The organism is uncultured Microbulbifer sp. (assembly GCF_913055755.1).
GTDB lineage: Bacteria > Pseudomonadota > Gammaproteobacteria > Pseudomonadales > Cellvibrionaceae > Microbulbifer.
The window spans coordinates 1-49,181 of record NZ_CAJXKH010000014.1 but is presented as its reverse complement, the minus strand read 5'-3'; the positions used below and the strand labels follow the sequence as shown (position 1 = coordinate 49,181).

The 49,181-nt window shown below is 59.5% G+C and carries 37 protein-coding genes and 2 pseudogenes; 15 read left to right on the top strand and 24 right to left on the bottom strand.

Features of this window, described 5'->3' with window-relative positions; translation table 11 throughout:
• Nucleotides 1-509: 509 nt before the first annotated feature.
• Nucleotides 510-1,559 carry a phospholipase A gene (locus QZ511_RS04600; protein WP_295799632.1) on the top strand — a complete coding sequence of 350 codons (1,050 nt, stop codon included), beginning with the start codon at nucleotides 510-512 and terminating at the stop codon, nucleotides 1,557-1,559.
• A 59-nt stretch (nucleotides 1,560-1,618) separates the two neighbouring features.
• On the opposite strand, the gene tdh is transcribed toward QZ511_RS04600, so the two are convergent.
• The 5 genes from tdh to QZ511_RS04575 form a co-directional block, all read right to left on the bottom strand.
• Nucleotides 1,619-2,644, bottom strand: a complete 1,026-nt coding sequence (gene tdh / locus QZ511_RS04595; protein WP_295799630.1) for an L-threonine 3-dehydrogenase — start codon at nucleotides 2,642-2,644, stop codon at nucleotides 1,619-1,621.
• Nucleotides 2,645-2,652: 8 nt separating this feature from the next.
• Nucleotides 2,653-3,852, bottom strand: coding sequence for a glycine C-acetyltransferase (locus QZ511_RS04590; RefSeq protein ID WP_295799627.1), 1,200 nt, complete (start codon nucleotides 3,850-3,852; stop codon nucleotides 2,653-2,655).
• Between the two features lie 283 nt (nucleotides 3,853-4,135).
• Nucleotides 4,136-4,351, bottom strand: coding sequence for a hypothetical protein (locus QZ511_RS04585; RefSeq protein WP_295799624.1), 216 nt, complete (start codon nucleotides 4,349-4,351; stop codon nucleotides 4,136-4,138).
• Between the two features lie 278 nt (nucleotides 4,352-4,629).
• Nucleotides 4,630-6,063, bottom strand: coding sequence for an aldehyde dehydrogenase family protein (locus QZ511_RS04580; protein WP_295799622.1), 1,434 nt, complete (start codon nucleotides 6,061-6,063; stop codon nucleotides 4,630-4,632).
• Nucleotides 6,064-6,109: 46 nt separating this feature from the next.
• Nucleotides 6,110-7,729 (bottom strand): 5-guanidino-2-oxopentanoate decarboxylase, encoded by a 1,620-nt coding sequence (locus tag QZ511_RS04575; RefSeq protein WP_295799620.1) that lies wholly within the window; start codon nucleotides 7,727-7,729, stop codon nucleotides 6,110-6,112.
• A gap of 235 nt (nucleotides 7,730-7,964) precedes the next feature.
• Between QZ511_RS04575 and pdxH the strand changes: the two genes are divergently transcribed.
• The 3 genes from pdxH to QZ511_RS04560 all read left to right on the top strand — a co-directional run bounded on the left by pdxH (nucleotide 7,965) and on the right by QZ511_RS04560 (nucleotide 12,445).
• Entirely contained in the window at nucleotides 7,965-8,603 is a 639-nt protein-coding gene (gene pdxH / locus QZ511_RS04570) for a pyridoxamine 5'-phosphate oxidase (protein WP_295799618.1), read from the top strand.
• 409 nt (nucleotides 8,604-9,012) lie between these two features.
• On the top strand, nucleotides 9,013-11,325 hold the full coding sequence (locus QZ511_RS04565) for a TonB-dependent receptor (protein WP_295799615.1): 2,313 nt from the start codon (nucleotides 9,013-9,015) through the stop codon (nucleotides 11,323-11,325).
• Nucleotides 11,326-11,467: 142 nt separating this feature from the next.
• Nucleotides 11,468-12,445, top strand: coding sequence for an NAD(P)H-quinone oxidoreductase (locus QZ511_RS04560; RefSeq protein WP_295799613.1), 978 nt, complete (start codon nucleotides 11,468-11,470; stop codon nucleotides 12,443-12,445).
• A gap of 235 nt (nucleotides 12,446-12,680) precedes the next feature.
• On the opposite strand, the pseudogene QZ511_RS04555 reads toward QZ511_RS04560, so the two are convergent.
• From QZ511_RS04555 to xseA, 3 genes and pseudogenes are all read right to left on the bottom strand, one after another.
• Nucleotides 12,681-14,351 (bottom strand): annotated as a pseudogene (locus QZ511_RS04555) (transporter substrate-binding domain-containing protein); the annotation flags it as partial.
• 458 nt (nucleotides 14,352-14,809) lie between these two features.
• Nucleotides 14,810-17,119 (bottom strand): transporter substrate-binding domain-containing protein, encoded by a 2,310-nt coding sequence (locus QZ511_RS04550; protein ID WP_295799610.1) that lies wholly within the window; start codon nucleotides 17,117-17,119, stop codon nucleotides 14,810-14,812.
• Nucleotides 17,120-17,455: 336 nt separating this feature from the next.
• Nucleotides 17,456-18,799, bottom strand: coding sequence for an exodeoxyribonuclease VII large subunit (gene xseA, locus QZ511_RS04545; RefSeq protein ID WP_295799607.1), 1,344 nt, complete (start codon nucleotides 18,797-18,799; stop codon nucleotides 17,456-17,458).
• A gap of 160 nt (nucleotides 18,800-18,959) precedes the next feature.
• Here xseA and guaB point away from each other — a divergent pair, with 160 nt between their 5' ends.
• Nucleotides 18,960-20,444 carry an IMP dehydrogenase gene (gene guaB, locus QZ511_RS04540; protein ID WP_295799603.1) on the top strand — a complete coding sequence of 495 codons (1,485 nt, stop codon included), beginning with the start codon at nucleotides 18,960-18,962 and terminating at the stop codon, nucleotides 20,442-20,444.
• A gap of 126 nt (nucleotides 20,445-20,570) precedes the next feature.
• Nucleotides 20,571-22,148: a glutamine-hydrolyzing GMP synthase gene (gene guaA, locus QZ511_RS04535; protein WP_295799601.1), complete on the top strand. Its 1,578-nt coding sequence runs from the start codon at nucleotides 20,571-20,573 to the stop codon at nucleotides 22,146-22,148.
• Between the two features lie 65 nt (nucleotides 22,149-22,213).
• On the opposite strand, the gene QZ511_RS04530 is transcribed toward guaA, so the two are convergent.
• On the bottom strand, nucleotides 22,214-23,983 hold the full coding sequence (locus QZ511_RS04530; protein WP_295799597.1) for a FimV/HubP family polar landmark protein: 1,770 nt from the start codon (nucleotides 23,981-23,983) through the stop codon (nucleotides 22,214-22,216).
• A 404-nt stretch (nucleotides 23,984-24,387) separates the two neighbouring features.
• Between QZ511_RS04530 and QZ511_RS04525 the strand changes: the two genes are divergently transcribed.
• Nucleotides 24,388-26,094 (top strand): hypothetical protein, encoded by a 1,707-nt coding sequence (locus tag QZ511_RS04525; protein ID WP_295799594.1) that lies wholly within the window; start codon nucleotides 24,388-24,390, stop codon nucleotides 26,092-26,094.
• Nucleotides 26,095-26,104: 10 nt separating this feature from the next.
• Here the strand turns inward: QZ511_RS04525 and QZ511_RS04520 are convergent, their stop codons facing one another.
• From QZ511_RS04520 to QZ511_RS04475, 10 genes are all read right to left on the bottom strand, one after another.
• The gene (locus QZ511_RS04520) at nucleotides 26,105-27,196 is read right to left on the bottom strand and encodes a tetratricopeptide repeat protein (protein WP_295799590.1); all 1,092 of its coding nucleotides are present in this window, start codon (nucleotides 27,194-27,196) and stop codon (nucleotides 26,105-26,107) included.
• Nucleotides 27,189-28,598 (bottom strand): adenylate/guanylate cyclase domain-containing protein, encoded by a 1,410-nt coding sequence (locus tag QZ511_RS04515; RefSeq protein WP_295799587.1) that lies wholly within the window; start codon nucleotides 28,596-28,598, stop codon nucleotides 27,189-27,191. The genes QZ511_RS04520 and QZ511_RS04515 overlap by 8 nt, the downstream gene beginning before the upstream one ends.
• A gap of 692 nt (nucleotides 28,599-29,290) precedes the next feature.
• Nucleotides 29,291-30,391, bottom strand: coding sequence for an OmpA family protein (locus tag QZ511_RS04510; protein WP_295799584.1), 1,101 nt, complete (start codon nucleotides 30,389-30,391; stop codon nucleotides 29,291-29,293).
• 268 nt (nucleotides 30,392-30,659) lie between these two features.
• Complete coding sequence (locus tag QZ511_RS04505; RefSeq protein WP_295799582.1) at nucleotides 30,660-31,439, bottom strand: RNA methyltransferase; 780 nt, start codon at nucleotides 31,437-31,439, stop codon at nucleotides 30,660-30,662.
• Complete coding sequence (locus tag QZ511_RS04500; protein WP_295799579.1) at nucleotides 31,436-32,314, bottom strand: Rossmann-like and DUF2520 domain-containing protein; 879 nt, start codon at nucleotides 32,312-32,314, stop codon at nucleotides 31,436-31,438. The genes QZ511_RS04505 and QZ511_RS04500 overlap by 4 nt, the downstream gene beginning before the upstream one ends.
• Nucleotides 32,315-33,070 (bottom strand): pyridoxine 5'-phosphate synthase, encoded by a 756-nt coding sequence (locus QZ511_RS04495; RefSeq protein WP_295799576.1) that lies wholly within the window; start codon nucleotides 33,068-33,070, stop codon nucleotides 32,315-32,317. It abuts the gene before it with no gap.
• On the bottom strand, nucleotides 33,067-33,735 hold the full coding sequence (locus tag QZ511_RS04490) for a peptidylprolyl isomerase (protein WP_295799573.1): 669 nt from the start codon (nucleotides 33,733-33,735) through the stop codon (nucleotides 33,067-33,069). The genes QZ511_RS04495 and QZ511_RS04490 overlap by 4 nt, the downstream gene beginning before the upstream one ends.
• 136 nt (nucleotides 33,736-33,871) lie before the next feature.
• Entirely contained in the window at nucleotides 33,872-34,555 is a 684-nt protein-coding gene (locus QZ511_RS04485) for a TIGR04211 family SH3 domain-containing protein (RefSeq protein WP_295799571.1), read from the bottom strand.
• A gap of 53 nt (nucleotides 34,556-34,608) precedes the next feature.
• Nucleotides 34,609-34,908: a YciI family protein gene (locus QZ511_RS04480; RefSeq protein ID WP_295799568.1), complete on the bottom strand. Its 300-nt coding sequence runs from the start codon at nucleotides 34,906-34,908 to the stop codon at nucleotides 34,609-34,611.
• 48 nt (nucleotides 34,909-34,956) lie between these two features.
• On the bottom strand, nucleotides 34,957-35,712 hold the full coding sequence (locus QZ511_RS04475; protein ID WP_295799564.1) for a VC0807 family protein: 756 nt from the start codon (nucleotides 35,710-35,712) through the stop codon (nucleotides 34,957-34,959).
• 266 nt (nucleotides 35,713-35,978) lie between these two features.
• Between QZ511_RS04475 and QZ511_RS04470 the strand changes: the two genes are divergently transcribed.
• The 5 genes and pseudogenes from QZ511_RS04470 to rluB all read left to right on the top strand — a co-directional run bounded on the left by QZ511_RS04470 (nucleotide 35,979) and on the right by rluB (nucleotide 40,630).
• A complete protein-coding gene (locus tag QZ511_RS04470; protein WP_295799562.1) occupies nucleotides 35,979-36,911 on the top strand; it encodes a PHP domain-containing protein in 933 nt (310 codons plus the stop codon).
• 3 nt (nucleotides 36,912-36,914) lie between these two features.
• Nucleotides 36,915-37,538, top strand: coding sequence for an L-threonylcarbamoyladenylate synthase (locus tag QZ511_RS04465; RefSeq protein WP_295799559.1), 624 nt, complete (start codon nucleotides 36,915-36,917; stop codon nucleotides 37,536-37,538).
• Nucleotides 37,539-37,583: 45 nt separating this feature from the next.
• Nucleotides 37,584-38,567 (top strand): annotated as a pseudogene (locus QZ511_RS04460) (ScpA family protein); the annotation flags it as partial.
• A 339-nt stretch (nucleotides 38,568-38,906) separates the two neighbouring features.
• On the top strand, nucleotides 38,907-39,761 hold the full coding sequence (gene scpB / locus QZ511_RS04455; protein WP_295799556.1) for an SMC-Scp complex subunit ScpB: 855 nt from the start codon (nucleotides 38,907-38,909) through the stop codon (nucleotides 39,759-39,761).
• Nucleotides 39,758-40,630 carry a 23S rRNA pseudouridine(2605) synthase RluB gene (gene rluB, locus QZ511_RS04450; RefSeq protein WP_295799553.1) on the top strand — a complete coding sequence of 291 codons (873 nt, stop codon included), beginning with the start codon at nucleotides 39,758-39,760 and terminating at the stop codon, nucleotides 40,628-40,630. Before scpB ends, rluB begins: the two co-directional genes overlap by 4 nt.
• Nucleotides 40,631-40,710: 80 nt before the next feature.
• Here the strand turns inward: rluB and QZ511_RS04445 are convergent, their stop codons facing one another.
• From QZ511_RS04445 to QZ511_RS04435, 3 genes are all read right to left on the bottom strand, one after another.
• A complete protein-coding gene (locus QZ511_RS04445) occupies nucleotides 40,711-41,451 on the bottom strand; it encodes an SRPBCC family protein (RefSeq protein WP_295799550.1) in 741 nt (246 codons plus the stop codon).
• Between the two features lie 220 nt (nucleotides 41,452-41,671).
• On the bottom strand, nucleotides 41,672-43,045 hold the full coding sequence (locus tag QZ511_RS04440; RefSeq protein WP_295799547.1) for an ATP-binding protein: 1,374 nt from the start codon (nucleotides 43,043-43,045) through the stop codon (nucleotides 41,672-41,674).
• Nucleotides 43,046-43,048: 3 nt separating this feature from the next.
• Entirely contained in the window at nucleotides 43,049-43,753 is a 705-nt protein-coding gene (locus QZ511_RS04435; protein ID WP_295799545.1) for a response regulator transcription factor, read from the bottom strand.
• 227 nt (nucleotides 43,754-43,980) lie between these two features.
• Here QZ511_RS04435 and QZ511_RS04430 point away from each other — a divergent pair, with 227 nt between their 5' ends.
• The 3 genes from QZ511_RS04430 (at nucleotide 43,981) to QZ511_RS04420 (ending at nucleotide 45,693) form a co-directional block, all read left to right on the top strand.
• The gene (locus QZ511_RS04430; protein ID WP_295799541.1) at nucleotides 43,981-44,451 is read left to right on the top strand and encodes a Spy/CpxP family protein refolding chaperone; all 471 of its coding nucleotides are present in this window, start codon (nucleotides 43,981-43,983) and stop codon (nucleotides 44,449-44,451) included.
• A 311-nt stretch (nucleotides 44,452-44,762) separates the two neighbouring features.
• Complete coding sequence (locus QZ511_RS04425; protein WP_295799538.1) at nucleotides 44,763-45,314, top strand: flavodoxin; 552 nt, start codon at nucleotides 44,763-44,765, stop codon at nucleotides 45,312-45,314.
• Nucleotides 45,315-45,321: 7 nt separating this feature from the next.
• On the top strand, nucleotides 45,322-45,693 hold the full coding sequence (locus tag QZ511_RS04420; protein ID WP_295799536.1) for a hypothetical protein: 372 nt from the start codon (nucleotides 45,322-45,324) through the stop codon (nucleotides 45,691-45,693).
• Between the two features lie 79 nt (nucleotides 45,694-45,772).
• Here QZ511_RS04420 and QZ511_RS04415 read toward each other — a convergent pair whose 3' ends face one another.
• Together QZ511_RS04415 and dapE are read right to left on the bottom strand one after the other, a co-directional pair.
• Complete coding sequence (locus QZ511_RS04415) at nucleotides 45,773-47,734, bottom strand: prolyl oligopeptidase family serine peptidase (RefSeq protein ID WP_295799533.1); 1,962 nt, start codon at nucleotides 47,732-47,734, stop codon at nucleotides 45,773-45,775.
• Between the two features lie 105 nt (nucleotides 47,735-47,839).
• On the bottom strand, nucleotides 47,840-48,970 hold the full coding sequence (gene dapE / locus QZ511_RS04410) for a succinyl-diaminopimelate desuccinylase (RefSeq protein ID WP_295799530.1): 1,131 nt from the start codon (nucleotides 48,968-48,970) through the stop codon (nucleotides 47,840-47,842).
• Nucleotides 48,971-49,181: the final 211 nt, after the last annotated feature.

The window sequence follows — 49,181 nt, the reverse complement described above, 5'->3', positions numbered from 1 at the left end:
GTTCCATTCCTTGAGACCCAGGTAGGTAATACCGCCTGTTGTAGCGGCAATTTCATACTTCGCGTCAATCAGTGATTTTTTGGCGTCTGGCCAGTTGATGGTATCAGCGCAGATTGGGGGAGAGATGAGAAACAATAATATCCACACGTGCCGGGGCACGGATACAAGAAAGCGCATGCACTTATTTCCTTATATGCAGTTGTCAGTTCCGTTGACGTGCAGAGATCGTGCGCCGCGGTACGAAGGCTGAATTCCAGGAGCCTGCTTGACGGGTGCTTGGCGTATATGTCCCTGCTGTTTGGAAAGTAACCGATCCAAAAATGAAGTGCAAACAGATGAATCTTGTGAGTGAGTGGCGGGTCGTGTTCTAAAAAAATAAAGGCAGAGGATTTGTACGCAGGATTTATTCCACCAAATAAATTTCGTTTCGCCTCAATGATCAAAGCGCGGGCAGGCATGCCCTCTCCAGACTAAGCTGATTCTGCGAATTTTGTCATGGAGTGAAGGATATGACCTTTGGTTGGCGAAAATTTGCAGCAGCAGTTTTACTGCAGATTTTTTCGGCCACTGCCCTGGGAGAAGAGGTAGTGTCGCAGTCAGTGGTGGCTGGAAATGTGGGCGAAGGATTTGACGCCGGTAGTGCGGAATCCGGTGCTTTATCGCAGATGTCGCCTCCATTTGCCAGTGGGAAACCGGATGACGCGCAGCAGATCGTGCAGGTTTCTATTGGAAAGAAAAACAGCAAAGCAGAATGGAATTCTTCTGCAAAGCCTTTCGTCAGTGATCGCATCCAGGCCGTCCGCGACGCCGTCGACAACCCTTTCTCCCTGGCTTCACACCGGGAAAACTATCTGTTACCGGTAGCTTTTCGAAATTTGAGCGAAGAAAGTCTGGTGACAGAAGAGCGGTATGGGATGGAAGAGGTTGAGCCCGCCGAAATACAGTTTCAGTTGTCGCTGCAGGTGCCGATCTGGAGCGGTATTTTGGGTGAGGATTCGTTTCTCAGTTTCGCCTATACCAACCGTAGTTTCTGGCAGGCCTATGCCGAATCTGGACCATTCCGGGAAACCAATCACGAAGTGGAGTTACTGGCGACCTGGGCGAGTGACTGGCAAATATTTGGTTTTCAGAATGTCGTTTCACAGGCCGGTGTCAGCCATCAGTCGAATGGTCGCGGCGCGCCCTATTCCAGGGGCTGGAATCGAGTCTTTGTCGATTTCACCCTGGAGCGGGGAGGCTATTTTATCGGGCTGAAGCCCTGGTATCGCCTGTCCACTGACTCCAGTGCCGGCAGGGGACCGGACCTCGATACGCACTTTGGTAACTTTGAGTTGAGCGGAGGCTATCGCTCCGGCAGGTACACGTCATCCTTCAAGCTGCGCAACAACCTGAGTTCCGAGAACCTTGGCGCGGTGGAGTTGAGCTGGAAATTCCCTATCACCACGCGTGTGCGAGGGTTCGTAAAATATTTTGATGGCTATGGCGAAAGTCTGATCGACTATTCGGTACGTGTGCGTACGTTCGGGGTGGGGTTTGAGCTGGCGCCGGGAATTTTCTAACGGATAAACGGGCCGTGAAGCTACCGGGAGCGCATGACGCGCCGCCCGGTATTCGCAGATTACTGCCAGTTCAGAATGACCTTGCCGGACTCACCGGAGCCCATGGTGTCAAAGCCGGTCTGGAAGTCGTCAATGGAAAACTGATGGGTGATGATCGGAGATAGATCCAGTCCGGACTGGATCAGGCTCGCCATCTTGTACCAGGTTTCGAACATTTCCCGCCCGTAAATGCCCTTCAGAATCAGGCCCTTGAAAATGACCTGACTCCAGTCGATGGCCATCTCGCCGGGGGGAATGCCGAGCATGGCGATCTTGCCACCGTGGTTCATGGCAGACAACATATCCCGGAAGGCGACCGCAACACCGGACATTTCCAGCCCTACGTCGAAGCCTTCGGTCATACCGATATCTTTCATCACGTCAGAGAGTTTCTCTTTCGCGACATTGACGGTGCGCGTTGCCCCCATCTTTTTCGCCAGTTCAAGGCGGTATTCGTTGATGTCGGTGATCACCACATGGCGGGCACCGACGTGGCGGGCTACCGCGGCGGCCATAATGCCGATGGGACCGGCGCCGGTAATCAATACATCTTCGCCCACCAGGTCAAATGACAGTGCCGTGTGCACGGCGTTGCCAAACGGGTCAAAGATTGATGCCAGCTCGTCGGAAATGTTGTCCGGAATCTTGAACGCATTGAGTGCAGGAATAACCAGGTACTCGGCAAATGCGCCCTGGCGGTCCACGCCGACACCGTAGGTGTTGCGGCACAGGTGGCGACGACCGGCGCGGCAGTTGCGGCAGTGGCCGCAGGTGATGTGGCCTTCGCCGGAGACGCGGTCGCCCACCTTGAAGCCGGCCACTTCCTGGCCCATGCCGACCACTTCGCCCACGTATTCGTGGCCGACCACCATGGGTACCGGGATGGTTTTCTGGGACCACTCATCCCAGTTATAGATGTGCATGTCGGTGCCGCAGATGGCGGTCTTGCGGATCTTGATCAGCAGATCGTTGTGACCCGGTTCCGGCACCTCGACATCGGTCATCCAGATGCCGGGTTCGGATTTGAGTTTAGATAATGCTTTCATAAAACTTCTTAAATAATCTCGAGTTCTTTGCCGACTTCAATAAACGCGTCGATGCAGCGGTCGAGCTGTTCGCGGGTGTGTGCGGCAGACATCTGTGTGCGGATGCGGGCCTGGCCCTTGGGCACTACCGGGTAGAAGAAGCCGACCACGTAAATACCTTTTTCCAGCATCTTGTCCGCCATTTTCTGGGCCAGTGCGGCATCGCCGATCATTACCGGGATAATCGCGTGGTCGGCGCCGGCGAGGGTGAAGCCGGCGTCGCCCATGCGCTTGCGGAAGTACTGGGAGTTTTCCTGCAGCTGTTCGCGCAGCTCGCCGCCTTCCACCAGCATGTCGAGTACTTTCAGGGAGGCGGTGACGATGGCCGGGGCCACGGAGTTGGAGAACAGGTAGGGGCGCGAGCGCTGGCGCAGCAGGTCGATGATTTCCCTGCGGCCGGAGGTGAAGCCGCCGGAGGCACCGCCGAGGGCCTTGCCCAGGGTGCCGGTAATGATGTCGACGCGATCGATGACGTCGCAGTACTCGTGGGTGCCGCGGCCGTGCTCACCGAGGAAGCCGACGGCGTGGGAGTCGTCCACCATGACCAGTGCGTTGTATTTGTCCGCCAGGTCGCAGATGCCTTTCAGGTTGGCGATGACGCCGTCCATGGAGAAGACGCCGTCGGTGGCGATGAGTTTGGTTTTGGCGCCGGCGGCGTCGGCGGCTTTCAGTTGTTGTTCCAGGTCGGCCAGGTCGTTGTTGGCGTAGCGGAAGCGTTTGGCTTTACACAGGCGCACGCCGTCGATGATGGAGGCGTGGTTGAGGGCGTCGGAGATGATGGCATCGTCCGGGCCCAGCAGGGTTTCGAACAGGCCGCCGTTGGCGTCGAAACAGGAGGTGTAAAGGATGGTGTCTTCGGTCCGCAGGAATTCCGACAGTTGGAATTCCAGTGCCTTGTGGATGTCCTGGGTGCCGCAGATAAAGCGCACGGAGGCCATGCCGAAGCCGTATTGATCGAGCCCTTCTTTGGCGGCCTGGATCAGGTCGGGGTGGTTGGCCAGCCCGAGGTAGTTGTTGGCGCAGAAGTTGAGCACCTGGGTGTCGTTGTTGACCTGGATCTCTGCGCTCTGTTGCGAGGTGATGATGCGCTCGCGCTTGTAGAGACCGTCGGCCTCGATCTGTTTCAGTTCGTCGCGCAGGTGCTGGAAAAATTGCTCGGGCTTGGACATGGTTTTGTTATTGGCTCCTGTAGTGCTTTTGGCGTAGGGCGATTTTCCTGACCACTGGTGGCGGTGTCGCTACCGGGTGCAGCCTTGTGAGACACGCCGTAAACCCATCCATGGGGGCTCTACACCGCCATCCATGGCGGTGAAGGTCTCACAAGGCTGCACCCGCTATCGGCACCTGCGCGGAAAGCCCTGCAATATTGGGCCTTGCGATGCTAAACCAGCGGTTAGTTTAGGGTAGACCGTGTTGTATAACGATCCGCCCATTTTATTCGGTCAAACCTGTTTATCCGGCCAGTTCACAGGCCTTGTGGGCCGTGACTGGTACGTCGCTGGCGCGGCAATGGGTAGCGAAGGCCAGCGCATCTTCCGTCGAGTCGAACAGCAACTGCCACAGCAGTTGGCGATCACAGCGTTTGACTGCTCTCACGGCCGTGCGACTGCGTTGAGGAGCAATCTGGATTTCGATAACGTCGGTGCTGGATAGCTGAAAGTCGGACATGTTCCCTCCAAAAATTCTGGAGGGCTGACGGCGGAAGAAGCGATTCGTCAGTTAAAAATCGCGTCCCGGTAGGATTGCAACGCTGTAACCAATGTGGTCCAGCGAGAGCCCCATCCTCAACACAGGTGGTACAGGACCAGTCTGTGATGAGAAACCACCTTGCCCCGGTTAGGCAGGTTGGCGTTGGCGTCAGCCACTCTCTTGATGTCGGGAGCAAAGATAGCGGGGAGGGAATGGGCAGTCAACAGCGCCGCCGCGTGGGGCGACGCTGCAGGATTTTATGCGGGAAGCTGTACGGATTTCAGTTCAATAAACTCGTCCAGTCCGGCCTCGCCAAATTCGCGGCCGTTGCCGGAGCGCTTGTAGCCGCCGAAGGGGGCGTCGTAGTTGAACTCACCGCCGTTAACGAAGCACAGTCCGGCTTCAATGCGCCGCACGACGGGCATGGCGGACTCGGCGTCCCTGGCCCAGACGCCGCTGGACAGGCCGTATTCGGTGTCGTTGGCGATGGCGATGGCTTCGTCCATGTTGCGGTAGGGGATCAGGCAGGTGACGGGGCCGAAGATCTCTTCCCGGGCGATGGTCATGTTGTTGCTGACGTCGGCAAATACTGTGGGTTTGACGTAGAAGCCCTTGGGGAAGTCCGCGGGGGCGTCGCTGCCGCCGGTGACCAGGCGGGCGCCTTCGGCGACGCCCTTGTCGATGTAGCCGCGCACGATGTCGCGCTGGCGGGCGGAGGACAGCGGGCCCATAAAGGCCTCTTTGTCGGTGCCCATGGCGACATCTTCCGCTACCTGCTTGGCGATGGCGACGGCTTCGTCGTAGCGCTCTGCAGGCACCAGCATGCGAGTGAGTGCGGTGCAGGTCTGGCCGCTGTTGATGAATACATCTTCACAGCCCCAGCGCACCGCCTCTTCCAGGTTGGCGTCGGGGGTGATGATCAGCGGGGACTTGCCGCCCAGTTCCTGGGTGACGCGCTTGACCGTGGGCGCGGCGGCTTTGGCGACCTCGATACCGGCGCGGGTGGAGCCGGTGAAGGAGACCATATCGATGTCTTCGTGGGCGGAGAGGGCGGCACCGACCACCGGACCGGGGCCGGGCACCAGGTTGAATACCCCGGCGGGCAGGCCGGCGGCGTCGATGATATCGGCCATCACGTAGTCCTGCAGTGGGGTGATTTCCGAGGGCTTCTGGATCATGGTGCAACCGGCGGCCAGTGCCGGTGCCACCTTGCCCACAAACTGGTGCAGGGGGTAGTTCCAGGGGGTGATAAACCCGCACACGCCGACAGGTTCACGGAGCACCACGGAGTGGCCGGCTTTTTCGGTTTTTTCCATTTCCGCGGCGCGGTCGGCGTAGTAGCGCATGGCGTAAATCGGGCCGTCCACGTGCAGCCATTCGGTTATGTGTGCGGGGCAACCGAGGGCTGCGGAGATGGCGGCAATCAGGTCTTGCTTGCGCGCTTCCATGCCGTCGGCGATGGCGTGCATCAGTGCCTGGCGTTTGGCCGCGCGGCTGTGTCGCCAGTCCTTGAAGGCGCGGCGGGCAGCGGCCACCGCAAGGTCCACGTCTTCCGCGGTGCCCTGAATCACGTCGCAAATTTTTTCTTCGCTGGCGGGGTTGATCACCGCGTGCAATTCACCGGCCGCGGAGTTCACCCAGTTGCCGTCGATATACAGTTTGTCGGTCGGCAGTTTTTTCAGGTCCGTCATTGTCTAGCTCCAATAAAATTCACTGTACAGGGCGCATTAATTGCGCTCAGGGCGCGGTAATTTCAATCAGGGTCGGGCCCTTGCGGGCGAAGGCTTCCGCCACTGCGGGTGCCAATTGTTGCGGCAGGTCAATACGGCAGCCCGCGGCTCCGAAAGACTTTGCCAGCGCAACGAAGTCCGGGGTGGTGAGGTTGACCCCCTCCTGGGGTACTTCGGCCTCGTCCATAAAATCGCGAATCTCGCCGTAGCCGCTGTTGTTCCACACCAGGACGGGCAGCGACAGTTGCTGCTCCACAGCTGCCGCCAGTTCACCGAGAGTGAACATGATGCCGCCATCGCCGATCAGGGCAATCACCGGGCGCGAGCCGGACAGTGCGGCACCAATGGCTGCGGGCAGGGCAAAGCCGAGGGTGCCGTAACCGGTGGTGCAGGTAAGATGGCTGCGGGCCTGATACAGCGGCAGCGCGTGGTTGGTGTTGTAGGCCAGCTGGGTGGAGTCGGTCACCAGTACCCCGTTTTCCGGCAGCGCTGCACGCAGTGCCTCAACCCAGGGAAAACGGCCTTCCGAGCCGGGCCACCACTCGCGACGACAGCTGCTGATCAGTGCGGAAATTTCCATCGCTACCGCCTGCTGCCGCTGTGCCTCGCCCGCGGGTAGTGCGGCCGCCAGTTGCGCCAGGCTGGCGCTGGCGTCGGCACAGATGGCGAGATCCGGCGTTGCATTACACACCAGTTGCGCCGGGTCGATATCCACGCGAATCAGCTTGCCGCGGAAGTGGTAATCATCCCGTACCAGGTTGCGATCGGTTTCCGCCAGTTCGCTGGCTACCGCCAGTACCACGTCTGCATTTTCCACGCGCTCGCGCACGGCGGCAAAACTCAGGTTGGCGCCGCCGCAGAGGGGGTGGCGCTCGTCGACCACTCCTTTGGCGGCGAGGGACAGGAATACCGGTGCCGCCAGTTTTTCCGCCAGCTCGGTAGCGGCCTGTCCCGCAGACTGGGCGCCGCCGCCCAGTAGAATTACCGGATTTTTGGCATGCCGCAGCCATTCTGCGGCGGTGGCAATAGCGCTGCCGTTCGCTGCGGGCAGGGCGGGGGCGGGCGCTGCGCGGTAATCATCCAGTGCGCCGGGCATGGGCGCGGGAAACAGGTCGATGGGAATCTCGATATGCACGGGGCCGGGACGGCTTGACTGCATCAGCTGGAAGGCACGGGCGAGTACGTCTGGCAGCTGGCCGGCGCTGGTCAGTGCATGCTGCCAGATACAGAAGCCGCGGCTCACGTCCTGCTGTCGCGGCAGTTCGTGCAGGCGGCCGCTACCGAGGCCGAGATCTTCGCGGCGATTGACCGCACTGATCACCAGCATGGGAACGGAATCCGAATAGGCCTGGGCCATTGCGGTGGCGGCGTTGGTGACACCGGGCCCGGTAATCAGGAAGCAGACCCCGGGTTTGCCACTGGCACGGGCATAGCCATCGGCCATAAACCCGGCGCCCTGTTCGTGACGCGGCGTGATATGGGTCAAGCCGCTGCCCGGCAGGCCGCGATAGAGTTCGATGGTATGGACGCCGGGAATGCCGAACACGGTATCCACGCCGTACTGTTGCAGCAGGTGCATCAGCACCTGCGCGCAACTGGGGCTGTGAGGCAGCGGTTGTGGGTGCATGAGTCAAATACCCGGATTTCATTATTGCATTGGCGCTGGAGCCTAGCCGGCGCAAGATTACTGCGCAAGCGTCCGCAGAGTCTGCGTCCTGACGGTGAAATACACTGGAAAATTGAGTGTAGTCCGGCCCGGAAATGCGGAAAATTGCGTGAATTGGGAATTGGCATACAACTGCGTAAACTTGTGCGCAGTGCTTGTATCTTTTTGAAAGTCAGCAGTAAAGGAAGTGACAGCGATGGAAATTGATCAGTGGCGCCGTGAATACCTGCAGGGTGGCCTGCAGCGCAGCGACCTGGCGGCGGATCCGGTAACCCAGTTCAGACACTGGCTGGATGAGGCGGTGAAGGGCGACATCACCGATCCCAGTGCGTTTGTGCTGGGCACCGCGGATGCCAGCGGGCAGCCGGCCCAGCGCATCGTGCTATTGAAGGGGCTGGATGAGCGGGGCTTTGTGTTTTACACCAACCTGAAGAGTCACAAGGCGTGGGATATTGCCGCCAATCCGAAGGCTTCCATGCTGTTTCCCTGGCACCGGCTCGAGCGACAGGTCAGTGTAAGAGGCGCGGTTGAGGAGGTCTCCGAAGAGGAGGCGGACAAGTACTTCAGTTCGCGCCCTCGCGACAGCCAGATCGCGGCCTGGGCCTCCCACCAGAGCGATGCCATCCTGGATCGCGCGCACCTGGAGGAGGCTTTTGACAAATACAAACAGCGTTTTGACGGCCAGGATGTGCCGCGTCCGGAGTTCTGGGGCGGCTATCGGGTGGTGCCGCGGGTGGTCGAGTTCTGGCAGGGGCGGGCGTCGCGGTTGCACGACCGTTTCGTGTACCGCGCCATGGATGAAGGCAGGTGGCAGATAGAGCGGCTGTCGCCCTGAACGACTGCTTTGTTACCGATAAAACATGCGCGGAAGGAGCAAAACTTTACCGGAGAGGTTATGGCCTGAAGCGGAATACTGGGGAATGATTCCCCTGTGCCGAAATATCGGCCGTTAGCGGGCCCAAAATTCATTTGGTGAATCAGTCGCGCATCCAGATTCAGATGCTGATTGAGGGGCCGCTAACAACGCCCGTGGGTGGGCGCAAAAGATAAAAATATTTTACTTTGGCGACGGAAAAAGCTGAGGTATCTTCAAACAACCGACCGCTGGCGATGACGGTCGGAAATTATAAACACAGCGACAGTTCGGTGCCCGATTACTACCTGTGGGCATGCAGTACCGATCGCAGTGAGTCTGTTGCTGAAAAAGATCCAATAACAATAACCAAGTGCAATGGAGAGAAAACATGGGACGTCCATCGAATAGCCGCACTCTGTCCGGTACCATCATTCACAGTAAAACCCTGCTGACTTCCGCCTGTTCGCTGGCGGCGCTTTCGCTCGCCTGCGGTGTGGGTACTGTGCACGCAGCCGCTGCTGCAGAAGGGTCGGTTAAAACCATTCTTGAAGAGGTTGAGGTCACTGCGCGCAAGCGTGCCGAAGCCGAGCGCCTGCAAGATGTGCCGGTAGCGGCGACTGCCTACTCCGGTGACCAGCTCGAAGCGCTGCAGACCCGGGACCTGGAAAGCCTCGCATTCAAGATGCCCAACGTGCAAATGGACGATGTGGGCACCATCAAGTCTACCGCCAACTTCACCGTGCGCGGCCTCGGTGTCAACAGTTCCATCCCCTCCATCGATCCGACGGTAGGGGTGTTTGTCGACGGCATGTACCTCGGCATCAACGCCGGTGTAATCCTGGATCTGTTTGACCTGGAGGGTATCGAGGTTCTGCGAGGTCCCCAGGGTCTGCTGTTCGGGCGCAATGTAACCGGTGGTGCCGTACAGGTGCGCACCGCGCGCCCCACCGAGGAGTTCACCAGCAAGTTCCAGATCTCAACCACGGACAGCCAGGAAACCAAGGTGGCCGGGGTGGTATCCGGACAGCTGACAGAAAATATCAACGGCCGCCTGACCGCCTATTACAACGACGATCAGGGCTGGTTTGAAAACAAGTACACCGGCAACGATCAGTTCGGTGCCTCCACTACCTGGTTTGTGCGCCCCAGTTTCAGTGTTGAACTGAGCGACAGCGCCGAGCTGCTGGTGCGCATGGAATCCGGCCGCGTGGACAGTGACGGTGTGCCCGGCCAGAACCGCGGCGATTACTCCCAAGCCATTGCCGCCTCTGTTGGCGTCACCGACTGGGACAACAGCGAAGACTCGTTTGAAATTGCCATCGACGAGGAGGGCTGGGCCGAGACCGAATGGAACCAGGTCATCGCCGAATACAATCAGGATGTTGCCTTCGGTAACGGTACCATCACCAATATCCTGGCCTGGCGCGAATACGAGATGATCGGCGAGTCAGATATCGATTCCCTGCCACTGCCGCTGTTCCACTCCGGCAGTGCCATCGACCAGAGCCAGGTGTCCAACGAGTTGCGCTACGCCGGCCGCTTCGGCAATACCTCGATCACTTCCGGGGTTTACTGGTTCAGTCAGGATCTCGAATACCTGGAGCAGCGCAAGATCCTCGGGGTGCTCGCAGCACTCGGTGCGCCATACGATCAGCTGTTCCCGATGATTCAATCCGGCGGTGGCTTCCAGGAGCACCAGGCACTGGGCGTATTCACCCAGGCGGATATCGACCTGAATGAATCCTGGGTGCTGACCCTGGGGGGGCGCTATTCCAAAGAGGATAAAGACGCCGATATCGCGTCCATTGTTGTGGGCAACGGTTGCACCCTGGAAGGCTGTGATGCCTATGACTTCAGCGACAGCGAGAGCTGGAGCGCCTTTACTCCGAAAGTTGGCCTGCAGTGGAACCTGAGCGATAACGCCCAGACCTATGCGGTGTGGACCAAGGGTTTCCGCAGCGGTGGCTACAACATGCGTAACACCGTACCGGGCGAGTCGCCGGGGCCGACGGACCAGGAAGAGCAGAACAGCTTCGAGATCGGCGCCAAGGCCCAGTGGCTGGGTGGCCGCGTGCGCACTAACATGGCGCTGTTCCACAACACCATTGACGATATGCAGCGGGAAGTGAACCTGCCCAGCGAATCTGCCGGTGTGGCGCAGCTGATCCGCAATACCGCCAATGCCACCATTCAGGGCGCCGAATTTGAAATGATGGCGGGTCTCAGCGACAGCCTGCTGATGACCATGAGCCTGGGTTATGTGGATGGCCAGTACGACGATATCTGGCTCGATATCAGCGGTGATGAAGTCGTGGACGGTGCCGATTACGCGCTGGATATTCCGCGTCTGGCGCCCTGGACCTACGGTGTTGGGCTGGTGCACGACCTGGATCTTGGCAACTTCGGCACCCTGTCTTCCCGCATCAACTACAACCACCGCGACGCATCCGCCTACACCGACAACAACCGGGGCATGCTGAGCGAAGTGGAAATGGTGGATTTCAGCATCGGCTACGAGCCGCTGGAAGGCAGTTACCGCCTGGCGCTGTTCGGCAAGAACATGCTGGACGAAGTCAGCGAGGGCAACGATACCCAGCTACCTGAGTCCTTGGGTGGCGCATTTACCCTGGGGCCCAATTCGACCTTTACCCCTCTCAACCGCGGTCGCATTGTCGGACTGGAGTTTAATTACGACATCTGATCGGCGTATCTTCATTCCGCCCCTGGCCCGGCACTGCCGGGCTTTTTTGTGCGTGCCAACTAATCGCCGCAGGTAGTCGCATTTTCGCAATACAGGTTCTAGGATGTTGCGCAATTTCTAAGGATATCTGGAAGAGGGAAGTATGCGATTTATCGATCTGCCGGAGCACGGTGGCCCTGAAGTGATGCAGGTTGCGCAAGGTGAGAAACCCGAGCCGGCTGCAGGTGAAGTGTTGATCCGGGTGCAGGCGGCGGGGGTCAACCGCCCAGATGTGATACAGCGGCAGGGTTTCTATCCGCCGCCTCCGGGGGCGTCACCGGTTCTCGGCCTGGAAGTGGCGGGTGAGGTCAGTGCCGTGGGCGCGGATGTCACCCGCTGGAAGGTGGGCGACCGGGTGTGCGCACTGACCAATGGCGGCGGCTACGCGGAATACGCGGTGGCGCCGGCGGAGCAGTGTCTGCCGATCCCCGAGGGGCTGACAGCGGTGGAAGCGGCAGCACTGCCGGAAACTTTCTTTACCGTATGGAGCAACCTGGTCCACCGTGCGCATTTAAATGCGGGCGAGGTACTGTTGGTACACGGTGGTTCGTCGGGCATCGGCACCGCGGCAATCCAGATTGGCCGCGCGCTCGGCGCAAGGGTATTTGTCACCGCGGGTTCGGAGGATAAGTGCCGGGCCTGCGAGCAGCTGGGTGCAGAGCGCGCGATCAATTACCGCAGCGAGGATTTTGTGGCGGTGGTAAACGAGGCCACCGATGGCCACGGCGCCGACGTCGTTCTGGATATGGTGGGCGGCGCCTATGTCGATCGCAATATCCAGCTCGCCGCCCGCGACGGTCGTATCGTCAATATCGCATTTCTCGCGGGGGCCCAGGTAGAGGTCAATATGCTACCGGTAATGCTGAAGCGCCTGGTGTTGACGGGCTCCACCCTGAGGCCCCAGCCGCCGGCAACAAAGGCTGCCATAGCCAGTGACCTGACAAAGGTGGTTTGGCCGTTGCTGAATCAGGGCAAAATCCGGCCTGTGATTGCAGCGACATTTGTGCTTGAAGACGTGGCGGACGCGCATCGCTTGATGGAATCGAGTAGCCATATTGGCAAAATCGTATTGACGTTGTGAGATTTGCCAGCTGGCCGGGAATACTGCGGGTTTTGCCCCTGGCGATATCTCCGGTAGCGACGCTGATATAGGCTTGATACAGATTGTTGATCTTGCGTACGTAGGCTACAGGTTCTGAACCTCGAACGTAGCCATAGCGCGCTTTTTGGAAATAGCGCGGCTCGGATAGCTTGAGCATGGCCACCTCGACATGGGAGAACCATCTGTTAGGGTCCAGCCCCAGCTGTTTTGCCAGCCGTTGGGCATCCAGCAGGTGGCCGAGTCCCGCGTTATAGGATGCGAGCGTGAACCAAAGTTGTTCATCGGCAGGGAGCGGATCCTTGAAGCGGTTGCGGACCCACTCAAGGTACTTAACCCCTGCCTTGAGGTTTTTTTCCGGATCGAACAGCGGCGGGGGGTAGCCCATGTCCTCACCGGTACGCGGCATGACTTGCAACAGCCCCTGTGCACCGACCGGGGATACCGCTTTGGGGTTGAAATTGCTCTCCTGCCACATCTGGGCCACGATCAGGCGCCAGTCGAAATCGTGTTTGAGCGCGGATTTCTGTACCAGCTTGTCATAGGGGGACAGTGGCTTCCCGCGCACTACCCGCGCATTGATTTTTTGCACCAGGTGTTTGTCCGGCGTAAAGTACGCCTTGAGCAAATTGTCGAATTCCTTGCTGCCACTGAACTTTTTCAGGAACCGGTCAATCTGCCGCAACAGGTCTTTGTTGCCCTGTTTGACCATCCATCCCTGTGGTCGGCCATCGCTGACTTTGACACCAATCACCAGCTCGGGGCGCAATGCCGCCTGAATATCGGCAATATAGCCATCTTCGATGGTCGCCTCGAATTCACCCTCGGCGACCTTGTTCAATACCTCTTCAAAGGACATTTCCGGGGGCGCGACCTGAATGTCGAGGTTGATACCGTGTCTGCGCAATGTGCGAGCGGTCTCGATAAACGAAGAATAGGCACGCAGGGTAATGGTTCTGCCGTCAAGATCTTCGAGGGATTCGATTTTCGGTAGATTACGATTGCTGATGATCTTTTCTGGAGTTTCGATAAACGGCCGGCTAAATGCCGCTCCGTGATCAATGCGTTCCTGGGTTATGGTGGAAGAGGCCCCGGCGATATCCGCGCGACCGTCTACGACCCAGTCCACCAGGTCTTCTTCGTTAGGCACTACGACCACTTGTAGCTGTAATTTGTGTTTGTCCGCAAAAGCCTTTGCCATTTCGTAATCAAAGCCACGCAAGACGCCCTTCCACAGGTAGTAACTGGTGGGGCCGTTATAGGTGGCGAAACGCAAGATGCCGGATTTTTTGATCGCGTACCAGTGGGAGGTTCGCTTGGGCTCTGCCGTTACCAGGGTGCTGGTCAGGAAGGTGTTAACCCGGTTTTTCAACCGTGTCGCATCCTTGCGGATTGCCCAGGCGATATTGTCGGGCTTGCCGACGGTCGCGCCCAGCTTTAAATCGTCGCGGTAACTCAGCGTTTGCTCCGCCAGGTTGCGGTGCATGATGGTAACCGCGTTGTCGACCTTGGACACCATATCGAACAGCGTGTCTCGCTCAGAGGTAAGGTAGACTTCCCGCACCGAAAGGTTGGCGTCGGGGTGCGCTGCAACGATTTCATGGGCGCTCTCCGCATAAGTGCTGCCAGCCAGGACAATGAACTCCGTACCGCGGAGATCTTCGAGGCTATCGATATCCGGGCCATTTTTGCCCGATATCAACACGTCGGAGGTCTGCATGATGGGGATGCTGAAATCGATGGTTTCCCGGCGTTCCGGGGTAATGCTGATATTTTCCGCGACGATGTCTGCTTCACCGTCTCGTACCATTCTCAGCGCTTCTTCCGGAGTTTGCGCAATAAACCAGCGCGCGGACAGTCCTATGCGCTTGGCAAAAGCTTCCGCCATCTGTACATGGGTTTGGTTGACAATGATTTCTCGGGGCAGCATCGGCTGATTGTCCCCGGTCATACTGACGAACCGGATTACCCCGTGTTTTTTGATGGCCTGGAGGTCGCCCTGTTCAATATAGGGCGGAATCTCCGTGTCGTCACTTGAGTCTGCTGCTTGGTCTGAAGCCGAAGGTTGACGGGCGCTGCCGGGTTCCTCGGTGCTATCTCCTTTTCCCCCTTTTTGCTCCTCGGGAATTTGTCGCTCGGTATTTTGCACTTCTGAGGCAGCGCTTTCCTGAGTCTCCGGGGAAGGAGTGTCCGGGGCATTCGAGGCGGGCGTACGGCTATCGCATGCCGTGATAAAAAGGGCTAGCAAAAGCGTCAAAAGTAGAATCATTTGGCGCTGTAGTGCGATTTGAGATGCTGCGATGCCTTTTATCATAGCCATCTCCGAACTTCTACGAGACCTCTATATTAAGGTCGTGCCGGGTGTGCCCGGTAATCAGTGCAGTTTGTAATATCGCTCGCTTGCACAAAAGGACCGAGTGGACTGAGCGGGCCGAGTAGGTGTGCGGCGACCTCACCGCTGGTGAGACCGGTATAGGCCCGGTAGAGATTGCTGATATTCTTCACATACTGCACGGGCTCGGAGCCCCGCGCGTAACCGTAGCGGACTTTCTCGAAATAGCGGGGCTCCGAGAGTTTGAGCATCGCGACTTCAACATTGCCGAACCACTTGTTGGGATCCAGGCCCAGTTTTTTCGCAAGTGCCCTGGCGTCACGCAAGTGGCCGATACCCGCATTGTAGGCCGCGAGGGCAAACCACAACCTTTCGTCAGCCGGAAGTTCGTCTTCAAAGCGGTCCCTAACCCAGCTCAGATATTTGGTTCCTGCATGTACCGAGTCATCGGGATCGAACATATGGCCGTGGAACCCCATCTCCTGAGCGGTCCGCGGCATTACCTGCAGTAATCCCTGGGCGCCCACCTGAGATTCCGCCTTCGGGTTGAAATTACTTTCCTGCCACATCTGCGCAACCACCAGGCGCCAGTCAAAGTCGTGCTTCAGTGCATATTTCTTCGCCAGCTTGTCATAGGGCGACAAGTCGTCTCCCGGCTTGATCCGGGCCTCGGCCTTCGCGAGTAGCTGCTTGCTCGGCTCGAAGTAATTGTCGACCATTGCCCGGTTTTTTTCGTTAGCCAGAAACTTCTCAAGAAATTGATTGGCTTTCTCCAGCAGGCTGTGATTTCCCTGTGCAACCATCCATCCCTGGCGTTGTGGTTCACTGACGACAGTGCCGGCTACCAGTTGCGGGTAAAGAGCGGTCTGGATACCGGTGAGATTGGTATCCTCGATAGTTGCGTCATAATTACCGTTGGCGACGCCTAATATGATGTCGCCATACGAGAGGTCCTCGGGGGCAATTTCGATTTTTACGTCGATGCCTTTGTTGCGCAGCCTCTGCGCCGTTTCAATAAATGCGGAACCTGCACGCAATGTCAGGGTGCGGCCATTGAGATCACGCGGGGTCTTGATTGGCGGTGACTTCCTGTTGCTGAGGACGGTCTGGCTAGTCTCGAGGATGGGCGTGGTGAACTCTGCGCCCTGCTGGCGGCGGCTTTCTGTAATCGTGGTTGAGGCACCGGCAATGTCGACCTCTCCGGACTTCAGCAGTTCCACAAGGTCTATGTTATCCGGCACCGCGATGATCTTAAGTTCGAGATCGTATTTTTCGGCGAATTTTCTGGCGAGATCATAATCGAGGCCGGTGAGAATACCCTTCCAGATCAGGTAACCGGGTCCGTTGTAGGTCGCGAACCGTAACACTCCCGATTCCCTGATCGACTTCCAGTCGGAGTCATGTTCACCCGGAGACCTCACCAGGGTCTTGGTCAGGAAGTTGTTGATACGGGTCCGCAGTACGTTGGCATCCTTGCGCACCGCCCACACGATTGCCAGTTTGCCACCGATCGTATCGCCAATTTTCATGTCACCCCGAAAGTGGGCCATGTTTTCGGCGGTGTTTTTTGCAATGACGGTGACGATGGGGTCGTTTCCGTCGATTGAATCGAGAAAATCCCGAAACAGCTCTGACGCGGGGACTTCGCGCACGCGGATGTTGGCCGCGGAATTTTTTTCAGCAAGCCGATGCGCCGCCTCGGCCAGCAAACTGCCAGCGAGCACCGTGAGCTCGAGGTTTTCCAGCTTTTTGGCGTTACTGATATCCGGGCCTTTCTTTCCGGTGACCAGCACCCGCTGTGTCTGTGTCAGCGGTTCTGTGAGGCCGAGGATTTCCCCGCGTTCCTTGTTTGCTTCCATATTGTCCGCTATCACGTCGGCCTCGCCGTTGACGATCATGTCGATGGCTTGCTGTGGTGTTGCTGCGACCAGAAAATGCGGGGTCAGGTCCAGCTTTTCGGCCAGTTCCTCGGCAAGCTGAATATTGCTCTGGCTGACGATCGACCTTCTGGGCAGGCCGGCTTCCGGGTCTTCGTGCAGATGCACAAAGCGAATGACCCCCCGCTTCTTGATATCCGCCAAATCACCGGTTTCCCGGTAATTATCGAATTTGTTGCTGGTCGCCTGGGGGGCTGTACTTGTCTCGTCTTCGACGGGCGGTTGGCGCTGCTCCGTTGCCTGATGTCCATCGACCTTCTGCTTCCCCGTAGCCTCCCTGTGCTCCTGCCTGTCGCAGCCCGCGGACACAAGCATCAGTACTGACAGGACGCAGCGGAGCAGACAGGGAAGGTGGCAGAGTGGATCTTTGCGGCGGCTGATGCCCATGGCGATCTCCCGATTACCCAGCGACGGAACCCGCAGTGCTGGCGCTTACGCGCTATACGGAGCACGGTTGTTCGTCACGCCTGCGCGCATGCGGACACAGTATGGAAAACTTGTGCCGGTGAGCGTTGCTTCATGTCCCGGCCGGGTGCAGGGCCTTCAGGAGTGGCTCGGCGCCCAGCTTGGGGCCAGCTATAGGGAAGGCATGGTAGTGTCGAGCCGCGCTTGTCGCTAAGGACAAGCTCGTTCGGAATGCGGATGTGATTGGTCTATCTTGTCCGAGACTGGCTAGTCCGAGACTGGCCCGGGCGCCACCTTGCGCCGGGCCTTCGCCGGTAACTACTCCACGATCGCGCTGATATCGCCCTCGGCCAGTCGCGCGTTTATCCGCTGGCCGCTGTGTGTGTCCTGTGCGCGGCGAATCACGCGTTTTTCTTCGTCGCGTACGATGGCGTAGCCGCGCTCCAGTACTCCCAGGGGGCTGACGCTGTGAAGCAGCTGTGCACTGTGCGCCGCCTGTTCGCGCTTGTGCTGCAGTTGCCGGTGGACGCCCCTGTTGAGGCGATCTATTGCCTGCGCCAGGGCTTTGCTTCCCTGTGCCAGTTGCTGGGCGGGGTGTACCTGGGAAAAAGCGCGCTCACTCTGTTGAAGACGCTGGCGGCGATGGGCGAGCTGCCGCTGGATTGCCGAGCGCAATTGGATTTCCAGGTGGTCCAGGCGCTGGGCGCGGTTCTGTAACTGTTCCCGCGGGTGGCGGATACGGTTGCCCACCAGCTGGACCTGTTGCTGCAGGTGGCGCAGTTGTAGTTGCATAGCTCTCCGCAGGCGCAGGTCGGCAGTGTGAAATTCTTCCGCCAGCTCGGCGGCGTTGGCACTGGCAATTTCCGCCGCGGCCGAGGGGGTGGGGGCGCGCACGTCGGCTGCCAGGTCCGCAAGGGTGGTGTCGGTTTCGTGTCCCACCGCGGAAATCGTGGGAATGGGGCAGGCGGCGAGGGCGCGGACAACCACTTCCTCGTTGAACGCCCACAGGTCTTCCAGCGAGCCGCCGCCGCGGCCCACGATCAGCAGGTCGTGTCGCTGCAGCTTGCCCGCAAGCTGGATGGCGCGGGCGATCTGCTGTGCTGCGCCCTGGCCCTGCACCGCCACCGGGATCAGCTCGATCTGTGCCGCCGGATAGCGGCGCCCCAGCACGTGGATCATGTCGCGCACCGCGGCGCCGGTGGGAGAGGTGATGATGCCAATGGTTGCCGGCAGGTAGGGCAGGGGCTTTTTGCGCGCCAGTTCGAACATGCCCTCCGCCTGCAGTCTGGCCTTGAGCGCTTCCAGCTGCCGCATCAGGGCGCCAAATCCGGCCTCTTCCAGGTGTTCGATGATGAGCTGGAACTCGCCGCGGCCCTCGTACAGGCTGACCCGGGCGCGGGCGATCACCTCGCGGCCGTTGCCGGGCTGGAAGCGCACGCTGCGGTTGCGCCCGCGGAACATGGCGCAGCGCACCTGGGCGCGGGCATCCTTCAGGGTGAAGTACCAGTGGCCGGAGCTGGGCGCGGCAAAATTGGAGATCTCCCCACCGACCCACAGCAGGGGCACACTGCTCTCCAGCAGGTGCTTGACCTCGCGGTTCAGGTCGCTGACCGAAAGGACGCTGCGGTTGCGATCGGCGCCGGAAGGGGGAGTATTTAGCATTTTTGACTCGCGCTACTCGAATTGGGCGGCCAATATTGCAAGTATCCGTCACAACGTAAAGAGATTTGCCATTAAGTCCGAATAGGGCTTTTGTTTCCCGGAGGGTTGCGGCTATAATCGCGCCGATACCCATTCCCGCTCTCTTGAGGTTTGAGTGTCCATGTCTGAATCTCTGCGTATCGCACGCGAAGCCCTCACTTTCGACGACGTCCTCCTTGTGCCCGGCTATTCCGAGGTTACAGCCAAGGATGTTTCCCTGAAGACCAAGCTGTCTCGCAATATCACCCTGAATATCCCCATTGTGTCCGCCGCCATGGACACGGTGACCGAGTCGCGCCTGGCCATTGCCCTGGCCCAGGAAGGCGGTATCGGTATCATCCACAAGAGCATGTCCATTGAGGATCAGGCTCTGGCGGTGCGCGCGGTGAAGAAATTCGAGGCCGGCGTGGTCAAGGATCCGATCACCATCGAGTCCGACGCCACTGTGCGCGAACTGATTGCCCTGACAACCCACCACAACATCTCCGGTGTACCGGTGATGGAGAAAGGCAACCTGGTGGGCATCGTCACCAGTCGCGACGTGCGTTTCCAGACCGATCTCGATGCCACTGTTGCCAGTATCATGACGCCCGGTGAGCGCCTGGTAACCGCGCCCGAGGGTGCGGCCCCGGAACAGGTACAGGAACTGCTGCACAAGCACCGCATCGAGAAAGTGCTTGTAGTCAACAATGACTTCCAGCTGCGCGGCCTGATTACCGTCAAGGATTTTAACAAGGCCGAGCAGTACCCCAATTCCTGCAAGGACGGCGATGGCCGTCTGCGTGTGGGCGCTTCCGTAGGCACCAGCCCTGACACCGACGACCGCGTAGCGGCGCTGGTCGAGGCGGGCGTCGACGTGCTGGTGGTGGACACCGCCCACGGCCACAGCAAAAACGTGATCGATCGCGTGCGCCGCATCAAGGATATGTACCCGCAGGTCGATGTCATTGGCGGCAACATCGCCACCGGTGAAGCGGCCAAGGCCCTGGTTGAGGCCGGTGCCGATGCGGTCAAGGTAGGTATCGGGCCCGGCTCGATCTGCACTACGCGCATCGTGTCCGGTGTCGGCGTGCCGCAGATCACCGCCATTGCCGAAGTCGCCAAGGCGCTGGAAGGTACCGGGGTACCGCTGATTGCCGATGGCGGCATCCGTTTCTCCGGTGACATCGCCAAGGCCCTGGTAGCCGGCGCGCACGCGCTGATGATGGGCTCCATGTTTGCCGGCACCGAGGAGGCGCCGGGTGAGGTGGAGCTGTACCAGGGGCGGACTTACAAGTCCTACCGTGGCATGGGCTCTCTGGGGGCCATGTCCCGTACCCAGGGTTCCTCCGACCGCTACTTCCAGGACGCCAGCAAGGGCGCCGAGAAGCTGGTACCGGAAGGTATCGAAGGGCGCGTTCCCTACAAGGGGCCGCTGTCGGTGATCGTGCACCAGATGATGGGTGGCCTGCGCTCTGCCATGGGTTATACCGGTTGTGTCGATATGGAGACCATGCGCACCCGTCCACAATTTGTACGGGTGACGGCCGCGGGCATGGGGGAATCCCACGTGCATGATGTGCAGATCACCAAGGAAGCACCGAACTACCCCGTAGGCGGCCGTTAATTTTCCGAAAGCCCGCCGGTGAATAATCGCACCGGTGCAATAGAGAACGAGAAGTGCACTTTAAGTGAACCGCAAACGGACCTTCTGGGTCCGTTTGCCGTTTATAAAACTGTAACCGAGAAAAGCATGAGCCAAGATATCCATTCCAGCCGAATTCTGATCCTCGACTTCGGTTCCCAATACACCCAGCTGATTGCCCGCCGTGTGCGTGAACTGGGTGTGTTTTCCGAGATCCGCGCATTTGATATGAGCGATGAGGAAATCCGCGAGTACAACCCGCAGGGCATTATTCTCGCCGGTGGCCCGGAGTCGGTGCCGGAAGCGGGGTCTCCCCGCGCACCCCAGGCGGTGTTTGATCTGGGGGTGCCGGTGCTGGGTATCTGCTACGGCATGCAGACCATGGCACACCAGCTGGGTGGCGCGGTACAGGGCAGCGACGTGCGCGAGTTCGGCTACGCCCAGGTGAAAGTGGAAGGGCAGTCTGCACTGCTGCACGATATCAGGGACCACCTGGACGAAAGCGGCAGCCCGCTGCTGGATGTGTGGATGAGCCACGGCGACAAGGTGGTGGAAATGCCGAAAGGCTTCGCACTGATGGCTTCCACGCCGTCGTGCCCGATTGCCGGTATGTACCACGCGGAAAAGAATTTCTTCGGTGTGCAATTCCATCCGGAGGTGACCCATACCCTGCAGGGCATGCGGATTTATGAGCACTTCGTCATCGAGCTGTGCGGCTGTGAAAAGCTGTGGACTCCGGAAAATATCATTGAAGACTCCATCGCCAAGGTGCGCGAACAGGTGGGCGACTCCAAGGTGCTGTTGGGTCTGTCAGGCGGCGTCGACAGCTCGGTGGTGGCGGCACTGCTGCACAAGGCGATCGGCGACCAGCTGACCTGTGTATTCGTCGATAACGGCCTGTTGCGCAAGAACGAAGGCGACCAGGTGATGCAGATGTTCGCCGACAACATGGGCGTCAAGGTGATTCGCTCCGATGCGGAAGACGAGTTCCTGTCGCGCCTTGCCGGGGTCGAGGATCCCGAAGCCAAGCGCAAGGTCATTGGCAATACCTTTATCGAGATTTTCGACAAGGAAGCGTCCGAACTACAGGATGTGAAATTCCTCGCCCAGGGCACCATCTATCCGGACGTGATCGAGTCCGCAGCCGCCAAGACCGGCAAGGCGCACGTGATCAAGTCCCACCACAATGTCGGTGGCCTCCCGGAAGACATGGCGTTCGAGCTGGTAGAACCGCTGCGCGAGCTGTTCAAGGACGAAGTGCGCAAGATTGGCCTGGAGCTTGGGCTGCCTTACGACATGGTCTACCGCCATCCGTTCCCGGGCCCGGGCCTGGGGGTGCGCATCCTCGGCGAAGTGAAAAAAGAGTACGCGGATATCCTGCGCGAAGCGGACGCCATTTTTATCGAGGAGCTGCACAACGCGGACTGGTACCACAAGACCAGCCAGGCGTTTGTGGTGTTCCTGCCGGTCAAATCAGTGGGCGTGGTCGGCGACGGCCGTCGCTACGAATACGTGGTGGCGCTGCGCGCGGTGGAAACCGTCGACTTCATGACCGCACGCTGGGCGCACCTGCCGTATGAGCTGATCGAGAAGGTGTCCAACCGGATCATCAACGAGATTGAAAATATCTCCCGCGTGACCTACGACGTCTCCAGCAAGCCGCCCGCTACTATCGAGTGGGAGTGACCTTTTCACCCGGCCACAAACGACTTGCGTCTTTGCTGGCCGGGTGATTCCTCAGGTCATGTAAATCAGGCTTCGCTGATGGCGATTTTTACCTCGGCATCGCTGCTCTCCGCGGTGTCGGGTGCCAGCCCGGCATCAACCGGTTCAATTTCCTCCAGGGGGAGCAACTGTTCAAAGCTGGCAAAATCCAGCACCAGATCATCATTGCTGGACGGGCTGGTTTGCGCCCACAGCTCGGCGGCGTCCTGGCCGAATGACTCATCCAACTGCAGCTCCGCGAAAAGGTTGTCCACGTCGGTGGTTGCTGGGTTGCCTTCTGCTTCCTGACTTTTCTCGCCAGCATCTGCCGTCGCAATCTTGCTTTCCTCCACCTTCGTTGCCTTCAGTTCCGCTTTCGCCTTCAGTTCCGCTTTCACCTTCGACTCCGCTTTGGCGACCAGTTCCGGTTCCGGAGCGCGCGGTGGCAGGGGATCCTGATGGTCGCCGCTCTGCGGGATCCACGGAGCGGGGGAGGGCCTGACCCGCAGATTGCTCTTGCCACTCCAGTTGGCGGAGAGGGAGTCGAAACTCCTGTTCTGGTTCTGCGGCAAGGGCTCTGTTACCGCACGGCGCTGCTGCCACCAGGCTTGCAGTTGCTGACGGCGCAGTAAAACCAGACCCGCGGCGACACCGGCGAGGAGCAGAAGCAGCAGGGTGAGATAGTCGCGGTTGGCGTTGTGGGTATTGCGGGCGGTGACCGGGACCGGCTCTGCGACCGCTAGTTTTCCGGCCGTGCTTTCAGCCGTGGTTTCAGTGGTGGTTTCAGTAGTGGTTCCAACGGTGGCGTCGGCGCGTGCATGTATCTGCGCTTCCAGTTCCCTGATGCGCTGTTCCTGCAGTTGCAGCATTTCCTGCATCACTGCCAGGTAGTCGCTGGTTTCGATGCGCTGGATCTGCTGGCGCAACTGCGCGTTTTCCCGGTTGACCTTGTCGAGCTGTTCTTTGACCACGTCGATTTCTTCGCGCAGGCGCACGGCGCGACTGCTACTCTCGGCCGGACTGCCAGAAAGGCGCAGGCGGGCCTGGGGTGTTTCCCCTGTATCGACCGGGGGAGGCATATTTCCCGCTTCTGCTTTCCGAGGGGATGGTTCCTGCCCGGGCGCGTGTGGCACGGCAGTCGCTACGGGGCTGGTGGCACTGGCAGAGTAATCCGCTGGGCTGGGCAGCTCCAGTTGTGCCCCGGCTCGCAGGCGGTTGATGTCGCCATCGACGAAAGCCCGAGGGTTGCGCCGGTGTATTGCCGCCATGACTGTCTCCAGCGGGACACCGTTGGCCGGCTGTACCCTGCGGGCAATGCTCCAGAGGCTTTCGCCGGACGCCACCTGCCACTGGTTTGCGGTCGTGCCAGCACGGGCGGGGCTCGCCGGGGCCACCGTATCGGGTGTGACCGGGTCGGCCTGTGCCTGGACTGCGAACGCTTTCTCAGTTGAGGGCACCACTGGCGGCAGATCCACCAGCAGGGAGAATTCGCGGTACAGGGTGCCACCGGGCCAGCTAAGCTCGAGGACGAAACTGACAAAGGGCTCGTTGAGCGGTGTAGAGGATTTTACTTCCACCGCCAGGCTGCCGGGCACCTCGCTCATACTGATCAGAAAAGGCTGGGAGTCGGCGGCCAGGTCGAAGCCCATCTGTTCCGCATTGCGGCCGAGTACCTGGCGGACCCTGACCTGGTCGGGATCCAGAGTTGTACTGCGGTCCAGTATCGGGATTTCAACGACCAGTGGATAGCCGATGGCGGTTTTGATCGAGGCATTGCCCAATCCCAGAGCGTGGGACGGTGCACTGGCGAGCATCATGGGAATCTGCACAATGAGCGCAAGAAGTGCGGCCGAACATGAAGGTTTCGGCAGGGGGGGGCGTAGATCCATTACACATGCTCCTGTAGCCCAGCTATCGTTGTTATTTGGCTAACTTCAGGTGACAGGCGTGCGGCGAGCGCGCGTCGGAAACTTCCCTGTTCCTTTCCTTTCTGGCGTAAATTTATAGCACACCGTGGTCCGCAGCGCCTGTTTTTGAGACGCAAGTACACATTTTGCGGTGATTATGCCGCCAGTTTTTTACGCTGAGCTGATACCGGCCGGCCGATAGTCACTTCAGTCATCTCATTTATTTCGTACCGATGAAACCTGTCAGATACAAGACCGTGGAAATGCAGAGCTACTTTAACAACTACTTGAAAGCACTCACTTCAAGAGTCGCAGTGAAGATCCTGCTCGCGCCGGTGATCCTGAGCGCATGCTATGTCGGGGCGGAATCCAGTACCGGGCGAGACCTGAACAGTCTGGGTTTGCCCGAAAGTTCGCAATACGCAGGCTCGTCGCCGTGGGGAGTGGCTCCCTCCCATACCAGCGCGTGGAACGTCAGTGTCTGGAAGGATTCTATCTATGACTTGCGCATTGCGAATGTTCGCGGTTTTCGGGTGGATCAGCCCGCATTGGCTGAAAGTCTTAACACGACGGGCTTCGAGTTAACCGGAATTTTGCAGTGGAGCAGCGCAACGTCTCCGGGCAGTGTGCCCTCTGACGATCTGTCCGGTTGGGAAGACTACATCAGAGCGACACTCGACACCTTTCCCTACGTTACTCACTGGGAGGTCTGGAACGAGCCGCCAAATTTTACGAATGATAAAAATCCTGCGTCGTACGCTGCGGTAGTGGCGAGAGCTTACGATGTCATAAAGTCCGTTGATCCCGGGTTGCAGGTAGGCCTGGCGGCAAAGAGTACCCATCTGAACTACATGGCCCGGACGATTGAGTCCGGGGCGCGGGACAAATTCGACTTCGTTACTCTGCATCCTTACGAAGTCCTGAATCTGGTCAAGTCGGGGCACGATGTTCTTTATATGAATATCGTCGGTGAGGTACGCAAAATGCTGGCGTCTCTCAACCCGGGAAAAGTATCCGTCCCGGTTCGGTTTACGGAAGTGGGCATAGGGCTGGATTCGAACTTGAGTGCGGATGCTGCGCAGATTGATCAGGCGGCTGCGCTGGTCAAGGCAATGACGATGTCTATTGCCCAGGGGGTTGAAAAGGTTTACTGGTTTGAACCGCTCGATGCTGAAGGCCTGAAGTTGGGGTTGATGATCAATGGGAACAATCCCAGAAAGGCGTTGTTTGCTTTTGGAAATCTGGTGCGGTTGTTGGGCGATAGCCCGGTTTACCTGGGTTGGACCCGCCCCGCGACGGGGGTGTTGCAACATTACTTCAGAAAAAATGACGAGGTCATATGCATTAGTTGGGCGGACAGTGAGGCGAACTTTGCGCTTGAATCTGGCGATGTCGATGTCAAGGTTATTGATCTGGTAACGAACAAATCAGAAGGCCTCAGGGGGCGAAGTATCGCGGTCGGTAACAACCCGGTAGTGGCTGCATATCCGCTTTCAAATACCGAAATTTATGATCGCGTTAAGACCGCCCTCGGCAATCGTTCGAAGATACTGCTATCACACGATACAGATTTTGGTCTGGTCGATGAGGTTTCAATTAGTCCCGGGGTGGAAAATGGCATCCGGATTCTGGGTGAATCGAGAATCGCAACCGCAAACGGAGAGCAGTTTTTTGATTTATCCCGGCAGCAGGCATTGGCGATGGTTATTGATCCCAGTTTTTTTACCCACTTCAGGGAAAATGTAGAACTGGTCATCGAGCTTAGAGCCAAGAAAAGTGCGTCAAGTACCCCGGGGTTTAACCTCAAGGTTGATGCCTATTCGCCGGCAAAAGTTGCCGCTGGAGAGAACTCGAATTCGGGTTGGAACTCGATAGCGAGTACGGAATTTTATCAAAAGACATGGAAGATTGAGGATTTAACCAGTACCGGTTCCTTTGGCTATCAACTTCAACTGGATTCCGACAGTACCCGTTTTTCCCAATACGAGGTTAAAAAAATATCCGTTAGACGGGTCGATTGATATGGTCAGCTCACGGGTGAGCGTTGAGCTCGTCCGGGAGGGGGGGAGACAGCGCCCGCAGGTTCTCCAGCACTTTTTCCGCGCGGGCGATGTTGGCCAGCAGCTCGACATTGTCCGGGTCCAGAGTTCTGGCTTCGAGCCAGACTTCAAGGGCCTGCTCGATTTCTCCCTGGCTGTATAGGTCATTGCCCCGTTTGATTGCGCCATCAACCCGGTTGCTGACCTGTGTCTGAAACTGCGACTGCAGGGACAGTAGTCGCGGGTCCTGGGGTGACTGCTGTCGCAGTTGGTCCAGGTGTTGCCGCGCACTGGGGAGGTCCCCCGCATCCAGTGCCTGCTGCAATTCCGCAACAGGCGCCCTGTCATCCCTATGTGAGGTGCCGGCCGGCCGCGGCTTCGCCGGGCGGAGCTGGCGATTGGCGAGGGTCAGGTTCCGCTGGAGTGAGTCGCGCAGATCGGTATCTTGCTGCAAGTCATCGCCATACAGGCGCTGCGCAATCTTCAGGCCGTGTTGGGCCAGTGCATAGTCTTTCCGTTCCAGCGCCCGCTGCGCATGCTGCTGCAGTGATTGAGCGGACTCTCGACATTCGCGCTGATAGTTTTTCAGTTCCAGCCAGGTCAGCGGATCGGGGCCCTGAAGTTGCCGCAGGTGCTCGTAGGCACCGGCATCTTTCAGCAACTGTTCGCCGCGATGGATTGCCAGCTCCATGCGCACCCGCTCTTCTCGCAGTTGGCGCCGCTCGGCGAAGTTATTGTGTGCACTGGCCAGTACCTGGCTGTCTGGCAATACCCGCGTGGCGCCCTGCAAAAGCTGCTCGGCTCCGTGCCAGTTGTCCTGTCGCTCCATGCCGCTCGCGGTGTGGATGACATCCCGCTCGAATTGCTGGACGCTGCTGCGCAATTGCCTGATTTGTTGGTACTGCGCTGGTGTCGCGACCTCCCGTTTCTGCAACTGTTCGAGTTCTGCGGATTGCTGGCGTACTCGTTGCACGGTATCCGGTGGAAATCCCTCCAGCGTCTGCTGTTGCAGCGGGACCAGGCTACACGCCGGCAGCAGCGGCAACAGCAAAAACCACGCAAATACAAACCAGCGATCACGCATCGCCGACCGCCCGCCGCCGCTGGTCGGCGTTGCTATTCAGCACTTTGTGCAGGTTGGCCTGCAACAGTGCTTGATCTTTGTCATGGATGTTCTGCACAGAATAGATACCCACGGGGGTGGACTTGCCGCGAATCGGCAGGGTTTGCTCGGCCTTGGCAACAATGCGGGGTTGCAACATGGTAAACAGCTGTTTGCGGATAATGATTTGATCCGGCCGGGCTTCGCTGCACAAGCGAGATGCCAGATTGACGGCGTCACCGACCACGGTGTATTCCATGCGCTCGTCGGAGCCCAGGTTACCGGCCAACATGGCGCCGCAGTTGATGCCAATACGGAAGTGCACTTCGGGGCGGCCGTCGGCGCGGCGCTGCTCGTTTAACTGCGCCGCCAGTTGCTGAATCAATACCGCACAGCTGACCGCGTTGAAGGCGTGATCGGTGTCGTCTTCCAGTACGCCGAATGCCAGCATTGCACAGTCGCCGATAAATTTGTCGACGACCCCGCCGTACAGGGAACAGGCGCGGGAAATATAAGAGAAATATTCATTTAACAGTTCGGAAACCTGGCTCGGCTGCAGCTTTTCCGACATCGCGGTAAAACCGGTGATATCGGCGAACAACACCGTCGCCTCGATCGGCCGGTCAACCAAACGGACCTCGTCCAGATTGGCCAGTACCTTGTCGGCAACGTTCTTCGACACGTAGCGTGAAAATACCTGCTCGACCTGGGATTTCTTCAGCAATCCCGCCGCCATATTGTTGAAGCCCTCAAATAAGAAGCCGATTTCGTCATTGCGCCGCTGCTCGATGCGGGTCGCCAGGTCGCCGCGGTCGATGGCCCGGGTCGCTTCCATCAAATGGTGGATGGGAAGCGACAGGCGCCGGCTCAGCCAGTAGGCCAGCAGGGATGCCAGGATGGTCATGGCGAGGGTGGCGTAGATAATGGCATCGCGCGCACTGATCGCGGCCTGGTCCATCTGCGAAGCGGAGAGGGTCACCACCACGGAGCCGACCCGGACATCCTGATAGTAGGCCGGGGCGACAAAGCTGATCAAGCGCTCCGAAGATCCACCGGCGGTATGCCGGAACCAGGGCCGGGCTGTCACCCCGGGCGATACAAATGCCCGCTCCGCTGGGCCAGGCTGGATACCGGTGGCCGATAGCAATTCGCCGTTGTGCGCGTAAATACCCGCACCGAGGATTTTCTCGTCCTGCCCCAGGTTGGTGGTTAGCATGCGCAGATTCAGGCTGTTTTCCGACAGAATCGGCTCACTGGCCAGTTTCGCCAGTTGTCGGGCCATGGTGTTGCCGAAGTCGTGCAGTTGCGTGCGCATCAGGCGGTTCTGGTTGTCGCTGATAAACAGCCCCAGACTGGCCATCCCCAGTACCAGCAACAGGGTCATGACCAGCGCCAATTTGAATGCAATTGGGATATGGCGGGGCAACAACCGGGCAAGGCGCCTATGTAGACCGTTAGCGATGTGCCGCAATTTGGCTTTGGTCTTAGTGATCAACGGTTGTGCTCTTCATTATTCGTTGTTCGCAATAATCACCGGTATTCGGGCTTCTGGAAAAAAGACAGACTATACCAGAGCTCTCGGAGGTCTGTATGACCACTCGGATTCCGCGACTGGGGATTTCCTTGGGCAGCCCCATGTAGCCGCTGCGGTTTACCCCGTGAAAACTCGTCCCGGCGCGGTAGATGCCACCGGTAGTTATTGCCCATTTGTGCACTCGTATGGTGCGTACTGAAGTCTGTCGCGGGAATTTCCCCTTTTTTCGTGAAAATCAATGGCTCGAAAGGGCTATCTTAAAAAGCTTTCCACAGCCGGCAAAGATTATTTTACTGCCTGCAGTTAGCGTCGATATTTGTCAATACCGATTTGGATTTGTTTGTAACATATTGATTTTAAAAGAAAAAGCGATATTGGTTAAATTTTCTTCACAATAAGGTTACAACGGAAACATGGGGGCTGGCGGCGTTTTCCCGTTGGTTGCTCACAGACATATCCACAGTTTCTGTGGATTGTGAATAAAAAAACCCGGCAAAAGCCGGGTTTTGTGCTACTCGGGGAGGTGAGACCGGCGAAATGAATCAGCGAAAGCGCATTTCGACCCGACGGTTCTGTGCGCGGCCGGCGTCTGTTGCATTGCTGGCCACCGGTTGGGTCTCGCCATAGCCCCGTGCGCTGATGCGGTTCGCGTCAATACCGCCGCGCACCAGATAGCTGCGGACCGACTCGGCGCGCTGGCGGGACAGGCGCATGTTGTAGGCGTCGTTACCCTGGCTGTCGGTATGGCCGGCAACCTCTACCTGACTGTCGGGCTGGCTGCGCAGGGACTGCACCACCCGGTTCAGTGACATTTCTGCCGCCGGCGTCAGTTTGGCGGAATTGAATTCAAACTGGATGTTTTCCAGGGTGATGGTCTGCTCCGCCACCACGCAGCCGTTCTCATCCACTTCGGCGCCGGGCAGGGTATCCGGGCAGCGGTCATTGCGGTCGAGTACGCCGTCGCCATCGCTGTCGGTATTGATGATTTCGGGCTGTTCGTCGACGGGTTCTTTCGGCGGTTCGGCGTACACGGGGGTCGCCACTGGCGGGCAGCTCAGGGGGATACTGAGGCCTATGCCGAATTGCCAGTCGTCCATGTCATCGGCGAAGTAGTCGCGCAGGTAGCGGATTTCGGCGCGTACTTTCAGTCCGTGTGGGCCTATTCCACCACTGGTGATGCCCGCGGCAAGGTTCACAAAGGCGTTGGTGTCGTCTTCCCCGGCGAAATAGGAGCTATCCGTGTAATTGTTATTGGACACGCCGACGCCGCCCAGCAGATAGGGGGAGTAGCCGTTGCGGCCGCTAAAACTGTACACCATGTCAAAGCCGAGGCCGGACAGTTCGGTATCGCCACTGGGGGGGATGAAAGAGGGATCCACATCCGTAACCGGGAAGGTGAAATCGAGATAGTCTCCGCTTTCCAGCTGGGTCCCGAACAGTTGAACCTCGGAGAACCAGTTGCCGCCCCAGCCCCAGCCGTAGGCGCCGCGTAGCCCCCAGGCCTGGCGCTCGGTGCCGCGGTCCTCGTCAACCCGGGTCAGGAAGGGCATGACGTCGACATGGCGGTCTTCCTGTGCAATCACCTGGCTGCTGGTGGCGAGGGTTGCAAGGAGGGTAACCCCCAGAGATTTGGTCAGTCGCATAGATGGCATCCTTGGCTTTATTGTTTCCGCCCGAAAGTCATCCCCAACGGGAACTTTATTCTCAATAGGGCGATACGCTCGGCAAATTTATAGTGACTAGTTAGAAAGAAACGTTACTGGGTACTGTTTAGTTGATCTTCGCGACTTTTCCAGCTGACGCGCGAATTATTGGCGCTAATTGGCACCAAGTGCGGCGATCGGGGGGAATTTCGGCAGTTGCAATTGAGTAGCGGAGGCTTTCGTGCGGGACTGCCGGCGGCGGGAAAAGCTAGAGCTGGTTGCGAAAACAGATCAGGGCTGCGGTCACCGCCACGTTCAGGCTCTCGACGTCGTTCTGCATGGGAATGCGCAGGCGGTGAGTACAGGCCCGGGTTACCTCGTCACTGACGCCCTGGGTTTCATTGCCGAGAACAAAGATATGCGCCTGGCTGTCATCGATGTCGCGCAGAGTGTCACTGGCGTGTGATGAAAGCGCGCTGACCTGGGCGCCACTGGCAGCGAATTTCTCCAGTACCGGGGCCAGCCTGTCGCAGCGCAGTATCCGGGTGCGGAACAGGGTACCGACGCTGGCCTTGATCACCAGTGGATCAATCTGCGCGCAGCCCTTGCGTGGCAGGATGATGCCGTCGATACCGCCGGCGCAGGCAGACCGGATGATCATGCCCAGGTTCTGCGGGTTGGTAATGCCGTCCAGGGCCAGCAGTTGGAAATTGGCGGCGGGCGGTTGTTGCAGAAAACTTTCCGCGTTGCCGTAGTGGGGCAGGGCCAGGTCCAGGGCGACACCCTGGTCCTGGCGCGCGTTTTTTGAAATGCGCGACAGGGCCTTGCGATCGCAGTAGGCAACTTCTATTCCGCGCTCGGCGGCGAGGGATTCGATGCGGCTGATCAGCTGGTCTTTGCGGTTGCTGTCGGCGAGATGCAGTTTGTGCACCGGTAGGCTCGCATCCTCCAGTGCTTCCAGTACCGGCTTGCGCCCATAAATCGTCAGCAGACTGTCAAAAAAAGCGCGTTTGCGCAGGTATTCGGGGGAGTCGTGGGAGTCGGTCACTGTGCCTGTTCTCGTAAAATACTTTCCAGTTGCCGGACCTGCTTCTCATCCAGCCCGGATTTCTTTGCCAGCTCCACTCCCGCCTGGCCCAGGGTGCGGTAGCTATTCAGGATTTTTTCATCCACTTGCGCCAGCGCGTGCAGCTGGCGTGCAACCGTCTCCCCATCGCCGCGGGCGATGGGCCCGGTGAGCGCCCTGGCAGGGCCCAGGGCAAAATTATTGCGCACCGTCTGGGTCACGATGGGTTCGAGTAATTTGCGTGCGCTGGATTCTGCAATACCGGCGGCGGCAAATACCTTCAGGCTCTGATCGAGCAGTACCGTCAGGTAATTGCACGCCATCACCGAACCCGTGTGATACAGCACTTTTTGTTGCGGGTTGAGGGTGAGCAGTTCGCAACCCACTGCGGAAAATGCGCGACCGAGCAATGCCCGCCCCTCGTCGTCACCTTCAAGCGTAACGGTACTGCCGGCAAACGCCTCCAGGGAGTGCTGGGGCTCGGCAAAACTGTGTACCGGATGGGCACTGGCCAGGGTGGCGGGGCGGCAGGGCTCCAGCACGGAAGCGGGCAGCGCGCCGCTGCAGTGGAACACCAGCGGTCGCTGACCGTCGAGGCGCCGGGCCAGCAATAGCGCGGTGGCGGCAATATCGGCATCGCCGGTCGCAATCAGCCAGCAGTCGGCGTCCGGAAGGTCTGCGATGTGGCCGCAGATTTTGCCGGCACCGATAAACTCCCGCGCCGACGCCGTGGACTCGTTACTGCGGTTGCAGAGGCCGGCGATGGTAAAGACACCTCGCTCGGACCACAGCCGCGCGAGGGTCCTGCCGAGCCTGCCGGCGCCGATGATATTCAGTGTCGGGGCTGCAGCCTGCAATTACTTGCCTGCCAGACAGTTGACGTAGGCGTTGACCGCATCCGACAGGCCCATACTGATGGCGTCCACGGTCAATGCGTGGCCGATGGACACTTCCTGTAGCCCGGGCAGGGTGCGGTAGCGGCGCAGGTTGATCAGGTTGAGATCGTGGCCGGCGTTGATCCCGAGCCCCAGGGTGATGGCGTGCTCCGCCGCCGCGCAATGGCTGGCGAAAACCGTTTCCGCGTCCGGGCTCTGATGCAGTACCGCTTCGGCGTAGGGGCCGGTATAGAGTTCGATGCGGTCCGCGCCCGCTTCCCGCGCGCGGGTGATTTGCTCGATGTCCGGGTCCATAAACAGGCTGACGCGAATGCCGGCGTCTTTCAATGCGCGGATAATGGGCTCCAGGCGGCTGCCGTCGCGACTCAGGTCAAAGCCGTGATCCGAGGTCAGCTGGTCGTTACTGTCCGGAACCAGGGTGCATTGCTGTGGGCGGGTTTCCTGCACCAGTGGCAACAACCCGGGATAGCTGCCCATGGGGCCGGCAAATGGATTGCCTTCCACATTGAATTCCACCTTGCGGGTGGCGCACAGCTGGGCCAGGTCGCGCACATCGCCCGGGCGGATATGGCGCTGGTCCGGGCGCGGGTGCACGGTAATACCCTCTGCGCCGGCGTCCAGGCAGGTGCGGCCGTGGGCCACGACATCCGGGTAGTTGCCCTCGCGGGAATTGCGAATCAGGGCAATCTTGTTCAGGTTGACGCTCAATGCGATCACTGGCCTGCGCCTCCGGTATCTGTGGATTTACGTCTGGCTTTCAGTATACGCACTGCGGCATTGGGTGCGTCGGGGAAGGACTTGAACTGGCCCCTGGGTTCGGCGGCAATCTGCTGTACCACGCTCATCCCCAGCAATACCTTGCCGAACACCGTATAGCCGGCTTTTCCAGTGCCGCCGTCGAGGCGGCTGTTGTCTACCAGGTTGATAAAAAACTGCGAGGTCGCACTGTTGGGGTCGTCGGTGCGCGCCATGGCGATGGTGCCGCGCTCATTGGACAGGCCGTTGTCGGATTCATTTTTGATCGGGGCGCGGGTGGGCTTTTCCTGGAAATCGAAGGTATAGCCGCCGCCCTGGGCCATAAAGCCGGGGATGACGCGGTGAAAGATGGTGCCATCGTAGAAGCCGCTGTCCACATAGGCGAGAAAGTTTTCCACGGTAACCGGGGCCTTGTCTGCAAAAAGAACCAGTTCAATGCTGCCCAGGTCCGTTTCCAGAACCACGCGGGGATTGTTGGTAATGGCGCTCGCGGTGAGGGAAAAAGTCAGCAGCAGGGCGGAGCAAAGAATGCCCAGTGCGTTTCTGAGCGTCCCCCGGAGGAATCGATTGCTGTGAGCAGCGCGAAATGCAGCGCTACGTGCAGAGTGGATCTTGGTATTTTTCATGGGTTTTCCCTGGCCGGCACAAATTCTGTTGTGCACCTGTCTGATAACAAAAGAGCCCGGTCATTGACCGGGCTCTTATCGCCGGTCTGGAAATTCTAACCGGCTGGCAACTGTCGGGGAAAGACTTGTCTGGTGATCAGTTGGCCCATTCGGAGTGGCGCTTGCGCGGGCGGAAGTGCGGAGCGGCCATTGCGATGATTGCACCGATCAGCACGGAAAGGGCACCGTACATATACCACTTCTGGGTTTCGCTGCCGCTGAGACGCTGGATTTCCGCCTCGCTCATGGCCTGCTTCTGCTTCAGCAGCTCGTGCTGATTGAGCAGCTTCTGGTGGCGCTGATTGAGGGCGACCGCGTCGGCAGACAGGGACTTGAGCTCTTTCAGTTCCCGGGACAGTTGCGTTGCGCGCTCCTGCTCGGACTTGAGGGCTGTGGTGAGTTTGCCGTTTTCCTCTTCAAGGCGGCGAACTTCCCCGCCCAGGTTGCCCTGCAGGCTTTCGATATGGCGCAGTCGCTCCTCGGCCTTTTCCAGTTTGATTTTTGCGACCGGTTCGCTCTCCAGGTACTGGCGCCTTACCCAGCCTTCTTCGCCGCCCGGGGTGCGCACCTGGGCCCACCCGGTATCCGGGGAATCCTGTAGCAGGGTGAGTTTGGTACCGCTGGGCAGGCCGCGGTGCAGGATGCGGAACTCATTGCCCTGGCCCGAGCGCATCGGCACGTGCAGCTCGTCGGTGATGTAGCGGTCGGAGCTGATTGCCTGGCTGTGTGCAGCAGAGAATAGCAGTGCGGCGGCGGAAACGGTGGTAAGCAGTTTTTTCATCGATAGGTAAAACATTCGCTGGTGCGTATTTTTATACTGTTGTTCGGAAGGGTTCAGGGTAAAACCAGTTTGAAAGGCTTTACGGTTACGGAGGCATAGACACCGGCTTCCACATAAGGGTCCGCGTCGGCCCATGTTTTTGCCTCTTCCAGGCTGGGGAACTCCGCCACTACCAGGCTGCCGCTGAAACCGGCTTCGCCCGGGTCTTCGCTGTCGATTGCCGGGTTGGGGCCGGCAATCAGCAGGCGCCCCTGGTCCTTGAGTGCGTTCAGGCGCTCGATATGGGCGGGGCGCGCACCTTTGCGCAGTGGAAGGCTGTTTGCAACGTCCTGGCTGATGATGGCGTACCACATGGTCGGTCGTTCAATCCTTAGTCTTATTTAGAGGGTGGCTCAGCGCGTTTATTGCTGAACCATGATTTCTTCCAGCTTCAGGCCGGTCAGTTTGCCAATGCGGCGAAACAGGAATACCAGCACCAGCATCAGGATGATGGTGGCGGGCAGGGCGATCACCGGGAAGCTAAGGGCTGTCATTTTGCCCAGTTCCTCGTTGAAGGCCTCGGTCCCCGGAGGGCTTTTCAGCAGCACTTCGGCGAGGAGGTAGTTCAGCGCGGACGACACAAAAAATGAACCGGCAATCATCCACGAGGCGTGCTGTAACGTGCGCTCGAACAGGCCGGTATTGCCGCGGGTTTCCAGCGCGCGGGCAATTTTTGCGGTGTCGAGGATGCGCTCGTTGTAGATCAGCGTGCGCACCAGCGGCCAGCGGGTGCGCAGCGAGGCGATGGTGGCAATCCCCAGCAGGCCGGGAATGGCGGCTTCCTTGATCGCGATGTATTTGGCTTCCAGCTCCAGCAGGCTCATGCCGCCGGTGAGCAGGATACTGATGACACCCAGGGCGGAAAAGAAGTTGACCTTGCCGGAGCGCTTGAGGTCGCGCAGCCCGTATATCACCGGGAACGAAAGTGCCACCACAATGGCCCACTTGGTGCCCAGCCAGTCGTCGCCGGACAGCTTGGTGAGAATCAGGGTGGGGATAACGATATTGAGCAGCAGGTTGCCCAGCAGGCTTTCCTTGTGTGGCTTCTGCGACTGTGCCGCCTGTGCGTCGCTCGGCAGGTCTGTGCTGGTAGTTGAGTTCTGTCTGGTATCGGTCATGGCCTGTTCCGGTGATAATGCCCGCTGGCTGACACAACAGCTGTCAGCGGCGAAAATGAACCCCCGCGCGCGGGGCCTTATCCCTGAAACCTTGTGTCGACGAACGGGCGCCGAGTTGTGCCTGGATCCTGTGAACGGATTGCTCTGAGACCATCGGTATCGGCAAATGTTCACCGGGCAATGTAAGAAAGTAGCCCGAAGATTCCATCTTGCGTGGCGCGCTGCGGTGATCCTGAACAAACCTGGTTGCCAGAATGAATTTAGCAATGAATCCAGTCCCGGTAGGGCGCGAGGCCCTGACTGAAAACACGCTGGCCGGTCAGATTGACCTGCACTGCCACAGCGCGGCTTCGGACGGTATTTTAAGCCCTACAGCGCTGGTGTCGAGGGCGAAATCCCACGGTGTGACTGTGCTGGCGGTCACAGATCACGACACCGTTCAGGGGCTGCAGGAGGCATCTGAGGCGGCTTTGGCGCAGGGGGTGGTGTTGGTACCGGGTATCGAATTGACCGCCCGCTGGGGAGCGCGAGTGGTGCATGTGGTCGGATTGAACTTTGACCGGCAATCCACGGCAATTCTCAAGGCCATCGCGCAGCGGGATCTGTTGCGCCAGGAGCGCGCCGAGCGCATTGCGCAGAAGCTCGAAAAGCGCGGATTCGCAGGCGCCCTGGCCGGCGCCCGGGCGCTGGCGGGTGACGGGGTGATCGGGCGCCCGCATTTTGCCCGCTGGCTGGTAGAGGCCGGTCACGTGGAGGATACGGCGCGGGCGTTCAAGCGCTACCTGGGTGCCGGCAAGGCCGGTGACGTGGCTGTGGACTGGCCGCACCTCGCGGATACCGTGGCCAGCATTGCCGCCGCGGGCGGTACCGCAGTGCTGGCGCACCCGCTCAAGTACGGCCTGACCCGCACCAGGCTGCAGAGCCTGTTGCTGGATTTTGCCGTTGCCGGAGGGCAGGGGGTGGAGGTGGTATGCGGGCAGCAGAACCCGGTGCAGACCCGGGAAATTCTCGCGCTGCTGGCGCGGCTTGCAGAGCAGGGGCTCCCCCTCGCGGCCTCCCTGGGCAGCGACTTTCACCAGCCGGACCAGCCCTGGCGGGAACTGGGTGGGGTACACCTGCCGGCGGGCGTCGAGCCGGTGTGGAATCTGTGGCAAACTGGCGCCCATAAACCAAGTCATCAGGCGGTAAACAGGGAGTAGGCAGTGGCGCAGTTTTTCCAGATTCATCCAGAAAACCCCCAGGCTCGGCTGGTCAATCAGGCCGCAGACATCGTCGCCTCCGGCGGAGTGATCGTGTTGCCCACCGACTCCGCCTACTCGCTCGGCTGCCGGCTGGGAGAGAAGCTGGCGCTGGAGCGGGTGCGGGCGATCCGCCAGCTGGACAAGGACCACAACTTCACTCTGATGTGCCGGGACCTGTCGGAGCTGGCAAGTTACGCCAAGGTGGACAACCAGATGTTCCGCCTGCTGAAGAACCACACCCCCGGGCCCTATACCTTCATCATGCCCGGCACCTCGGAAGTGCCGCGGCGGCTGCTGCACCCCAGGCGCAAGACCATCGGCCTGCGGGTGCCGGACAACGCCATTGTGCAGGCGCTGATCGAGGCCCTCGGGGAGCCGCTGATGACCTGTAGCCTGATCATGCCCGGGGACGACCAGCCGCTGACCGATCCCTACGATATTCGCGACACCCTGGAACACCAGGTGGAACTGGTGATCGATGGCGGTTTCTGCGGCCTCGAAGCCACCACGGTAGTGGACCTGACCGGCGATGAACCGGTACTGGTGCGTCAGGGATGTGGCTCGATTGATGAAATTATCGGCTGACACTGATGTATAATCGCCCGTTTGGTTTTGCCGAAGGACTGCAGTGTGTCCAGTGAAGAATTAGAAGAGGTGGTGGTCGACCAGGCGTCGGCGAGCCCCGCGTCAGCCGACGACGACGGCGAATCCGTCGCCGGGGTTGGCCCTGACCAGCGGGAGCCCGAAACCCCTGGGGCCACAGAAGCTACCTCCGCGGAAGCAGCGTCCGGTCTCGAGGGCGGCGCCGAGGCCGCCCTGCACGGGCCGCCGCGCCAGGGGGAGATGCCATTTGCCATGGTAGAGGGCAAGGCCTTTACCGACCTGCCCGCCGATCTGTACATCCCGCCAGACGCGCTGGAAGTGATCCTGGAGGCCTTCGAAGGGCCGCTGGACCTGTTGCTGTACCTGATTCGCCGGCAGAACCTGGACATTCTCGAGATCAACGTCGCCGATATCACGCGCCAGTACATGGCGTACGTGGAAATGATGACGTCGATGCGCTTTGAGCTGGCGGCGGAATACCTGGTGATGGCGGCGATGCTGGCGGAGATCAAATCCCGCATGCTGTTGCCGCGTCCGCCAGAGGCGGAAGAGGAAGAGGGGGAAGACCCCCGCGCAGCCCTGATCCGCAGGCTGCAGGAATACGAGCGCTTCAAGACCGCCGCGGAAGATATCGACGAGCTGCCGCGGGTGGGGCGGGATATCCACCAGGCCAGCGCCACCGGCCCGGACCGCAAACTGACGCGGCCGGACCCGGAAGTGGACCTGAAAGAGGTTCTGGTTGCGCTGGCGGATGTACTGCGCCGTGCGGACATGTTCGAAAGCCACCAGGTGGAGCGGGAAAAGCTCTCCACCCGGGAGCGCATGACCCAGGTCCTGGACAGAATTCGCCACCGCCAGTTTGTGCCGTTTGTCAGCCTGTTCCAGGCGGAAGAGGGACGCCTGGGGGTAGTTGTGACCTTCCTGGCAGTAATGGAGCTGGTCAAGGAGTCCCTGGTGGAGCTGGTGCAAAACGAAGCCTTCGGTCCCATCCACGTGCGTGCCCGCAGCGAATCCCGGGAAGGCACCGGGGAAGGCACCGAGGAAGCGGGCAGCGAATGGGATGAGGTCGAGGACCCCGATGGCGGCCGGGGTGGGGACGGCGATGCCGAAGACGGCCTTTTCGCCGAGCCGGAACCCGAACACGAGGGTACAGCCGCGGAAGCTGACGAGCGCTCTGAAGAACTGTCAGATGTGCAGTCTGAAGAGAGCCTCGAAGAACAACGTGCAGGGGAACCTGAAGAAAAGCCGCTGGAGCAAGCGGAAGACACTGCTGACCCCGAACAGGAATTTATCGCTGAAGACGCCGAACAAACACCGGCGCTCAGTTAACCATCGAGTGATTGTGCTGAAATGAGTATTGCCCCGGAATTACTGCGCCGGATTGTAGAGGGTGCGCTGCTTGCCGCGGCCCAGCCCCTGACCGAAGACAAGCTGCTGTCGCTGATCGACGAAGGCGAGCGGCCGGAAAAGACCGAACTGAGAAAGGTGCTGGAAGAGATCGCCGAGAGCTGCAGCGACCGCGGTTTCGAACTGCGGCAGGTGGCCAGCGGCTGGCGCTTCCAGGTGCCGGAAGACCTGGCGCCCTGGATCAACAAGATGTGGGAAGAGAAACCGCAGAAATACTCCCGTGCCACCCTGGAAACCCTGGCCATCATTGCCTATCGCCAGCCGATTACCCGCGGCGATATCGAGGAAATTCGCGGTGTCGCGGTGAGCTCCCATATCGTCAAAAGCCTGTCCGAGCGGGGCTGGATCAAGGTGGTGGGCCAGCGGGATGTGCCGGGCAAACCGTCACTTTACGCCACCACCCGGGAATTTCTCGATTACTTTAACCTGAAGAGCCTGGAAGACCTGCCGACCCTGGCGGAGATTCGCGATATCGACAGTCTCAATGCCGCGCTGGATCTGGGTGAGGGCAGCGGCGGTGAGACTGCCACAGCAGCGGATGATGTGGAGCAGGCGCCCGCAGGTGAGGACGCGCAGCCCGAAGCGGAAGGCGCGGAAGACGTTGCAGCCGCCGATGACAGTGAAAGCGCTGCCGCGGAATCCGAGCCTGCCGGCGAGGAAAATGCATCAGAACTGCAGGTGGAAGACTACCCTGAAGCAGAGCAGGCCACCGAGCCGGCGCCGGAAGCGCTGGCCGACGAAGCCCTGGAAGTTGCCGACGAAGAGGCATCCAACACGCCGGAAACCCACAACACATGAGCAATGATGCAGCGCCGGTAGGCGAAAAACTGCAGAAAGTCCTGGCCCGGGCTGGGCTGGGATCGCGCCGGGAAATGGAACGCGCCATCGAAGCAGGCCGGGTGACCGTCAATGGACAGGTAGCCGGCCTTGGCGAGCGCGTCACCGAAGAAGACACCATCCAAATGGACGGCAAGCCCCTGCCGTCCGGCGAGGAAAAGCGCCTGCGGGTGATCCTGTACAACAAGCCGATTGGTGAGATCTGTTCCCGCCACGACCCGGAAGGCCGCCCCACGGTATACGACCGCTTGCCGCGCTTGAGCAGCGGCCGCTGGATCTCTGTGGGCCGGCTCGATTTCAATACCAGCGGACTGCTGTTGTTCACCAACAGCGGTGAGCTGGCAAACAAACTGATGCATCCTTCCTCGGTGATCGATCGCGAGTACCTGGTGCGAATCCAGGGCCAGGTTGACGATGATATGAAAAAACGCCTGACCACCGGTGTGTTGCTGGAGGACGGAGAGGCGCGTTTTACCGATATCGTCGAAAGTGGTGGTGAAGGCACCAACCGCTGGTTCTACTGTGTGGTGATGGAAGGGCGCAACCGCGAAGTGCGCCGCCTGTGGGAGTCCCAGGGCGTGCGGGTAAGCCGCCTGAAGCGGGTGCGTTACGGCAGTGTGTTTATCCCCTCCCACGTGCGCGTGGGGCAGTGGATCGAGATGGAGCCCAGGGAAATCGATGATCTCTGCATCACCGCCGGCCTGCCCAAACTGGGACAGCGCCCGCTGACTCAGGCGGAAAAGGAAACCCTGCAGCGGCAGCGTCGCAAGCTGCGCAAGTCGCCGGGGCAGGGACAGCAGCGCAAGCCCACGCGGCGCTCGAACAACTAGCGCTGCGGGTAACGACAAAGTAAGTGGGACAAAAAAAGGTGGCCAGTGGCCACCTTTTTTCGTTGTGTCCAATTCGGGCTCTATGGCTGCTCCTGCAGCTCTTGCTCCTGGAAGTCCTCCAGGGCATCGCCGTCGTCGCCCATGTTTTCTGTTTCGTCCTCGTCGATGATCTCGCTTTCCATGCCCGGGTCCACTTCCTCCGGTTCGATGGTGCCCGGGTCGCTCTCGGGTTCGGCCTGCGGTTGTGGCGCCGGTTCGCCTGTCGGCGCTGAAGCCGGTTCGCTAGTGGGCACTGCGGCAGCCTCCTTTTCCACCACCGATTTCAGTTTCTCCAGCCCCTGCTCATAGGAACTGCCGACCATTTTCGACACCATCAGCCCCATCCAGCGGCCAATGGGGCCGCCGCCCATTTCGGAGGAGAAAGACCAGGTCACGTTGCTGCCGCTGCCCTGGGGGACCAGCTTGAATTCTGCCTGGGCCTTGCCCTGGGCGCCGAAATCCAGCTCGGTGGCGACCCGCGAGTAGGGTTCACTGGCGGTGATAGTCTGGGAGCCATTGCCGACCTTGGGATCATCGCTGGTCCAGCTCATGGTGGCGCCGACACCTTCGGTAAAACCGCTGTAGCTGTACTCGGTTTGCGGGTCGATCTGGTACCAGGGGGACCACTTGTTGAAGTTGCGGAAGTTATTCACGTAGGGGAATACCACTTCCGGGGGCTCTGCGATGTAAACGCTGCGCTCGGTAGTCGCAACCCGGGGAAAGAGATAGCCGGCGAGTACCAGCAGGGCGAGAAAAATCAGGATGTAAAGTAACCAGCGCATGGCAGATTCCCCCAAAAATTATCGGTCGACTTTCCACTGTTCGCGCCGGTCCCCGGGCTTGTGGTGAGGGGGCGGCGCCAGGCTATACAACATACTCGAGTGTAATGGCTGGCGGGCGGCAGCGCTACAGAGGGGATTGCGGAAGTAGAGTGTGTGTGTGGTGGGGGCGATAGCGGTAAGGCGCTGGCCAGGCACGGAAAGACGCGCTGGCGGTCAGCGCTCAGAAGGTGTCGTCGAGTAACGGGAGCTCGATGCTCACGCAGAGGCCCGCGTGGGAGGTATTGAAGGCTTCGATTTTGCCGCCGTGTTGCACGATAGAGCGCTGGGCAATGGCGAGTCCGAGCCCGAAGCCGCCACTCTCCCGGGTGCGGGCTTCATCGGTGCGGTAGAACGGGCGGAATATGGCTTCCAGTTCTTCCTCGGGCACCCCGTTGCCGGCGTCGGTGACGCGGATCTGGCAGCGGGAGTTTTCCGAGGTGATGCTGATATCCACCTGACCGTGCGCGGGACTGTATTTGATACTGTTGCGGAGTATGTTTTCCAGCGCAGCGGTAAGCGAACTGCCGCGGGTGGCGACCAGCAGCTCGTGCTCGTCGCTGCGCAGGGAAAAGCCCACCTGCTTTTGCCGCGCTTCGTCCCGCAGGTCTTCCGTCAGTGCCTCCATCAGGCTGTTGATCTCCACCACGTCATCCAGCGGTCGACTGTCGCTGCTGCTGACCGGCAGCGACAGAATATCGGCAATGATGTCTTCCAGGTAGTCGGCAGCCTTGCCGATCTTGTCCAGTTCCGGATCCAGTGCCTGCACGTTCTTTTGCCGGGCAATGCCCAGCGCCACCTGCAGCCGCGCCAGGGGCGAGCGCAGCTCGTGTGAGACATCCTTGATCAGGCGGCGCTGCTCGCTCATGGAGGCCTGCAATTGCGCGGTCATGGAGTCGAAGTCTGCGGCGAGGTCGCCCAGCTCCCGGCTGTGGCCGCGCAGGGTCGGGGTTACCCGGTAACTGAGGTCGCCGGCGGCGACCCGGCGGGTCGCGGTGCGCAAGTTGTCCAGGGGTTTGCTCAAGTAGCGCGCCAGCCAGTAGCACGCCAGCCCCGAGGCCAGGGTTGCGAGCACCAGGATCGGCCAGAAATTGTCCAGCACAAACCGCAGCAGCAGTTCCTCCTTGCTCTTGCCTGCCACGAACACCACACGCAGGCTGCCGCCGTCCCGCTGCGGCACGAAAAAGCCCACCGTCGGCTTTTTGTCCACCAGGGCGTGGGCCTCGCGATTGCGGTAACTGAGGGAGTTGATTAGTGGCGCCATGGAGGCGGGAATGGGGCGCCCGAGCAGTTCCAGGCCGTCGCGATCGAGGGCGAAGATGCGCTTCTGCACCCGCTCCGGGCGCTGTTCCAGCCAGTGCCGGAAGTGATCCGAACCGTGCCGGCGCGTCATGCGCAGGTTGTGGGTGATCTCGCGGAACAGTTCCGGGCCCTCCCAGCGGTCCTTTTGCCGCGGGTCGCCAAACTCCCGGAAGTGAGTGATATAGACCGCCGCCAGCACCATGACCACCGCAGTGAGCCAGGCGCCGAAGAACATGCGGCCAAACAGACTGCTCATGGCTTATCCCTGGCCCTGGGTGAGCATGTATCCGGCACCGCGGATATTGATGATCAGTTCGCGACTGGCGCCCTGTTCGGCGAGCTTTTTCCGGATATTGCTCACGTGTACGTCGATGGAGCGGTCGTAGGGCATCAGCTTGCGCCCCAGCGCCTTTTCCGTGAGCACTTCCTTGCTTACTACCTCGCCGGCATTTTCCACCAGTACCTTGAGCACCGAGAATTCCGCGCCGGTGAGATTGACCGGCTCGCCGGACCAGAAGCACTGGTGCTCTTTCGGCATCAGCTGGATCTGGCCACTGCTCAGGTTGCCATCGGCAGTGGCTACTTCACTGCGCCCGCGGCGCAACACCGCGCGCAGGCGCGCGGCCAGTTCCCGGGGGTTACAGGGCTTGGGCAGGTAGTCGTCGGCGCCCATTTCCAGGCCTACAATACGGTCCACCGTGTCCCCCTTGGCGGTCAGCATCAGCACCGGTAAAGAGCGGCCGGGGGTGCCGGATTCCTCACGCAGCTTGCGCAACACGTCGAAGCCGCTGTGCACCGGCAGCATTACATCCAGCACCAGCGCGTCAAAGTTTTCCTGACGCGCCAACTCCAGACCCCGCCCGCCATCGTTGGCCACGGTAACTTCAAAGCCTTCACCGACCAGGAACTCCTGGAGCAGTTCGGTCAATTCGGTGTCGTCATCTACCAGCAGGATATGGCTCATGCGTGACTCTGTTCCTGTTGTGTGTTGCTCGGGCTGCATTATATGCACAGCCAGGGATTCCCCGATGGCGTGACCGGGAGTGTTTTACCGTTCTTAACAAATGTTTACCGCGGTTAGCCCCTGTTTACACAGGGCCAGCCTAATATGCACCTACCGAAACGAAATGCATCAGCCAACAGGCCTCGCGATCTAGCGGTCGACAGGCGTCAACCAAAGAGGAAACTCCGATGATTAAATGGAAAGCACTGGCGGGCAGCGCCATTCTGAGTAGTGCCCTGATTGCTCCGGGTATGGTGATGGCCTCCCCGGGCGGTGACCACGGGCACGGTCATCACAAGGAGCGTATGTTCGAGCACCTGGCGGAAAAACTCGACCTGACCGAAGGCCAGAAGGCACAGTTGAAGGCCAATCGCGAAGCCAACCGCGAAGCCCGCAAGGCGGACCGGGATGAACTCCACGCGGTACGCCAGCAACTGAAAGATGCCATTGAGTCTGGCGCGGACCAGGCCACCCTGGACACATTGGGGGCCAAGCTGGGCCATATGGAAGTGGCCAGGATGCAGCGCATGCACGATAAGTGGGTGCAGTTCGAATCCATCCTCACCGACGAGCAGAAGGCCAAGCTCAAGGAGATGAAAGCCGAGCGCAAGGCCCACCACAAAGAGCGTATGAAACGCTGGCAGGAGCGCGATCAGTAAGTCTCAAGGTAAGTCTCAAGGCAAGTCTCAACGGATCGGGCGCAGAGCCTGGCTTCCGCTACCAGTCCCCGGTCCGGGTACCCGGTTTGCGGGTTTGCCCGGCCAGTCACCCCTTCGGCCTCTTCAGGTCCACCGGCGCTTACCCCAACAGCTGGTGGACTTTCCCTCACGCCCCCGGTACCGGGGGCTTTTTTGTATCCGCCTGCAGCCCCTATTTGCCTCCAGTGCTTGCTGGCATCTCCTATTGTTGGGAAAATGCCCGCCGCTCCGGAGTGAGATGTATCCCCGGAATCGCAGCTTGAGGAGAGAAAGTGAGCAAGATCGGCCTGTTTTACGGCAGTGACGAAGGCAATACCGAAGGCGTCGCGCAGCGCATAGCTGCCCGCCTGGGCGAAGACCGCGTGGATATCCACGATATCGCGGATGTGACCCAGCTCGAAATCGCCGATTACGACCAGCTGATCTTCGGAATCCCCACCTGGGATTTCGGCCAGATCCAGTCCGACTGGGAAGACTTCTGGGAAGATGTTCAGGAAATTGATTTCACCGGCAAGACCGTAGCGCTGTTCGGCCTCGGCGACCAGTTTGGTTACGGTGACTATTTCCTCGATGCCATGGGCATGCTGCACGATGTGATTGTTGCCAACGGCGCGGCTATTGTTGGCCACTGGTCCACCGATGGGTACGAATTCGAGGCCTCCAAGGCGGAGATTGAAGGACAGGGGCTGTTCGTAGGTCTGGCCATTGACGAGGATCAGCAGGAAGAACTGACTTGCGGGCGCCTTAACCTCTGGTGCAAGCAGCTCGCCCGGGAGCTTGACCTCGAGGGTGGGGAAGACAGTGTCGTTGAGCTCGAGGATTGAGGCTGATATGACCGGTTCCCTCACGCTCAAGGATTTCTGGACCTGGCTGGCCGAACACACCAGTTGCATTCTGCGTGTGGGTACGCCGGAATCTATCCTGTACGACGATGACGACTACCACTGGCGCTTTACCCAGGAAAACCCCAGCACGCTGCTGGTTCAGCTGGTACGCGGCAAGCGCCTGGTTGGCGAGGTGTTCGTGGAGCCGGAACTGGTGAGCAATGTGCGCATTACTCCGGGAGAAAAAGAAGAGGTCATCTTTGACCTGATGTCGGAAGTCGAAGGTGAGGAGCAGGTGCTCTATTATTTCGTGATGGCGCACGGTTACGATGTGAGCGAGGCCCCGCAGCCGGTGGTGCGCCACGGCCGCCTGCACTGATTACTCTCGCCGAGACTTCGGCAATAAAAAACGGGCTTTTTTAGCCCGTTTTTTTATTTTACGGCTCGCAATCGGCTGTTTATCGCTCGGCGGAGCCTACCCCGATATGCGTGTCAAAAAACGACAGCAGCTGGGTGTACAGCTCGAGGTTGTTTTCCTCGCTATAGAACCCGTGCCCCTCGGTTGGCGCAATCAGTGATTGCACCGATTTACTGTCCTCGCCCACCTTTTCCAGTAGTGCTTCCGCATGAGAGACCGGTGCGCGCTCGTCTTTTTCACCGTGTATGATAAACAGCGGTAGATTCAGTGCATCGGTGTGATAAAGCGGTGAATTCTCTTTGAGTTCCGTCTCGCTCTCACCAATGGTCTTGGTCAGATATGCCACGCCCCGATTCCGGCGGGGCACGTCGCCCTCTTTGTATAGCAGCTCTAAATCGTACACACCGGCGTAACCAGCCGCGCACTGGTAGAGGTCCGGATAGCGGATGGGGTTCATCATGGCCGAATAGCCACCGAAACTGGCGCCGTAGATGCAGATACGGTTTTTATCGGCGTAGCCTTGATCGACTGCCCACTGTACCGCTTCTGCGATATCCCGCTGAATATTCCCACCCCACTGGCGCTCGCCCGCCGCCAGGAAGCCATCCCCGTAACCTGTAGAGCCGCGAAAATTCACCTGCAACACCAGATATCCGTTCTGTGACAGTATCTGCGCGTCGCGATCAAAGCCCCAGTAGTCTCTCGCATGCGGCCCGCCGTGAGGCATGACGATCATGGGTAGTTTTCTTTCCTGACCTTTGGGGAAGGTGAGGTAGGTGCCGATACGCAGCCCGTCAGAGGATTCGAAAGCCTCGGCGCGCATCGGGTTCAGGGTGGCCGGGTCCAGCCAGTCCGCGGAGGAAGTCAGAAAGTCGACTTGTTTGTTTTCCAGGTTGACCAGGAAGTAATCCCCCGGGAGCCGGTCCCCGGATACTTTGAGTACGCCGAGCTTTCCATCGCGGGTAAAACTGGTGAAGCGGGTATGGTAGCCCTCAAATGCCTGCCGCAGGCCGCGATAGAAGGAAATAAAACTTTGGTCTTCGGCGAAAAACTCCGCGGTTGGGTAATCCGGATTCAGATACACCCCGAGTGGCTTGTTGGTATTTGGGTGTGTCAGTAGTCCGCTGATATCGGTGATGGCGTGCTGGAAAACCCTGCGCCCGGATTGATTTTCCCGGTTCCAGGCGATCAGGGACTCCGTCTCGCCAGGCTCTTCCTTGATCAGGTAAATTTCCCCGGTGCTGCGGTCGTAGCCGGCGGGGTAGGCTTTCTCCAGAAGAGGGTGATCTGTCAGTTCCCAGCCATTGTCACTTTTGCGGTACAGCTCGTAGTCATTTTCTGTGTTCGTGCCATTGGCAAAGATCAGATTCCCGTAGCCATCGGTAAATGCTCTGCCGTCCATCTGCGGCAATCCGACGACTTCTTTGCGTACGCCGGTATAGATATTCAGCCGGAATACGTCCCCGTGTGCTTCGCCCTGTCGCGCCCAGGGACGGGTCGATATCAGAATTTCGTCTTTATTGTCAGTCAGCTTGTCGATAATCGTGGCGTGGGCGTAGGTCGCTTTGGCTTTTTGAATCCGGCTGCCGGTCTGGGTTTGGCCGGCCGCGTAGCCGAAAATATTCAGGTTGCGCGTACCATCGGCATTGATCGCATACAGCGAGCCGTAATTGACCGGTGTTTCCAGTGCGTCTCTGCGCGAAATGATTTCCGCTACAACCCGATCGTCGTTGGCCCAGATGAAATTGCCCACCTCTTCATCACCGCGAAACTGGATGGTTCCCGTGATTTTCCTGGTGTCCAACGCGCGGATTACCAGCACTCGCTCCCCCTTGTACAGGCGCTTGATGGCAATGTGCGATCCGCTGGGAGAAATTTTGACCTGCTCGACCTCGACGTGTCGAATCAGATCACTCAGTGGGACAGCGGCAGAAGCCGCGCTGGAGAAGGCCGCGAGCAAGAAAAAAATGAAGGTGAGGGAGGTTGGAATGGTATGGCGCATGAAAAATCCCTGTACTGCGAAATGTAGCCAGAGCCCGCTGGCAGCATCACTACCGGCGAGCGCTCCTACCACATTCAACGATAGATCATACGTCGATTGTGTGATCTATCTCACAAAAAGTCCGGTCAGTATTTCTCGATACATATCCTTCACTAGGTCCAGATCATCGGCCTTCACACACTCGTCCACTTTGTGAATGGTGGCGTTGACCGGGCCCAGCTCCACCACCTGGGCGCCGGTGGGGGCGATAAAGCGCCCGTCGGAAGTGCCGCCGGCGGTGGAAAGCTCGGTTTCACGGCCGGACACTTTTTTGATGGCCTTCTGGGCGGACTCTACCAGGGGGCCTGCGGCAGTGAGGAAGGGCTGGCCGGAGAGGTTGAAGTTGGCTTCGTATTTGAGGCCGTGCTTGTCGAGGATGGCGCGCGCGCGCTGCTCCAGGTCCTCGGCGGTGGTCTCGGTGGAGAAGCGCCAGTTGCACACCACTTTGACTTCGCCGGGAATTACATTGGTGGCGCCGGTGCCACCGTTGATATTGGATACCTGAAAGCTGGTGGCGGGGAAGAAGTCGTTGCCGTTGTCCCACTCTTCCGCTGCCAGTTCGGCCAGTGCCGGGGCGAGTTTGTGTACCGGGTTTTCCGCCAGGTGCGGGTAGGCCACGTGGCCCTGGATGCCGAATACGGTCAGCTCCAGTCCCAGTGAGCCGCGGCGGCCGTTCTTGATTATATCGCCGGCGAGGGCGGTGCTGGAGGGTTCGCCGACCAGGCACCAGTCGATTTTCTCGCCCTTTGCTTCGAGCCACTCCATTACCTTGACGGTACCGTGTTTTGCCGGACCTTCTTCGTCGCTGGTGATGAGCAGGGCGATGCGACCTTTGTGGTTGGGGTGGGCGGCGACAAACTCTTCGCAGGCGACGACCATGGCGGCCAGGGAGCCTTTCATGTCGGCGGCGCCGCGGCCGTAGAGCATGCCGTCTACGATTTGCGGTTCGAAGGGCGGGTATTGCCAGTTTTCTTCGGGGCCAGTGGGGACCACGTCGGTGTGGCCGGCGAAGGCAAACAGCGGGCCTTCCTCGCCGCGCACGGTCCAGAAGTTGTCGGTATCGCCGAAACGCAGGTGTTCGGTTTTGAAGCCGATTTTTTCCAGGCGTTCGAGCATCAGATCCATGCACCCTGCGTCTTCAGGGGTTACGGATTTTTTGCTGATGAGGTCACAGGTGAGTTTTATTGTCGGGGTCATGGGGTGTCTTCTAGCTCCGTGGTATTGGGAGCACTGTTCCTGTTTTGAGGCGGCCCGGCTGGCGGTGACTCCTTGCGAGACACGGACTAGGCGTCCCCCCTCAACCCATCCATGGGGGCTCTTCCGCGAGGTCCTTCTCGCGGACAAAGCGTTCGCTTTGGACGCCGAAGGCGCCCGCAGGGTGAGCGAAGCGAATCAACGTCCCGCAAGG

Coding starts and splice junctions, on each gene's coding strand:
- QZ511_RS04600 (WP_295799632.1), top strand. CDS start 510: ATGACCTTTGGTTGGCGAAAATTTGCAGCAGCAGTTTTACTGCAGATT.
- tdh (WP_295799630.1), bottom strand. CDS start 2,644: ATGAAAGCATTATCTAAACTCAAATCCGAACCCGGCATCTGGATGACC.
- QZ511_RS04590 (WP_295799627.1), bottom strand. CDS start 3,852: ATGTCCAAGCCCGAGCAATTTTTCCAGCACCTGCGCGACGAACTGAAA.
- QZ511_RS04585 (WP_295799624.1), bottom strand. CDS start 4,351: ATGTCCGACTTTCAGCTATCCAGCACCGACGTTATCGAAATCCAGATT.
- QZ511_RS04580 (WP_295799622.1), bottom strand. CDS start 6,063: ATGACGGACCTGAAAAAACTGCCGACCGACAAACTGTATATCGACGGC.
- QZ511_RS04575 (WP_295799620.1), bottom strand. CDS start 7,729: ATGCACCCACAACCGCTGCCTCACAGCCCCAGTTGCGCGCAGGTGCTG.
- pdxH (WP_295799618.1), top strand. CDS start 7,965: ATGGAAATTGATCAGTGGCGCCGTGAATACCTGCAGGGTGGCCTGCAG.
- QZ511_RS04565 (WP_295799615.1), top strand. CDS start 9,013: ATGGGACGTCCATCGAATAGCCGCACTCTGTCCGGTACCATCATTCAC.
- QZ511_RS04560 (WP_295799613.1), top strand. CDS start 11,468: ATGCGATTTATCGATCTGCCGGAGCACGGTGGCCCTGAAGTGATGCAG.
- QZ511_RS04550 (WP_295799610.1), bottom strand. CDS start 17,119: ATGGGCATCAGCCGCCGCAAAGATCCACTCTGCCACCTTCCCTGTCTG.
- xseA (WP_295799607.1), bottom strand. CDS start 18,799: ATGCTAAATACTCCCCCTTCCGGCGCCGATCGCAACCGCAGCGTCCTT.
- guaB (WP_295799603.1), top strand. CDS start 18,960: ATGTCTGAATCTCTGCGTATCGCACGCGAAGCCCTCACTTTCGACGAC.
- guaA (WP_295799601.1), top strand. CDS start 20,571: ATGAGCCAAGATATCCATTCCAGCCGAATTCTGATCCTCGACTTCGGT.
- QZ511_RS04530 (WP_295799597.1), bottom strand. CDS start 23,983: ATGATGCTCGCCAGTGCACCGTCCCACGCTCTGGGATTGGGCAATGCC.
- QZ511_RS04520 (WP_295799590.1), bottom strand. CDS start 27,196: ATGCGTGATCGCTGGTTTGTATTTGCGTGGTTTTTGCTGTTGCCGCTG.
- QZ511_RS04515 (WP_295799587.1), bottom strand. CDS start 28,598: ATGACCCTGTTGCTGGTACTGGGGATGGCCAGTCTGGGGCTGTTTATC.
- QZ511_RS04510 (WP_295799584.1), bottom strand. CDS start 30,391: ATGCGACTGACCAAATCTCTGGGGGTTACCCTCCTTGCAACCCTCGCC.
- QZ511_RS04490 (WP_295799573.1), bottom strand. CDS start 33,735: ATGAAAAATACCAAGATCCACTCTGCACGTAGCGCTGCATTTCGCGCT.
- QZ511_RS04485 (WP_295799571.1), bottom strand. CDS start 34,555: ATGAAAAAACTGCTTACCACCGTTTCCGCCGCCGCACTGCTATTCTCT.
- QZ511_RS04480 (WP_295799568.1), bottom strand. CDS start 34,908: ATGTGGTACGCCATCATCAGCCAGGACGTTGCAAACAGCCTTCCACTG.
- QZ511_RS04475 (WP_295799564.1), bottom strand. CDS start 35,712: ATGACCGATACCAGACAGAACTCAACTACCAGCACAGACCTGCCGAGC.
- QZ511_RS04470 (WP_295799562.1), top strand. CDS start 35,979: ATGAATCCAGTCCCGGTAGGGCGCGAGGCCCTGACTGAAAACACGCTG.
- scpB (WP_295799556.1), top strand. CDS start 38,907: ATGAGTATTGCCCCGGAATTACTGCGCCGGATTGTAGAGGGTGCGCTG.
- rluB (WP_295799553.1), top strand. CDS start 39,758: ATGAGCAATGATGCAGCGCCGGTAGGCGAAAAACTGCAGAAAGTCCTG.
- QZ511_RS04445 (WP_295799550.1), bottom strand. CDS start 41,451: ATGCGCTGGTTACTTTACATCCTGATTTTTCTCGCCCTGCTGGTACTC.
- QZ511_RS04440 (WP_295799547.1), bottom strand. CDS start 43,045: ATGAGCAGTCTGTTTGGCCGCATGTTCTTCGGCGCCTGGCTCACTGCG.
- QZ511_RS04435 (WP_295799545.1), bottom strand. CDS start 43,753: ATGAGCCATATCCTGCTGGTAGATGACGACACCGAATTGACCGAACTG.
- QZ511_RS04430 (WP_295799541.1), top strand. CDS start 43,981: ATGATTAAATGGAAAGCACTGGCGGGCAGCGCCATTCTGAGTAGTGCC.
- QZ511_RS04420 (WP_295799536.1), top strand. CDS start 45,322: ATGACCGGTTCCCTCACGCTCAAGGATTTCTGGACCTGGCTGGCCGAA.
- QZ511_RS04415 (WP_295799533.1), bottom strand. CDS start 47,734: ATGCGCCATACCATTCCAACCTCCCTCACCTTCATTTTTTTCTTGCTC.
- dapE (WP_295799530.1), bottom strand. CDS start 48,970: ATGACCCCGACAATAAAACTCACCTGTGACCTCATCAGCAAAAAATCC.